The organism is Roseateles chitinivorans (assembly GCF_050632145.1).
GTDB classification, from domain to species: domain Bacteria; phylum Pseudomonadota; class Gammaproteobacteria; order Burkholderiales; family Burkholderiaceae_C; genus Roseateles; species Roseateles chitinivorans_B.
The window spans coordinates 1745008-1801153 of the sequence record NZ_CP192577.1; the positions used below are offsets into that span (position 1 = coordinate 1745008).

At 69.2% G+C, this 56146-nt stretch carries 52 protein-coding genes and 1 pseudogene (2 of these 53 running past the window's edge); 30 read left to right on the forward strand and 23 right to left on the reverse strand.

The window, feature by feature from the left end; genetic code table 11:
* From ACQ86G_RS08060 to ACQ86G_RS08095, 8 genes are all read left to right on the forward strand, one after another.
* Positions 1 to 2023, forward strand: the 3' portion of a protein-coding gene (locus ACQ86G_RS08060; RefSeq protein ID WP_431260096.1) for a catecholate siderophore receptor Fiu. 359 nt of this gene lie to the left of the window's left edge; only the last 2023 of its 2382 coding nucleotides appear in the window; its start codon lies beyond the left edge, outside the window; it ends in the stop codon at positions 2021 to 2023.
* A 102-nt stretch (positions 2024 to 2125) separates the two neighbouring features.
* Entirely contained in the window at positions 2126 to 2806 is a 681-nt protein-coding gene (locus tag ACQ86G_RS08065; RefSeq protein WP_431260097.1) for a Fe2+-dependent dioxygenase, read from the forward strand.
* Positions 2803 to 3477: a PepSY-associated TM helix domain-containing protein gene (locus tag ACQ86G_RS08070; protein WP_431260098.1), complete on the forward strand. Its 675-nt coding sequence runs from the start codon at positions 2803 to 2805 to the stop codon at positions 3475 to 3477. The genes ACQ86G_RS08065 and ACQ86G_RS08070 overlap by 4 nt, the downstream gene beginning before the upstream one ends.
* Before the next feature lie 101 nt (positions 3478 to 3578).
* Positions 3579 to 4124: a DUF2271 domain-containing protein gene (locus ACQ86G_RS08075; protein ID WP_431260099.1), complete on the forward strand. Its 546-nt coding sequence runs from the start codon at positions 3579 to 3581 to the stop codon at positions 4122 to 4124.
* A 44-nt stretch (positions 4125 to 4168) separates the two neighbouring features.
* Positions 4169 to 5017: a DUF4198 domain-containing protein gene (locus tag ACQ86G_RS08080; protein ID WP_431260100.1), complete on the forward strand. Its 849-nt coding sequence runs from the start codon at positions 4169 to 4171 to the stop codon at positions 5015 to 5017.
* Entirely contained in the window at positions 5014 to 6099 is a 1086-nt protein-coding gene (locus tag ACQ86G_RS08085; RefSeq protein ID WP_431260101.1) for an FAD:protein FMN transferase, read from the forward strand. Before ACQ86G_RS08080 ends, ACQ86G_RS08085 begins: the two co-directional genes overlap by 4 nt.
* A 7-nt stretch (positions 6100 to 6106) precedes the next feature.
* Positions 6107 to 7534, forward strand: coding sequence for a sulfite reductase subunit alpha (locus ACQ86G_RS08090; RefSeq protein ID WP_431260102.1), 1428 nt, complete (start codon positions 6107 to 6109; stop codon positions 7532 to 7534).
* Between the two features lie 256 nt (positions 7535 to 7790).
* Positions 7791 to 8213, forward strand: coding sequence for an SWIB/MDM2 domain-containing protein (locus ACQ86G_RS08095; RefSeq protein ID WP_431261360.1), 423 nt, complete (start codon positions 7791 to 7793; stop codon positions 8211 to 8213).
* A gap of 116 nt (positions 8214 to 8329) precedes the next feature.
* Here the strand turns inward: ACQ86G_RS08095 and ACQ86G_RS08100 are convergent, their stop codons facing one another.
* Complete coding sequence (locus ACQ86G_RS08100; protein WP_431260103.1) at positions 8330 to 8707, reverse strand: response regulator; 378 nt, start codon at positions 8705 to 8707, stop codon at positions 8330 to 8332.
* A 309-nt stretch (positions 8708 to 9016) separates the two neighbouring features.
* On the opposite strand from ACQ86G_RS08100, the gene ACQ86G_RS08105 reads away from it, so the two are divergent.
* Positions 9017 to 9811, forward strand: coding sequence for an MHFG family PEP-CTERM protein (locus tag ACQ86G_RS08105; RefSeq protein WP_431260104.1), 795 nt, complete (start codon positions 9017 to 9019; stop codon positions 9809 to 9811).
* Positions 9812 to 9982: 171 nt separating this feature from the next.
* Here ACQ86G_RS08105 and uvrA read toward each other — a convergent pair whose 3' ends face one another.
* On the reverse strand, positions 9983 to 12991 hold the full coding sequence (uvrA, locus tag ACQ86G_RS08110) for an excinuclease ABC subunit UvrA (RefSeq protein ID WP_431260105.1): 3009 nt from the start codon (positions 12989 to 12991) through the stop codon (positions 9983 to 9985).
* Positions 12992 to 13182: 191 nt separating this feature from the next.
* On the opposite strand from uvrA, the gene ACQ86G_RS08115 reads away from it, so the two are divergent.
* The 3 genes from ACQ86G_RS08115 to ACQ86G_RS08125 all read left to right on the forward strand — a co-directional run bounded on the left by ACQ86G_RS08115 (position 13183) and on the right by ACQ86G_RS08125 (position 16176).
* On the forward strand, positions 13183 to 15192 hold the full coding sequence (locus ACQ86G_RS08115) for a putative bifunctional diguanylate cyclase/phosphodiesterase (protein ID WP_431260106.1): 2010 nt from the start codon (positions 13183 to 13185) through the stop codon (positions 15190 to 15192).
* A gap of 153 nt (positions 15193 to 15345) precedes the next feature.
* Entirely contained in the window at positions 15346 to 15537 is a 192-nt protein-coding gene (locus ACQ86G_RS08120) for a hypothetical protein (RefSeq protein WP_431260107.1), read from the forward strand.
* A gap of 336 nt (positions 15538 to 15873) precedes the next feature.
* The gene (locus ACQ86G_RS08125; RefSeq protein ID WP_431260108.1) at positions 15874 to 16176 is read left to right on the forward strand and encodes a hypothetical protein; all 303 of its coding nucleotides are present in this window, start codon (positions 15874 to 15876) and stop codon (positions 16174 to 16176) included.
* Positions 16177 to 16342: 166 nt separating this feature from the next.
* Here the strand turns inward: ACQ86G_RS08125 and recQ are convergent, their stop codons facing one another.
* Positions 16343 to 18211, reverse strand: a complete 1869-nt coding sequence (gene recQ, locus ACQ86G_RS08130; RefSeq protein ID WP_431260109.1) for a DNA helicase RecQ — start codon at positions 18209 to 18211, stop codon at positions 16343 to 16345.
* A gap of 114 nt (positions 18212 to 18325) precedes the next feature.
* Here recQ and ACQ86G_RS08135 point away from each other — a divergent pair, with 114 nt between their 5' ends.
* Both ACQ86G_RS08135 and ACQ86G_RS08140 read left to right on the forward strand, forming a co-directional pair.
* A complete protein-coding gene (locus ACQ86G_RS08135; protein ID WP_431260110.1) occupies positions 18326 to 19294 on the forward strand; it encodes a diguanylate cyclase in 969 nt (322 codons plus the stop codon).
* 237 nt (positions 19295 to 19531) lie between these two features.
* Positions 19532 to 20085 (forward strand): annotated as a pseudogene (locus ACQ86G_RS08140) (single-stranded DNA-binding protein).
* A 106-nt stretch (positions 20086 to 20191) separates the two neighbouring features.
* Here the strand turns inward: ACQ86G_RS08140 and ACQ86G_RS08145 are convergent.
* The 8 genes from ACQ86G_RS08145 to ACQ86G_RS08180 form a co-directional block, all read right to left on the reverse strand.
* Positions 20192 to 20665: a RidA family protein gene (locus ACQ86G_RS08145; protein WP_431260111.1), complete on the reverse strand. Its 474-nt coding sequence runs from the start codon at positions 20663 to 20665 to the stop codon at positions 20192 to 20194.
* Between the two features lie 40 nt (positions 20666 to 20705).
* Positions 20706 to 21392 (reverse strand): YoaK family protein, encoded by a 687-nt coding sequence (locus ACQ86G_RS08150; RefSeq protein ID WP_431260112.1) that lies wholly within the window; start codon positions 21390 to 21392, stop codon positions 20706 to 20708.
* Positions 21389 to 21823 carry a DoxX family protein gene (locus ACQ86G_RS08155; RefSeq protein ID WP_431260113.1) on the reverse strand — a complete coding sequence of 145 codons (435 nt, stop codon included), beginning with the start codon at positions 21821 to 21823 and terminating at the stop codon, positions 21389 to 21391. Before ACQ86G_RS08155 ends, ACQ86G_RS08150 begins: the two co-directional genes overlap by 4 nt.
* 31 nt (positions 21824 to 21854) lie before the next feature.
* Entirely contained in the window at positions 21855 to 23714 is a 1860-nt protein-coding gene (locus tag ACQ86G_RS08160) for an amidohydrolase (protein WP_431260114.1), read from the reverse strand.
* 69 nt (positions 23715 to 23783) lie between these two features.
* Positions 23784 to 24077, reverse strand: a complete 294-nt coding sequence (locus ACQ86G_RS08165) for a XapX domain-containing protein (RefSeq protein ID WP_431260115.1) — start codon at positions 24075 to 24077, stop codon at positions 23784 to 23786.
* 64 nt (positions 24078 to 24141) lie between these two features.
* Positions 24142 to 24795, reverse strand: coding sequence for a hydrolase (locus ACQ86G_RS08170; protein ID WP_431260116.1), 654 nt, complete (start codon positions 24793 to 24795; stop codon positions 24142 to 24144).
* Positions 24796 to 24880: 85 nt separating this feature from the next.
* Complete coding sequence (locus ACQ86G_RS08175) at positions 24881 to 25702, reverse strand: alpha/beta fold hydrolase (RefSeq protein WP_431261361.1); 822 nt, start codon at positions 25700 to 25702, stop codon at positions 24881 to 24883.
* 356 nt (positions 25703 to 26058) lie between these two features.
* Positions 26059 to 26703 (reverse strand): response regulator, encoded by a 645-nt coding sequence (locus ACQ86G_RS08180; RefSeq protein ID WP_431260117.1) that lies wholly within the window; start codon positions 26701 to 26703, stop codon positions 26059 to 26061.
* A gap of 204 nt (positions 26704 to 26907) precedes the next feature.
* On the opposite strand from ACQ86G_RS08180, the gene ACQ86G_RS08185 reads away from it, so the two are divergent.
* From ACQ86G_RS08185 to ACQ86G_RS08200, 4 genes are all read left to right on the forward strand, one after another.
* A complete protein-coding gene (locus ACQ86G_RS08185; protein WP_431260118.1) occupies positions 26908 to 27720 on the forward strand; it encodes a LuxR C-terminal-related transcriptional regulator in 813 nt (270 codons plus the stop codon).
* Positions 27721 to 27790: 70 nt separating this feature from the next.
* The gene (locus ACQ86G_RS08190; RefSeq protein ID WP_431260119.1) at positions 27791 to 30667 is read left to right on the forward strand and encodes a ligand-binding sensor domain-containing protein; all 2877 of its coding nucleotides are present in this window, start codon (positions 27791 to 27793) and stop codon (positions 30665 to 30667) included.
* A 23-nt stretch (positions 30668 to 30690) separates the two neighbouring features.
* Positions 30691 to 31074 carry a sensor histidine kinase gene (locus tag ACQ86G_RS08195; RefSeq protein ID WP_431260120.1) on the forward strand — a complete coding sequence of 128 codons (384 nt, stop codon included), beginning with the start codon at positions 30691 to 30693 and terminating at the stop codon, positions 31072 to 31074.
* A gap of 80 nt (positions 31075 to 31154) precedes the next feature.
* On the forward strand, positions 31155 to 31616 hold the full coding sequence (locus ACQ86G_RS08200; RefSeq protein ID WP_431260121.1) for a hypothetical protein: 462 nt from the start codon (positions 31155 to 31157) through the stop codon (positions 31614 to 31616).
* Positions 31617 to 31762: 146 nt separating this feature from the next.
* Here ACQ86G_RS08200 and ACQ86G_RS08205 read toward each other — a convergent pair whose 3' ends face one another.
* From ACQ86G_RS08205 to mnmA, 3 genes are all read right to left on the reverse strand, one after another.
* A complete protein-coding gene (locus ACQ86G_RS08205; protein ID WP_431261362.1) occupies positions 31763 to 32341 on the reverse strand; it encodes a response regulator in 579 nt (192 codons plus the stop codon).
* 103 nt (positions 32342 to 32444) lie between these two features.
* Positions 32445 to 33773, reverse strand: a complete 1329-nt coding sequence (locus ACQ86G_RS08210) for a sensor histidine kinase (protein WP_431260122.1) — start codon at positions 33771 to 33773, stop codon at positions 32445 to 32447.
* Between the two features lie 171 nt (positions 33774 to 33944).
* On the reverse strand, positions 33945 to 35069 hold the full coding sequence (mnmA, locus tag ACQ86G_RS08215; RefSeq protein ID WP_431260123.1) for a tRNA 2-thiouridine(34) synthase MnmA: 1125 nt from the start codon (positions 35067 to 35069) through the stop codon (positions 33945 to 33947).
* A 227-nt stretch (positions 35070 to 35296) separates the two neighbouring features.
* Here mnmA and ACQ86G_RS08220 point away from each other — a divergent pair, with 227 nt between their 5' ends.
* Positions 35297 to 36175, forward strand: a complete 879-nt coding sequence (locus ACQ86G_RS08220; RefSeq protein WP_431260124.1) for a response regulator — start codon at positions 35297 to 35299, stop codon at positions 36173 to 36175.
* A 59-nt stretch (positions 36176 to 36234) separates the two neighbouring features.
* On the opposite strand, the gene ACQ86G_RS08225 is transcribed toward ACQ86G_RS08220, so the two are convergent.
* On the reverse strand, positions 36235 to 36729 hold the full coding sequence (locus tag ACQ86G_RS08225) for an NUDIX hydrolase (protein WP_431260125.1): 495 nt from the start codon (positions 36727 to 36729) through the stop codon (positions 36235 to 36237).
* Positions 36730 to 36864: 135 nt separating this feature from the next.
* Positions 36865 to 37386 (reverse strand): hypothetical protein, encoded by a 522-nt coding sequence (locus ACQ86G_RS08230; RefSeq protein WP_431260126.1) that lies wholly within the window; start codon positions 37384 to 37386, stop codon positions 36865 to 36867.
* A gap of 232 nt (positions 37387 to 37618) precedes the next feature.
* Here ACQ86G_RS08230 and ACQ86G_RS08235 point away from each other — a divergent pair, with 232 nt between their 5' ends.
* From ACQ86G_RS08235 to ACQ86G_RS08285, 11 genes are all read left to right on the forward strand, one after another.
* The gene (locus ACQ86G_RS08235; protein WP_431260127.1) at positions 37619 to 38737 is read left to right on the forward strand and encodes a Re/Si-specific NAD(P)(+) transhydrogenase subunit alpha; all 1119 of its coding nucleotides are present in this window, start codon (positions 37619 to 37621) and stop codon (positions 38735 to 38737) included.
* An 80-nt stretch (positions 38738 to 38817) separates the two neighbouring features.
* Positions 38818 to 39162 (forward strand): NAD(P) transhydrogenase subunit alpha, encoded by a 345-nt coding sequence (locus ACQ86G_RS08240; RefSeq protein ID WP_431260128.1) that lies wholly within the window; start codon positions 38818 to 38820, stop codon positions 39160 to 39162.
* A gap of 4 nt (positions 39163 to 39166) precedes the next feature.
* The gene (locus tag ACQ86G_RS08245) at positions 39167 to 40588 is read left to right on the forward strand and encodes an NAD(P)(+) transhydrogenase (Re/Si-specific) subunit beta (RefSeq protein WP_431260129.1); all 1422 of its coding nucleotides are present in this window, start codon (positions 39167 to 39169) and stop codon (positions 40586 to 40588) included.
* Between the two features lie 346 nt (positions 40589 to 40934).
* Positions 40935 to 42329, forward strand: a complete 1395-nt coding sequence (locus ACQ86G_RS08250; RefSeq protein ID WP_431260130.1) for a hypothetical protein — start codon at positions 40935 to 40937, stop codon at positions 42327 to 42329.
* Positions 42326 to 42760 (forward strand): hypothetical protein, encoded by a 435-nt coding sequence (locus tag ACQ86G_RS08255; protein ID WP_431260131.1) that lies wholly within the window; start codon positions 42326 to 42328, stop codon positions 42758 to 42760. The genes ACQ86G_RS08250 and ACQ86G_RS08255 overlap by 4 nt, the downstream gene beginning before the upstream one ends.
* Positions 42761 to 42873: 113 nt before the next feature.
* Positions 42874 to 43437 carry a hypothetical protein gene (locus ACQ86G_RS08260; RefSeq protein WP_431260132.1) on the forward strand — a complete coding sequence of 188 codons (564 nt, stop codon included), beginning with the start codon at positions 42874 to 42876 and terminating at the stop codon, positions 43435 to 43437.
* A gap of 140 nt (positions 43438 to 43577) precedes the next feature.
* Positions 43578 to 45656: a sensor histidine kinase gene (locus ACQ86G_RS08265; protein ID WP_431260133.1), complete on the forward strand. Its 2079-nt coding sequence runs from the start codon at positions 43578 to 43580 to the stop codon at positions 45654 to 45656.
* 215 nt (positions 45657 to 45871) lie between these two features.
* The gene (locus ACQ86G_RS08270) at positions 45872 to 47545 is read left to right on the forward strand and encodes a long-chain-fatty-acid--CoA ligase (protein ID WP_431260134.1); all 1674 of its coding nucleotides are present in this window, start codon (positions 45872 to 45874) and stop codon (positions 47543 to 47545) included.
* An 87-nt stretch (positions 47546 to 47632) separates the two neighbouring features.
* Complete coding sequence (locus ACQ86G_RS08275) at positions 47633 to 48181, forward strand: hypothetical protein (RefSeq protein ID WP_431260135.1); 549 nt, start codon at positions 47633 to 47635, stop codon at positions 48179 to 48181.
* 53 nt (positions 48182 to 48234) lie between these two features.
* Positions 48235 to 48792, forward strand: a complete 558-nt coding sequence (locus ACQ86G_RS08280; RefSeq protein ID WP_431260136.1) for an NADPH-dependent FMN reductase — start codon at positions 48235 to 48237, stop codon at positions 48790 to 48792.
* Between the two features lie 3 nt (positions 48793 to 48795).
* A complete protein-coding gene (locus ACQ86G_RS08285) occupies positions 48796 to 49539 on the forward strand; it encodes a 16S rRNA (uracil(1498)-N(3))-methyltransferase (protein WP_431260137.1) in 744 nt (247 codons plus the stop codon).
* A gap of 173 nt (positions 49540 to 49712) precedes the next feature.
* Here ACQ86G_RS08285 and ACQ86G_RS08290 read toward each other — a convergent pair whose 3' ends face one another.
* From ACQ86G_RS08290 to ACQ86G_RS08320, 7 genes are all read right to left on the reverse strand, one after another.
* A complete protein-coding gene (locus tag ACQ86G_RS08290) occupies positions 49713 to 50021 on the reverse strand; it encodes a type II toxin-antitoxin system RelE/ParE family toxin (protein WP_431260138.1) in 309 nt (102 codons plus the stop codon).
* Positions 50018 to 50281, reverse strand: a complete 264-nt coding sequence (locus tag ACQ86G_RS08295) for a ribbon-helix-helix domain-containing protein (protein WP_431260139.1) — start codon at positions 50279 to 50281, stop codon at positions 50018 to 50020. The genes ACQ86G_RS08290 and ACQ86G_RS08295 overlap by 4 nt, the downstream gene beginning before the upstream one ends.
* 68 nt (positions 50282 to 50349) lie before the next feature.
* Positions 50350 to 51636 carry a THUMP domain-containing class I SAM-dependent RNA methyltransferase gene (locus ACQ86G_RS08300; RefSeq protein ID WP_431260140.1) on the reverse strand — a complete coding sequence of 429 codons (1287 nt, stop codon included), beginning with the start codon at positions 51634 to 51636 and terminating at the stop codon, positions 50350 to 50352.
* Positions 51637 to 51716: 80 nt separating this feature from the next.
* Positions 51717 to 53240 (reverse strand): RNA polymerase factor sigma-54, encoded by a 1524-nt coding sequence (locus tag ACQ86G_RS08305; RefSeq protein ID WP_431260141.1) that lies wholly within the window; start codon positions 53238 to 53240, stop codon positions 51717 to 51719.
* Positions 53241 to 53255: 15 nt separating this feature from the next.
* Positions 53256 to 54023, reverse strand: coding sequence for an LPS export ABC transporter ATP-binding protein (gene lptB / locus ACQ86G_RS08310; RefSeq protein WP_431260142.1), 768 nt, complete (start codon positions 54021 to 54023; stop codon positions 53256 to 53258).
* Positions 54020 to 54643: a lipopolysaccharide transport periplasmic protein LptA gene (lptA, locus tag ACQ86G_RS08315; RefSeq protein WP_431260143.1), complete on the reverse strand. Its 624-nt coding sequence runs from the start codon at positions 54641 to 54643 to the stop codon at positions 54020 to 54022. Before lptA ends, lptB begins: the two co-directional genes overlap by 4 nt.
* Positions 54644 to 54901: 258 nt before the next feature.
* Positions 54902 to 56146, reverse strand: the 3' portion of a protein-coding gene (locus tag ACQ86G_RS08320) for an ABC transporter ATP-binding protein (RefSeq protein WP_431260144.1). Its footprint extends 450 nt past the window's final position; the window shows 1245 of its 1695 coding nt (coding positions 451–1695); the start codon falls outside the window, past its right edge; it ends in the stop codon at positions 54902 to 54904.

Here is a 56146-nt window from a genome sequence, read left to right on the forward strand (position 1 = left end):
CGCCGGCGACACCTTCCAGATGCGCGGCTTCTCGGCCAGCACCTCGACCTTCGTCGACGGCATCCGCGACCTGGGCGCGGTCACCCGCGACGTGTTCAACATCGAGCAGATCGAAGTCGTGAAAGGCCCGTCGGGCGCCGACACGGGCCGCGGCGCGTCCGCCGGCTACATCAACCTGATCAGCAAGCTGCCGCAGATCGAGAACTCGATCGACGGTGTGATCACGGTCGGCGACGCCAGCCGCAAGCGCGCGTCGATCGACGTCAACCAGAAGGTGATGGACAACACCGCCGTGCGCCTGAATGCCGTGTGGCAGGACAACGGCGTGCCGGGCCGCGACGTCGTGGAGCGCAAGACGCACGCGATCGCGCCGGGGATCGCCTTCGGCCTGAACACGCCGACGCGCTTCTTCCTGTACTCGCAGCACGTGCGCCAGAACAACGTGCCGGACGGCGGCATCCCGGCGGTCGGCTGGGCAGGCTTCACCGTCGCGAACCCGCCTGCCAACGCGACGCCGGAAGTCATCGCCGGCCTGAACGCGCTGAAGACGGCCGCCAAGGTGGACTCCGACAACTACTACGGCAGCCGCAACGACCGCGAGAAGGTCAAGGCCGACATGGTCACGGCCAAGCTGGAGATGGACATCGGCAACGGCCTCACCGTGCGCAACACCGCGCGCTACGGCCGGACCCACATGGACCGGATCATCACCGGCATCATCGGCATCACCAACGTACCGCCGAACGCGCAGTCCCCCATCGTGACGGCGGACCCCTCGACTTGGCAGATCGCCCGCTCGCGCCAGCGCGTGAACCAGACCAACGAGATTCTCGCCAACCAGACCAGCGTCAACGCCTCGTTCGCGACCGCCGGGATCAAGCATGACCTGTCCACCGGCGTCGAGCTGATGTACGAAAGCCAGGACAGCGTGGGCTACGGCACGACGAAACAGACGATCAACGGCGTGGGCTACGACGCGATCAACAACCCGGCCGCGAACCTCTACCGCCCCAACGCGAACGACGTGCTGGGCACGCCTTACGCCAACGGTGCGGACAGCGAAGGCAGCACCATCACGCAAGCGATCTACGCGCTGGACACGCTGACCGTGACCGACGCGCTCAAGCTCACGCTGGGCGTGCGTACCGAGCACTACAAGATCAAGACCACCACCGGCTCGGTGGTCCTGGCGCCCGGCGCCGCGACCGGCTCCAACATCAACACGATCAGCACCTCGCGCCTGAACGCCGGCAAGTGGATCACCAGCTGGAACCTGGGCGCCGTGTACAAGCTGGCCGACAACGGCACGGTCTACGCTGCCGTGGCCAACTCGCTGACGCCTCCCGGCAGCGCCAACTTCTCGCTCAGCACCTCGGGCCAGGCCAACACGGCTGCCGATGCGCAGGAGACGAAGAACGTCGAACTGGGCACCAAGTGGGATCTGCTGAGCAAGCGCCTGAGCCTGACGGCCGCGCTGTACCGCAGCGAGAACGACGGCCAGGTCAGCGTGGACGCGCTGACCAACGTCGCCACGCAAGGCGGCAAGACCCGCGTGCAGGGGATCGAGCTGGCCGCGGTCGGACAACTGACCAACTTCTGGCAGGTCACCGCCGGTGTCCAGACGATGGACACCAAGCAGATCAACCAGCGCGCTGCCTCCACCGCCACCAACCCCAACCAGACGGTGACGGACGGCGTGCGCTGGTCGCCGAAGTGGTCCGCCACGCTGTGGACGTCGTACCAGTGGAACGACTGGACCGGTGCCGTCGGTGCGCGTCACACGTCCGAGCAGAAGCGCGTGGTCACCGTCGCCGCGGCGCCGTCGACCGGCCTGCCGGAACTGCCGGCGTACACCGTGATGGACCTGATGGGCGCCTACCGCGTCAACAAGAACGTCTCGCTGCAGCTGAACGTGACCAACGTGTTCGACAAGAAGTACATGAGCTCGTTGAACAACGGCGGCGGTCGTCTGGTGCTGGGCGCTCCGCGCGCGGCGACGCTGTCGGCCAACATCGGCTTCTGATCGACGCCTGAGCGTTTGAGGTAGCGTACGGCCGGCCCGTCCCTGTCCTAGCAGGGGCGGGCCGTCGTCCGTCCTCACCTCCTGAATTGATTCGATCCGGACATGCTTCTTCACATCCCCGAAGTGCTCAGCAAGCAGGACGTGCGCGAGATGCGCAGGCTCCTGGACGCCGCCGACTGGACCGACGGCCGCGCGACCGTGGGCGAGCAGGGCGCGAAGGTCAAGCAGAACCGGCAACTGCCGGTCGAGCATCCGGCCGCGCGCGAGATCGGCGCGCACATCCGCGAGGTGCTGGCGCGGCATCCGCTGTTCATCTCGGCGGCGCTGCCGCTGCGCACGCTGGCCCCGCTGTTCAACCGCTACGAGGGCGGCGAGCACTACGGCTTCCACGTCGACGGCGCGATCATGCGCCAGCAGGACTCCGACCAGCCGCTGCGCAGCGACGTGTCCTCCACCCTCTTCCTGAGCGAGCCCGACGAGTACGACGGCGGCGAGCTCGAGGTCGTCGACACCTACGGCACGCACGAGGTGAAGCTGCCCGCGGGCGACCTCATCGTCTACGCGAGCACCAGCCTGCATCGCGTGACGCCGGTGACGCGCGGCGCGCGGATCTGCTCCTTCTTCTGGACGCAGAGCCTGATCCGCCAGGACTGGCAGCGCGCGATGCTGTTCGAGCTCGACCAGACCATCCAGAAGCTGCGCGGCCGCCTCGGCGACGACGCCGAGACGACGGCCCTCACCGGCCACTATCACAACCTGCTGCGGCTCTGGGCCGAGACATGAGCGGACCCAAGCGCACGAATCCAGGCGGCCATGCCGGCAGCCCTGCGGGCAGCGCCGCGAAGCGTTCCGGCTGGCTCAAGCAGCTGCACCAGTGGCACTGGATCAGCTCGGCGATCTGCCTGATCGGCATGATCCTGTTCGCCGTCACCGGCATCACGCTGAACCACGCCGCGGACATCGAGTCGAAACCGGCCATCGTCAGCAAGACCGCGCAACTGCCCGACGAGCTGGCGGCGCCGCTGAAGCCGAAGTCCGCCAACGAGCCCGACAGCAAGGCGCCGGTGCCCGCGTCGGTGCGCACCTGGCTCGCCAAGGAGTTGGGCCGCACGATCGACGGCCGCGAGGCCGAGTGGAACCGCGACGAGATCTACCTCGCGCTGCCGCGTCCCGGCGGCGACGCCTGGGTCCGCATCGCGCGCGACAGCGGCGAGGTCGAGTTCGAGGACACCGACCGCGGCTGGATCTCCTACCTCAACGACCTGCACAAGGGCCGCCATGCCGGCGTGGCCTGGAGCTGGTTCATCGACCTCTTCGCCGTCGCCTGCCTGCTGTTTTCGATCACGGGCCTGCTGATCCTCAAGTTCCATGCGGTCAGTCGACCCAGCACCTGGCCGCTCGTCGGCCTGGGCCTGGTGATTCCCGCGCTGCTGGCGCTGCTGCTGATCCATTGATGGCCCGCCCCGTCGCCGACGCTGCTTCCGCCTCTCCTTCGATTTCCTTTCCGCTCCGAGCCGCCGCCAGGATCCTCCCGACCTTCAACCGAGACTCGACCATGAACCGCTCCGCAAGTCGTACCCTCCTCCAGCTCGGTGCCCTCGGCACGCTGGGCACCCTGGCCGTCGGCTCGTCCGCCTGGGCCGCCACCGTCCAGCTCAAGCTGGAAGTGCCGCGCCTGAACGTCGCCGAGTACCACCGCCCCTACATCGCCGTGTGGGTCGAGAAGGCCGGCGAATCCGGTCCGGCGGTCGCGCAACTGGCCGTCTGGTACGACACCAAGAAGCAGAACAACGCCGGCACCAAGTGGCTCAAGGACATGCGCCAGTGGTGGCGCCAGGGCGGCCGCAACCTGTCCGTGCCCGCGGACGGCGTCACCGCCGCCACGCGTGCGCCGGGCGAGCACGCGATCTCGCTGGACACCAGTGCCGCGCTGGCCGCGCTGCCCCCGGGCAAGTACGAGGTGGTCGTCGAGTCCAGCCGGGAAGCCGGCGGCCGCGAAGTGCAGCGCCTGCCGCTGACCTGGCCGGTCAAGGCCGCCGCGACGGAGAAGGCGCAAGGCGAGCACGAGCTCGGCGCGCTGGAACTGACGGTCAAGCCCTGATCGCGTCGCGACAGGCTCCACGACAAGACACGGAGGACCCCACCATGAAGAAGACTTCGATCGCTTCCCTGATCGCCACGCGCATGGCGCCCGTCGCGCTGGCCGTCGCCGCGCTGCTCCCGCTGACCGCGCACGCGCACATGACCTGGCTGCTGCCCAACAAGGCGGCCTTCGACGGCAAGGAGCCGGTGGCGTCGTTCGACGCGGCCGTCTCGGAAGACCTCTTCAACTTCGAGCGCGCGCTGAAGCTGGAGACGGTGCGCATCACCGCGCCGGACGGCAAGACCGTCGAGGCCGAGAACCGCAGCGCCGCCCGCCACCGCGAGAGCTTCGACGTGAAGCTGACGCAGGACGGCACCTGGCGCGTCAGCAACGTCAGCCAGTCGCTGATGGGCGCGTACAAGCAGGGCGGCGAGACCAAGCGCTTCCGCGGCACCAGGGAGAGCTTCGCCAAGGACGTGCCGGCCGATGCCGAGGTCACCGCGCTGACGGTGATGAGCAATCGCCAGCAGACCTTCGTCAGCAAGGAAGAGGCCGGCAAGGTCGACTTCAAGCCCGAGGGCGATGGTCTGGAACTGCTGCCGCTGGGCCCGGTCACCGACCTGAGCCACGGCGACAAGACGAAGTTCCGCCTGGTGCTGGATGGCAAGCCGGCCGCCGACGTGCAGCTCAAGCTGATCCGCGAAGGCAACCGCTACCGCTACAAGTTCGGCGAGGTCGAGCTGAAGACCGATGCGAAGGGCGAGTTCACCGTCGAGTGGACCGAAGCCGGCCGCTACTTCATCGGCGCGAGCACCGGTCCGGCGCGCGGCCCGAACGCGCCGACCGGCACGCGCGAAGCGCCGGTGCAACGCGCCAGCGTGAGCGCCACCTTCGAGGTGCTGCCGAAGTGAGCGTGAGCTGCGGAACGATGGCGACGCGAGGCGCGGGCATCGCGCTCGAGCCGCGCGTCCTCGTTCCGCTGCGGATCGACGGCGAGCCGCCGGCGCTCGGCCAGGCGGTGCATGCGCTCGTGGGCGAGACCATGGGAACGACCTGGTCCGCGCGTTTCGTCGGTCCGGCGGGGCTTCGCCTCGCGGCGATCGAGGCGGCCGTCGTCCACGCCTGCGATGAGGTCATCGCGCAGATGAGCAGTTGGCATGCGGGCTCGGACCTCAGCCGCTTCAATCGCGCGGCGGCGGGCACCTCGTGTCCGTTGCCGGACGGCTTCGCCACCGTCGTCGATGCGGCGCTGCGGATCGCGGCCGGGAGCGACGGTGCCTACGACCCGACCGCCGGTGCGCTCGTCGCGCTCTGGGGCTTCGGGCCCTCGGGCGCGACCGCGCTCGCGCCACGCCACGACGCGCCCGACTTCCACGCACCGACCCCCGAGGACTGCGACCGCGTCCATTGCGGATGGGCGTCGCTGCGGTGGGAGCGCGACCGGCGAGTGCTCACGCAACCCGGCGAGGCGACGCTGGATCTCTCGGCGATCGCCAAGGGTTTCGCCGTCGATCGCGTGTCCGCCGTCCTGACGGCGCTCGGTCTGCCGGACCACCTCGTCGAGATCGGCGGGGAACTGCGCGGTGCCGGGCTCAAACCGGAAGGTCAACCGTGGTGGGTCGATCTGGAGCCGCCGTCCGCCGATTGCGGCCTTGCGCCGGTGCGCATCGCACTGCACGGCCTGTCGGTGGCGACCTCCGGCGACTACCGGAAATTCTTCGACGAGGTCGACGGACCTCGTCGCTCCCACACCATCGATCCGCGCACCCGGCAGCCGATCGAGCACGGCCTGGCCTCGGTCACCGTCGTGCACGACAGCGCGATGTGGGCCGACGGCTGGTCGACGGCGCTGATGGTGCTGGGGCCGGACGACGGCCTCGCCCTGGCGGAACGCCTCGGGCTTGCCGCGTTGTTGGTACGGCGTCGCACGCCCGCCGAAGGCGGCGGCTTCGAGGAGCGCTTCTCCACGGCGATGCGCGCGTTGATGCTGTGACGTCCTGATGGCTGCGACCCTGTCCCGACCCGCGACGGCCTTGCTGCTGGTCGCGCTCTACCTGCTGATGTGCGCGGCGGTCTGGTGGCGCCATCGCAGCCGGCAGCGCCAGGCCGCTGACGATGCCGCGGCGCTGCTGCCTGCCGCCGATGCGGGGCCGCCGGTGCTGGTGCTGCATGCAAGCCAGACCGGCCAGGCCGAGGAGATCGCCTGGCAGACCGCCAGGGCCCTGCACCTGGCCGGCATGCCGGTGCGCGTGGCCGCGCTCGGCGAGGTCGGTCGCGATGCCTTGCGCGATGCCAGGCATGCGCTGTTCATCGCCAGCACCTATGGCGAAGGCGATGCGCCGGACAGCGCCGCGCCGTTCGTGCGCGACCTGATGTCGGCGGAAGGATCCGCACCGGATCTGTCGTCGCTCGAAGTCGGCGTACTGGCGCTGGGCGACTCGACCTACACACATTACTGCGGCTTCGGGCGCGCGCTCGACGCCTGGTTGCACGAGCGCGGCGCGCGGCCGCTGTTCGACCGCATCGAAGCCGATCGTGCCGACGAGCACGCGCTGGCGCAATGGCGCCAACGGCTCAGTCACTTCGCGGGCACCGCTGATCTGGCGGAATGGGACACGCCGGTCTTCACGTCATGGCGCCTGAGCGCGCGACGCCATCTGAATCCGGGCAGCCAGGGCGGGCCGGTGTTCCATCTGGAACTGACGCCGGCGGATGGATCGCCGCTGCCGAACTGGGAAGCGGGCGATCTCGTGCAGGTGTGCGTCACGACCGATGGCGCCGACCATGCCCACGATGTCGACCACGATGCGCAGCGGCCACGCGAGTACACGATCGCCTCGCTGCCCGCCGACGGGCGCGTCGAACTGATGGTCCGCCGCACCACGCGGGAGGACGGCACGCCAGGACGCTCGTCGGGCTGGCTGACCGAAGGGCTGCCGCTCGACGGCACCGTCGCCATGCGCCTGCGCGCGCATGCGAGCTTCCGCATCGGCGCGAACGCCGGTCGCCCGTTGATCCTCGTCGGCAACGGCACCGGGCTGGCGGGACTGCGCGCGCACCTGAAGGCCCGAGCGGTCGCCAGGATGGACACGACGGTCGGGCCCGCCTGGCTCCTCTTCGGAGAACGCCAGTCGGCGCACGACGCGCACTACCGCGATGAGATCGAGGCCTGGCAGCGCGACGGCCTGATCGCCCAGGCGGACTGGGCCTTCTCGCGCGACCAGTCCGGGCGCGTGCACGTGCAGCATCTGCTCGCGCGACACGCGCAACGACTGCGCGAATGGGTCGCGGACGGCGCCGCGCTCTACGTCTGCGGCAGCCTGCAAGGCATGGCCGGCGCGGTCGACGCGGTGCTGCGCGAGACGCTCGGCGACGCCGGCGTCGACGCCCTCATCCGCGATGGCCGCTACCGCCGCGACGTCTACTGATCGCCTCGCTGCGGATCGGCGCGCGACGCGATGACCACGGGGAACCCCGTAGGTGAAGACGTGCGGCGCGCGTAGGACACGCGGAGATTGATGCGCGCCTGCGACAAACACGGGGCCGGACGTTGACTTCGGGGCAGTTTCCCCCGGTAAAGCCTTCTCAATGGCAGAGGTGCGCAGTACCATTGCCCGCGCAGGGTGCCATCGAGTACCGAAGGCGTCAGACCTTCACCAGGGCCCGGCACATCAACAACCCTTGATGGAGAGAATCGAAATGGCAACTGCGAAGAAGGCTGCGCCCGCCAAGAAGGCGGCACCGGCCAAGAAGGCGGCTCCGGCGGCGAAGAAGGCCGCCGCTCCCGCGAAGAAGGCGGCACCGGCGAAGAAGGCGGCAGCTCCTGCGAAGAAGGCTGCTGCGCCCGCGAAGAAGCGCACCCCCAACGCCGCCTTCATGAAGGCCCTGACCCCCAGCGCCGCGCTGGCCGCGATCGTCGGCGACAAGCCGCTGCCGCGGACCGACGTGGTGAAGAAGGTCTGGGAATACATCAAGAAGCACAATCTGCAGGACCCGGCTCAGAAGCGCGTCATCAACGCCGATGCCAAGCTGAAGGAAATCTTCGGCAAGGCCAAGGCCGACATGTTCGAGATGACCCGTCTGATCAACAGCCACCTGAAGGATTGAGCGGACGGGGCCGAGAGGCTCTTCCGCATTCCGGACAAGGCCCGCCTCGCGCGGGCTTTTTTGCGTCCGTGCTTGTGCCGGTCCGGTGGCCCGTCAGGGGCCACGCGCCATGTGGGTCAGAGCCGTTCAAGCGCCGCGCGCAACTGGCGCACGTCGATCGGCTTGAGCCAGTAATCCAGGAAGCCGGCCGCCCGTGCGCGCTGGCGCTGGTCGTCCATCACGTCGGCGGAAAGCGCGATGCAGCGCAACTGGGCCAATCGAGGGTGGGCACGCACCAGGGCCATCAACTGCAGACCGTTCATGTCGGGCAGGTTCATGTCCATCAGCACCAGCGACGGCGTGACGCGCGACAGGGCATCCATCGCCTGCGCGCCGGTCTCGGCGATGTCCAGCGTCCAACCGGGCATCAGACGGAACACCTCTTCCATCAGCACGATGTTGATGCGGTCGTCCTCGACGTAGAGGACGTGGCGGGCGGCGGTGGGGGACGACATGGCGATGACTGGCGGGGGACACGGAGACGATAACAGTGAATGCCGCCGACGGCAGCGTTGTCCATGCCGCCGGTGCTTTTACCCACGGGTGTGCGAACTGTGAGGGCGGTGTGACAAAAACCACGCGCGACCACACCCCCGGCTGAGGGGAAGGCCCGGAGCGACGGGGTTTCGCTCCCTACACTGCCGATCAGTTCCTGTCACATCTGGTGATTCAAGCCCACCGATGGATACAGGAAGGACTGCCGGCAAGGCCTGACCCCGACGAGGTGTTCTCACGGAGGCGGCCGCCGAATAAAGAGACTTGTCATGTCGTTGGTGGCCGCATTCGCGCTGGCCGCGTCCACGGTGACGCTGCCGAACTGCTCCTGGGATCGCCCCGGGGTCAACCCGTTCATGGGTGATCTGGTGGCGGCCGTGGACCGGTACAAGGACATCCCGCCGGCGACGCGCGCCAAGCTGAAAAGCCGGATGGCGGAGCGCCAGTACGATGAGATCGTCGACATCCATCGCGACAGCATCGTCGGCCGCTACGACTACGGCACCGAGATCCGCGACATGCACTTCGGCGCGGGATCGATCTGCAAGACCGTCACGCGCGGCAAGTGGACCGAACAGACGCTGGAACGCGGGCTCGTGTACTGCGAGGACGGCCAGTGCATCCTGGTGCCGACGGTCTGCCGCAATGTGAGCCGCATCTCGCGCGGCAAGCTGAAGCCCGCCGCAGGCGGCGCGCAGACGGCGAAGAACGAAGACGATCCGCTGATGTTCGAACCGCCGGCAGCCGGTGCCGCGGACGGCGGCAGCGGCGATCCGGGCAGCTTCGCGCGCACGGCAGGCCTGCCGCCGACGGCGACGTCCGATTCCAGCCTCCTCGCGCCCACGACGCCGGGCAGCAGCAGCGGCCTCCCTGGCGGCGGGGCTGCCCCTGCGCCCGCCGGCAACCCCGGCATCATCACCTTGCCTCAGATCCCGCAGAACAGCGGTGGCAACGGCGGCAGCCTGCCCATCGCGCCGGGTGTGCCGGAGCCGCAGACCTGGCTGCTGTTCGCGTTGGGGCTGGGGGCGTTGGCGTTGGCGGTGAAGCGCAAGACGGCCGCTTGACTGCACCGGTTGGCGCGCGATCGAGCCGACCTCAGCCCCTTTTCTCCATCTCCCTCCTTCACTTGCCTGGCGGCAAGTGAATTCCCTCCTTGAGTTCCGAAAAGGGGCTGAGGTCGTCTCGATCCGAACGACCGAGCCCGTCGTTCGATGGAGGTGGGGCGTTGGATCAGATCAGCCGCGCGCGAGCAGCGGCTTCAGATAACGGCCCGTGTGGCTCGCCTCGCAGGCGGCAACGTCCTCAGGCGTTCCCGCGACGAGCAGACGCCCACCGCCGGATCCGCCCTCCGGACCCATGTCGATCAGCCAGTCGGCCGTCTTGATGACGTCCAGGTTGTGCTCAATGATCACGATGGTGTTGCCCGCGTCGCGCAGTTGATGCACGACCTTCAGCAGCAGCGCGATGTCGGCGAAGTGCAGACCGGTCGTCGGTTCGTCCAGGATGTAGAGCGTGCGGCCGGTGTCGCGTTTGGACAGCTCCAGCGCCAGCTTGACCCGCTGCGCCTCCCCGCCTGAGAGCGTCGTCGCGCTCTGTCCCAGCTTCACGTAGCCCAGGCCGACGTCCATCAGCGTCTGCAGCTTGCGCGCCAGCGTCGGCACCGCGCTGAAGAAGCCCAGCGCATCCTCCACCGTCAGGCCCAGCACCTCCGAGATGTTCTTGCCCTTGTAGAGCACCTCCAGCGTCTCGCGGTTGTAGCGCTTGCCGAAGCAGGTGTCGCAGGGCACGTAGACGTCGGGCAGGAAGTGCATCTCCACCTTCAGCACGCCGTCGCCCTGGCAGGCCTCGCAGCGGCCGCCGGCGACGTTGAAGCTGAAGCGGCCCGCGCCGTAGCCGCGCTCGCGCGCGGTGGGCATCTCGGCGAACAGCTCGCGGATCGGCGTGAACAGGCCCGTGTAGGTCGCCGGGTTCGAGCGCGGCGTGCGGCCGATCGGCGACTGGTCGACGTTGATGACCTTGTCGAAGGCGTCCATCCCCTCGATCTCGTCGTACGCGGCCGGCTCGGCATGGCTCTGATAAAGCTTGCGCGAGACGGCTGCGTACAGCGTGTCGTTGACCAGCGTGCTCTTGCCCGAGCCGGAGACACCCGTCACGCAGGTCAGGAGGCCGACCGGGAACTCCGCGGTCACGCCCTTGAGGTTGTTGCCGCGCGCATTGATGATCTTCAGCGTGCGCGGATCGGGGCTGTCGGACAGCGCATGCCGCTTCTTCGGCACCTCGATGCGTTCGAGGCCGCTGAGATAGCGACCGGTCGACGACTCGTGGTTCGCCGCGACTTCCTCGGGCGTGCCCTGCGCCATGATCCGGCCGCCGTGGACGCCCGCGCCCGGACCGAGGTCCAGGACATGGTCCGCGGCACGGATCGCGTCTTCGTCATGTTCGACGACAAGGACGGAGTTGCCCAGGTCGCGCAGCCGCCGCAGCGTGGCGATCAGGCGGTCGTTGTCGCGCTGGTGCAGGCCGATGCTGGGCTCGTCCAGCACGTACATCACGCCGGTCAGGCCCGAACCGATCTGCGATGCCAGCCGGATCCGCTGTGCCTCGCCGCCGGACAGCGTGTCGGCGCTGCGGTCCAGGCTCAGGTAGTTGAGGCCGACATCGTTGAGGAAGTGCAGTCGTGACGCGATCTCGCGGATCACCTTGTCGGCGATCTCGGCCTTCGCCCCCTTGAGCCTCAAGCCTTCGAAGTAGTGCAGCGCCTCGCGCAGCGTCGCATGCTCGACCTCGTAGATCGGCTTGCCGCGCTCGCCCTCGGCGGCCTCGGCCGGTTGCAGCAGCACGTTGCGGGCCTCGCGACGCAGCCGCGAACCCTCGCACTGCGGGCAGGGCTTGGCGCTCTGGTAGCGCGCGAGCTCCTCGCGCACCGCCGCGGAGTCGGTCTCGCGATACCGCCGCGTGAGGTTGGGCAGGATGCCCTCGAACGGATGGGCGCGCTTGACGCTGCGCTTCTTCCCGTTCGCGCCCTCGGCTTCATAGGTGAAGCTGATCTCGTCCTCGCCGGAGCCCTGCAGCAACACCTGGCGCGCCTGCTCGGGCAGCTCCTCGAAGGGCAGCTCGATGTCGAAGCCGTAATGCTTGGCCACGGTCTCCAGCATCGAGAAGGTATAGGCGTTGCGCCGGTCCCAGCCCTTCACCGCGCCGCTGGCCAGGCTCAGGGTCGGGAACGCGACGACGCGCTCCGGATCGAAGACGGTGACCTGGCCGAGGCCTTCGCACGACGGGCAGGCGCCGACGGGTGAGTTGAAGGAGAACAGCCGCGGCTCGAGCTCGGGCAGCGAGTAGCTGCAGATCGGGCACGCGAACTTGCTGGAGTAGATCGCTTCGGTGCCGCTGTCCATGTTCAGCACCAGCGCGCGGCCGTCGGCCAGTCGCAGCGCGGCCTCGAAGCTCTCGGCCAGGCGCTGGCGCAGCGTGTCGGCGCTGTCGTGGCGCAGCTTGATGCGGTCGACGACGACGTCGATGTCGTGCTTCTCGGCCTTCTTCAGCGCCGGCAGTTCGGTGACCTCGACGGTCTGCCCGTCGACGCGGAAGCGCACGTAGCCCTGCGCCTGCAGGTCCTGGAACAGTTCGACGAACTCGCCCTTGCGATCGCGCACGACCGGGGCCAGCACCATCAGGCGCGACTCGTCCGGCATGGCCAGCACCGCGTCGACCATCTGGCCGACGCTCGACGCCTCCAGCGGCAGATGGTGGTCGGGGCAGAAGGGCGTACCGGCGCGCGCATACAGCAGGCGCAGGTAGTCGTGGATCTCGGTGACGGTGCCCACCGTCGAGCGCGGGTTGTGGCTGGTGGCTTTCTGCTCGATCGAGATCGCCGGCGACAGGCCTTCGATGACGTCGACATCGGGCTTGTCCATCAGCTGCAGGAACTGCCGCGCATAGGCCGAGAGACTCTCGACGTAGCGGCGCTGACCCTCGGCGTACAGCGTGTCGAAGGCCAGCGAGGACTTGCCCGAGCCCGACAACCCGGTGATGACGACCAGCTGGTTGCGCGGCAGGTCGACGTCGATGTTCTTGAGGTTGTGGGTGCGGGCACCCCGGACGCGGATCATCGGCGTCTCGCCGACGGGTCGCATCGCCTGGCCCAGGTAGCGGCCAGGATCCGCCTGCAGTGCTGCGCCCGCCTTCGGCTCTGCGCCGGGCTCGGACGGGGCGGGGGCGACGGGCGGGACTTTCGTGGACATGGGGGCCGGGACACAACTGGAGTCGAACTCGCCATGATAGGGCCAGGGCCGGTTCCGCGTCGGGCCCTGCTGACACCGCGTGGCAGCGGGAGGAATGCCTAAATCCTTCTCGGCGACCCCGTCTTTGCGGGGGGGCGTCCACTTTTCGGACGTGCAGAATCAGCCATCCCCCTCCTGCCTCACCCTGATTGATGAAGCTCAAAGCTCCGTCGCTGTCGCTGCGCAGTGTGATCCTGCTTGCGGTAGTGATCGGAATCGCCGTGCCGGCGCTGGCGCTGGTGGCGTTCAGCGACGCCTTCATCCGGCGCAGCCTGGAGCCGGTGCTGGAAGGCCAGCGCGCGGCCGTGCTGACGCTCGCCGCGAACGGTCTGGCCGAGCCGCTGTGGACGGTGGACAGCCCCGCGGTCCAGCGGGCGCTGGACCAGCTGCTGTCGGACGTGAACGTCTGCGCGGTGGAACTCAGCGAGGAGCGGGCCGATACCCGCGACATCGTCCGCGCCAAATGCAGCCCCGGCTGGCCGACGGTCACGCTGGCCGCGACCATCCAGCGTGACGGGCAGGTGCTGGGCAGCCTGCGGGTGCAGTTCGACGACGCGGCGCAGGAGCGCATGCTGGAGGAAGGCCGCCGGCAGACGGCGTTGATCGTCGCGTTCCAGGTCGCGGCGGGCGTCGTCATCGTGCTGCTGGTCTTCTATCTGCGCCTGGTGCGGCCGATCGACCGCCTCAAGCGCCTGGCCAGCGCGATTGCCGAGCGTCAGCCGGTCCCGCGCCTGCGCTGGAACCGCAAGGATGAGCTGGGCCAGCTGGGCGTCCATCTGGACCAGATGGGCCAGCAGATCTCCGGCCTGCTGGCCGACATGGAAAGCAAGAACGCGCAGCTGCATCAGCTGGCGATGTACGACCACCTCACCGGCCTGCCGAACCGGACACTGTTCCGCGAGGTGTTCCTGCACGAGGCCGCCGTGGCGCGCCGCGAGCAGACGCACCTGGCGCTGCTTTTCGTCGACCTGGACCGTTTCAAGGCGATCAACGATTCGCTCGGTCATGCGGCCGGCGACCGCATGCTGCTGCAGGCGAGCGAGCGCCTGCGCCAGGCCGTGCGGGAATCGGATCTGGCCTGCCGTGTCAGCGGCGACGAATTCCTGCTGCTGATGCGCGATTCCAGCGAGCACGTCGGTGTCGCCGCGCAGCGCCTGATCGAGGCGCTGAATGCGCCGCTGCAACTCGAGGGTGGCGTGGCGAGCGTGTCCGCGAGCGTCGGCATCGCGCTGTTCCCGCGCGACGGGGAAGACTTCGACACGCTGGTCCGGCACGCCGACCTGGCGATGTACCGCGCCAAGCAGATGGGCCGATCGCGCTACAGCTTCTTCCAGCAGGACATGGACGCGGCCGCGGTGGAGCGGATGGAGCTCGAGCGCGAATTGAAACTGGCCCTGGAGCGCGACGAGCTGCTGCTCCATTACCAGGCGGTCGTCGACGCGCGCACCGGCGAGTGGTCGGGGCTGGAGGCGCTGATGCGCTGGCAGCATCCGCAACGCGGCCTGGTGATGCCCGGCCAGTTCATCGAGCTGGCGGAGGAGACGGGACAGATCCTGGCGCTCGGCTGGAGCACCATCGAACAGGCCTGCGCGCAGCTCGCGCGCTGGAAGGCGGCGGGGCGGCATCCCGGACCGATCTCGATCAACCTGTCGGCCCTGCAGTTCCGCGAGCCCCGGCTGGCCGAACGCATCGCCGAGGCGATGCGCCGGCACGCGGTGGCTCCCGGCGAACTCGCCATCGAGCTGACCGAGAGCTCGCTGCTCACCGACACGGACACCGTCCTGCAGACCTTGTCGCGCCTGACGGACCTCGGGCTCAGCCTGTCGGTGGACGATTTCGGGACGGGGTATTCCTCGCTCGCCTATCTGAAGCTGTTGCGTCCGGCGCGCCTGAAGATCGACCGGGCCTTCGTCCGCGACCTGCCCAACAGTGCGGACGACCGCGCGCTGGTCCGGGCCATGATGGGCATGGCGGAGGCGCTCGGCATCGACGTCGTTGCCGAGGGCGTCGAGAGCGAGGCGCAGCGCGATGCGCTGCTCGCGCTCGGCTGCTGGCAGCAGCAGGGCTATTTCTATTGCCGACCGCAGCCCGCCGTGGCCCTCGCGGAACGGCTGGCCGCCTGGCCGCCCCAGACTGGGGCGCCGCTCGCGGCGCGGGGCTGAGACCACCCCCTCGCTTCCGTTCAGCCGGCTGACCGGCATTTCGGCGCGCGATTGCGGCAATTCGTCGCGTCCGGATGGCCTTGTCATCTCCGGCGGCGCACAGTCCACCCTCGTTGACCTTCCAGGACAGGAAAGACACCGCAGGGGACCGCCATGAACGACGCAGCAAAGACCTTCCTCACCGCCCTGGCCGCCGTGGCCAGCGCCGCCGTCATCGCCTTGTGGCTGGCGGATGCGAACGAGGCCGCGCGTCCGTCCAACACCCTGCCCCCGCACTGGGCCGAGCAGACCGTGCCGGGACCTCAGGCTGATCGGGCCGACCAGGCCAGCAAGCCGCACGGATGACCATGCGACTTGCGTTCCGATAGACGCCACGCTTCCCCCGGCATTTCGAAGCCCGCCTGACCAGCGGGCTTCTTTTTCCGCTTCGTGCATCCGCGTTGCTCGACGTTCCGAGTGTCCGCAGTGTCCGCCGTGTCCGCGGACACCGTGGACACGATCGACCAGAACGCCGATGGAATGGGGCATCCGGGCGATCGACGATGCCCGCGTCTCCATTCGTCGCGATTCTGCGCAGTTCACTCCGCCGCCGCGCGCATTCGTCGCTTGTGGCTCGCGAAGCGGGGTCGCCAAGACGACACTGACTTCACTGACACACGCAACCCCTTCCAGGAGATCGACATGAGCACCACCACTTTCAAGACCCGTTCCACCCGCAGCCCGCGCATCGGCATGACCGGCGCGGCGAGCTTCAAGGCGTTCGCCTTCGGCATCGGCGCCACGCTGGCGATCGCGTTCAGCCTGCTGCACGTGCAGGAACAGCGCGAGCAACGCGCCGCCGTCATCACGCTGGATCCTGTGGTCATCACCGCCAAGCGCACCCAACTGCCGACCGTCTACATCACCGGCCGCCGCGACATCTCGGCCAACGGCCAGCGACTGGCTTCGGCCGCGCAGGTCGCCTGCACGACGCAGCTCTGCTGAATCCCTGCGGTTGCGCTGTCAAGGCGGCGACCGCGGCAGATCCGCGGTAGCGCTCGCCAACGGAAACGCCCGGCATCGCCGGGCGTTTTCCTTTTCATCATGGCAATCGCGTGACGGGCGTGTGACGGTCGCACGAGGCGATGAGGGCCTCCCGGCGCTGGCGGGGTCAGTCCTCGCCCAGCACGCGCAACAGGTCTTCGCCGTAGGCCTCGAGCTTCTTCGCGCCGATGCCGCTGATGCCGGACATCTCCTCCAGTGACTGCGGCTGCACCCGTGCCAGTTCCGCCAGCGTGACGTTCTGGAAGATCACATAGGCCGGCAGCCCGTGCTCGCGCGCCACGTCGGCGCGCCAGGCCTTGAGCGCGTCGAAGCGCACCTGCGCCGCCGCGTCCAGATCGGTTTCCGCCTCCGAGCGTCGGGACGACGAGCTCCCCGTGCGGCTGGACTTGCTCCGCTTGGTCGGCGTGGCCGGCTGGCGCAGCAGCATCCGCACTTCGCCGCGCAGCACGGCCTTGGCATTGCCGCCGAGGGACAGCGTGTTGTACTCCCCTTCGGTCACCGCATAGCCCAGCGCGATCAGCTGGCGGATCACCGCCCGCCACTGCTGCTCGCTGAGCGAGGCGCCGACGGCCCAGGTGCTCAGCTCCTGATGCCGGTATTGCTTGACCTTGTCGGTCTCCTTGCCGCGCAGCACATCGATCAGGTGGCCGGAGCCGAAGCTGAAGCCCGTCACCTGATGGAAGCGGTAGATGCACGACAGGGCCATCCGCGCCGCTTCGGTCGCGTCCCAGGTCGCGGGCGGGTTCACGCAGTTGTCGCAGTTGCCGCAGGGCTGGCTGTCCTCGCCGAAATAGGCCAGGAGGCGCACGCGCCGGCAGTCGATGGCTTCCGCCAGCGCGAGCAGCGCGTCCAGCTTGCCGCGCTGCACCTGCTTGAACTCGTCGGTGGACGGGCTCTCGTCGATCATGCGCCGCTGCTGGACGACGTCGGCCAGGCCGTAGGCCATCCACGCCTCGGCCGGCTCGCCGTCGCGACCGGCACGGCCGGTCTCCTGGTAATAGCCTTCGATGTTCTTGGGCAGGTCCAGGTGGGCGACGAAGCGCACGTCGGGCTTGTCGATGCCCATGCCGAAGGCGATGGTCGCGACCATCACGATGCCGTCCTCGCGCAGGAAGCGGTCCTGGTGGCGGCGGCGCTGGTCCTGCTCCATGCCGGCGTGGTACGGCAGCGCGTTGATGCCCTTGGACTTCAGCCAGTCGGCGGTCTCGTCGACCTTCTTGCGGCTCTGGCAGTAGACGACGCCGGCGGCGTCCTCATGCTCGTCCTGGATGAAGCGCAGCAGCTGCTCGCGCGGGCTGTCCTTCTCGACGATCAGGTAGCGGATGTTGGGCCGGTCGAACGACGCGACGAAGATCTGCGCCTGCTCGAGCTGCAGCCGCTCGATGATGTCCGCGCGGGTGATGTCGTCGGCGGTGGCCGTCAGCGCGATGCGCGGGATGTCGGGGAAGCGCTCGTGGAGCAGGCTCAGCGACAGGTATTCGCTGCGGAAGTCGTGACCCCACTGGCTGACGCAATGCGCCTCGTCGATCGCGAACAGCGCGAGCAGGCCGCGCTCGTACAGCGACTGCATCTGCGCGATGAAGCGCGGCGTGTTGACGCGTTCCGGCGCCGCGTAGAGCAGGGTCAGGCGGCCGGCGAGCATCTCGCGCTCGATGCGCTGGGTCTCTTCCGAGGTCTGCGTGGAGTTGAGGAAGGAGGCGTCGACGCCGGCCTCCTCCAGGGCGCCGACCTGGTCGTGCATCAGGGCGATCAGCGGACTGACGACCACGGTGACGCCGTGGCCGGCGCGCTGGCGCGCGATCGCGGGGATCTGGTAGCAGAGCGACTTGCCGCCGCCGGTGGGCATGAGGACCAGCGCGTCGCCGCCGGCGGTCACGTGGTCGACGATCGAGGCCTGCTGGCCGCGAAAGGCGCTGTAACCGAACACCTCTTGCAGGATGTCGAGCGGGACGGGATGATGGTTGGACGAACTCATGGAGCGCTCGATTGTCCCGTACATCGGCGGGTCCGTCGTTCAGCCGGGCTTGACCCGGCGGGAACGCGGCGCAGAGCGGCATCGAACCTCCACAGCACAGGCAGACACGTCGACATGATTGCTGCGCCGTTGCCCGATGACGAGAACGCCCGCCTGTCCACGCTGCGCGTGCTGCAGGTGCTGGACACGGATCCCGAGGAACGCTTCGACCGCCTGACGCGGATGGCCAGACGGCTGTTCCAGGTGCCGATCGCGCTGGTGAGCCTGGTGGACGCGGACCGGCAGTGGTTCAAGTCGGCGCAGGGCCTGGACGTGTCGGAGACGCCGCGGGACATCAGCTTCTGCGGTCACGCGATCATGTCGGACGACATCCTGCTGATCCCCGACACGCACGCGGACCCGCGTTTCGCGGACAACCCGCTGGTGACCGGCGGGCCGAGGATCCGCTTCTACGCGGGCTGTCCGGTGCGTGCGCCGAGCGGACACCGCCTCGGCACCTTGTGCCTGATCGACCGCGCGCCACGTGGTTTCGACATCGACGACCAGGCGACGCTGCGCGACATGGCCTTCATGGTCGAACAGCAGTTCGCGGCGATGTACATGGCGATGGTCGACGAACTGACGGGACTGGCGAACCGGCGTGGCTTCGAATCGCAGGCGGGGCATGTCCTGGCGCTGTGCCGACGCAAGCAGTGGCCGGCGACGATGCTGTATTTCGACCTGGACCACTTCAAACACGTGAACGACCGCTACGGTCACGCGGAGGGCGACTGGGCGCTGAAGTCCTTCGCGGACATCCTGCGCTTCTGCCTGCGGTCGTCGGACGTGGTGGCCCGCACCGGCGGGGACGAGTTCGTCGCGCTGCTCAGCGGAACGGCGACCGAGCAGATGGCGCCGGCGCTGGAACGGGTACGCACGCAGGTCGGCGCACTGAATCTGCGGGCGCAGAGAGGCTACGAGCTGGCCTTCAGCGTGGGTGATGCGGCCATGTCGGGCGAGGAGCCGCTGGCGCTCGAGGAGTTGATGCAACAAGCGGACGCGGCGATGTATGCCCACAAGCAGTCTCGACGGCGGATGAACTGAACTTGGGGCCCTGATCCTGGTCGTTCAACGACTGGGACATGCAAGCGGATTGGTGTTTGCTTGGAAGTGCCCTGGGAAAGGGCTGGCGGCATAATCCGACCCCTGCGCCGCGTTTCGGCAAGCCGGACCGGCCCGGAACAGCCAGTTGAAGGCCCGAAGCGCCCGTTCCGGGCGATTGGCGGCACAAAAGTTTCCCTTTCCGAACACCCCAACCATACGCAAGCGAAGGCAACCACCATGGCCTCGGTCAATAAAGTCATCATCCTCGGCAACCTGGGCCGTGATCCCGAACTGCGCTACACGCCGAGCGGCAGCGCGGTGTGCAACGTGAGCATCGCCACGACCCGCAACTGGAAGAGCCGTGAAGGCGGCGAGCGCCAGGAAGAGACCGAATGGCACCGTGTGGTGTTCTACGACCGTCTGGCCGAGATCGCCGGCGAGTACCTGAAGAAGGGCCGCCCGGTCTACGTCGAAGGCCGCCTGAAGACCCGCAAGTGGCAGGACAAGGAAGGCAAGGACAACTACACCACCGAGATCATTGCCGAGCAGATGCAGCTGCTGGGCGGCCGCGACGGCGGCGATGAGATGGGTGGTGGCGGTGGTGGTGGCTACAGCCGCGAGCAGCGCGGCGGCGGTCAAGGCGGTGGCCAGGGTGGCGGCAGCGGTCGCGACAGCGGCGACTTCGACGCCCCGCGCGCACCGGCGCCTCGCGCCGCAGCCCCCGCGCTCCGGCCCCCGCGCCGAAGGCCGCGACCGGCTTCGACGACATGGATGACGATATTCCGTTCTGACAGCTCCGGCTCCGGCCGGCGCGGTGTCTGAACCAAGAAAAGGCCCGCTGGCATTCCCGCCGCGGGCCTTTTTCATTGCGGCTTCATTGCAGTTGAGCCGACCCTGTCAGGGCTGAACGGCGACCGTCAAGTCCAACTCCACGCTCGCGCCCTTGGGCAGCGCATAGACCCCGACCGAGGTCCGCGCATGCGTGCCCGCCGGGCCGAGGATCTGCACCAGCAATTCCGACGCGCCGTCGGCCACTTCGCTGAGCTGGGTGAAGTTCTGCGCGCACTGCGTGAACACGTTGAGACGCAGGATCTGCTGCACCGCGTCGAGCGAGCCGAGCGAGCGCTGCAGCAGCACCAGCGCGCGCATCACGCAGATCTTCGCGGCGAGTTGCGCGCGCTCGAGATCCACATCGGCGCCGACGCGTCCCGTCACCACGACGGTGGTCCCGACACGCGGCACCTGGCCGCTCAGGTAGATCGTGTTGCCGTCGCGGGTCAGCGGCTGGTAGTTGCCGCCGGCCTTGATCTCGCCGTCGAAGTCGTAGCCCAGCTGCTGGGCGGCCTGGGTGAGGGCCTGGTCTCTGCTCATGGTGTGCTCGTCGAAAGGGAGTGATCCCATTCTGACGCGATCACCCCTTGTGATCCGACCTCACATCCATCACGACCAAGCCGACAAGCATCACCAGCGGTAATAGCAGCGACCAGAACTTCCACCCCACATACGCGAACGCGCCCGACAACGCGCCGACCGCGAACGCCACCACGGGCCAGATGAACCGCTTCAACCGGTCCCGTACCTCCGGGCCGGCCGCGCCGCGCAGCAGGTCGACGCTGTCGATCACCACCTGCGTGACGTTCCCGGTCATCACCGTGGTCGGCGTCAGCGCCGGCCACGCCAGCCGTCCCGCCGCGTTCTGCACGCCCATCGCAGCCGTCATGAACAGTCCCGTCGCCATCGCCCATGGCGCATCCGGCGCGAGCGCCGCGCCCGCCGGCACGCTGCAGACCAACGCCACCAGCAAGAGCATCGTCTGCATCACCAGCAAGGGCCGGCTCGCGACCGTCTTCGTCCGCTCGCAGCGCAACGCCACCAGCCGCGCGAGCGCCACCGCCGCGATGAAGGTCGGGAACACCAGCAGCTTCAGCAGCACGCTGTTGGCGCTCGCGCGGCTGAGTTCCGCGCCGATCAGCACGAAGTTCCCCGTCACGTGCGCCGTGAACAGGCCGAACAGGGCGACGAAGCCCACCGTGTCCACATAGCCGCCGATGAAGCCCAGCGCCAGGCTTGCCAGCAGCAGTTTCTTCGCGCCGGTCATGCCGTCCCCTTGCGTTCGAGCACCGCGATCCGCGCCGCCATCGCCAGCGCGCAGATCAATCCGAGGTGCTCGAAGAACGCGTTCTTCGCCATGAAGCGCGCCTGGCCGCTCAGGTCCCAGAAGTTGTTGGCGACCAGCATCGCCACCAGCGTCAGCACGCCCAGCGCGCCCGCCGCCAGCCACACCTGGCGGTTGACGATCAGCAGCACCGAGCCGATCAGCTCGACCGCGATCGCCAGCACCGCCCACAGCACCGCGGGCTGCAGGCCGAAGTGCGCCTGCTCCGCGACCGCGCCGGAGAAGTTCATCGCCTTGTCGATCCCGCCGATGAGATAGGCCGAGGCCAGTCCCACCCGAAGCAGGCATCCGAAGGTGGGCCATTGCAGGACCCCCTCCACCCATCGCGGGGCGGCGGGGGAGGACGTTTTCATCGCTCGGAATTCGCTCATCGCCTGTCTCTCATCACACCGCCCAGCACGCACAGCCCAGCGCGCCCCAGAAGCCGCGCAGGTCGGACGCCGGAATCTCCGATGCCCACGCGTTCGCATGCGCATGCCCGTGGACGCCGCAGGCCGTGTCGCAGCATGCGACGCGCTGCATCGCCGCCTGCAGCGGCTTGCCTTCGGCGCCGTGGGCGCCCCACGCGCCGTAACCGCCGAAGCGCCGCACCGGCGACCAGTCCGGCATCGCCGGCGGCGGCGCCGAGTCGTCGAGTTCGGCGAACTCCCCCGCGCCCCACACGACCTTGCCGCCGACCATCGTCAGCAGCGCGCTCGTGTCGGCGATGTCCGATTCCGGGCAGCCGAAGAAGTCACGGTCCGGCACGACCAGGTCAGCCAGCTGACCCGCCGCGATCTGGCCCTTGTTGCCCTGCTCGTTGGAGAACCACGTGACGTTCTCCGTCCACATGCGCAGCGCCGCCTCGCGGTCCAGGCAGTTGCGCTGCGGCGTGATCTGCAGTCCGCCGACGGTGCGCCCGGTCACCAGCCACGACAGCGACACCCACGGGTTGTACGACGCCACCCGCGTCGCGTCCGTTCCTGCCGAGACCTTCATGCCGCGACGCAGCATCTCCGCCACCGGTGGTGTCGCCTCCGCGGCCCGGGCGCCGTAGCGCTCGACGAAGTACTCGCCCTGGTAGGCCATGCGGTGCTGCACCGCCACGCCGCCGCCCAGCGCGGCGATCCGGTCCATCGAGCGCGTCGAGATCGTCTCCGCATGGTCGAAGAACCAGTTCAGCCCATCGATCGGCGTGTCGCGATGGACCTTCTCGAAGACGTCGAGCGAGCGCGAGATCGTCTCGTCGTAGGTCGCATGCATGCGCCACGGCCAGCGGTTCTGGACCAGGATGCGCACCACCTCCTCGAGCTCGCCTTCCATCTGCTCCGGCATGTCCGGCCGCGGCTGGCGGAAGTCCTCGAAGTCGGCGGCGGAGAACACCAGCATCTCGCCCGCGCCGTTGTGGCGGAAGTAGTCGTCGCCCTGCTTGTAGGTGACCGACTGCGCCCAATGGAGGAAGTCCTCCTTCTCCTGCCCCGCCTTCTGGGTGAACAGGTTGTAGGCGAGACGGATCGTCAGCTGTCCGGCGTCGGACAGCTTCTGGATGATCTGGTAGTCCTCGGGGTAGTTCTGGAAGCCGCCACCGGCGTCGATCGCCCCGGTGACGCCGAGCCGGTTGAGCTCGCGCATGAAATGGCGCGTGCTGTTGAGCTGGTACTCGGGCGGGAGCTTGGGGCCCTTGGCCAGCGTCGCGTAGAGGATGGACGCATTGGGCTTGGCCAGCAGCAGGCCCGTGGGATTGCCCGCGGCATCGCGCAGGATCTGGCCGCCTGGAGGTTCGGGCGTCTCGCGCGTGTAGCCGACGGCCCGCAGCGCGGCGCCGTTCAGCAGCGCGCGGTCGTAGAGGTGCAGCAGGAAGACCGGCGTGTCCGGCGCCAGGGCGTTGAGCTCGTCGATGGTCGGGAGGCGCTTCTCGGCGAACTGGTGCTCGGTGAAGCCGCCCACCACGCGGACCCACTGCGGCGCGGGCGTGATGTCGACCTGCGCCTTCAGCATCGCCATCGCATCGGCCAGGCTGCGCACGCCGTCCCAGCGCAGCTCCATGTTGAAGTTGAGTCCGCCGCGGATGATGTGCAGGTGGTTGTCGATCAGGCCCGGCAGCACGCCGCGGCCCTTCAGGTCGATGCGGCGCGTCGAGGGGCCGGCCAGTGCCAGGATCTCCTGGTTCGCACCGACGCCCAGGAATCGGCCGTCCTTGATCGCGACCGCCTCTGCGCGCGGCCGTGCGCGGTCCAGCGTCGTGAAGCGGCCGTTGAACAGCACCAGGTCGGGCCAGGCCGCGGAAGCGGAAAAGCCGCCGGGGCGGCCGTCGAAGAGGATGGGGGGCTCGTCTCAGACATCGTGGGTCTCCGTGGCCTGCGTTCCGGCCTTCATCTGCGCCGGGGCCTGCTCGCATCCGGGCATCTGCCCGAACATGTGCGGGCGAACCTTCTGTTCGATCCAGCTGGCCTGGTGCGTGTCGCGCTGCAGCCATTGCCGCACCAGCGGCGGGATCTGCTCGCCGGCGAGGATGCCCAGCAGTCCCACCAGCGCGATCACCGGCGGCGCCGGCGATCGCACGTTGAGCACGCCGTAGATCACCCCGACCAGCAACCCGACGGCGGCCGACAAGACATAGGTATTCATGAGAGCCGCCTTCCTGCGGAGGTGCCGATCGGGAGAAACGCGCGAGGACGCGCAAGGAGGGCGATCAGCCCTCGTGGGCGTTGAACATCGACTTGGCGTAATTGATGCCGATGCCGTACGAGCCGCCGACCTTCTTCGCGATGCCGGTGGTCAGGTCGTAGGTCTCGCCGCGCGCCCAGTCGCGCTGCAGTTCCAGCAGGTATTGCAGCGAGGTCATCGGCTGCGCGCCGGCCTGCACCATGCGCTCGACCGCGCGCTGATGCGCCTCGGCCGAGACGTCGCCGCAGGCGTCGGTGATCACGTAGACCTCGAAACCCTGGTCGATCGCCGACAGCGCCGGACCGACGATGCACACGCTGGTCCACAGGCCGGCCAGCACGATGCGCGGCTTGCCGATGCGATTGATCTCCTCGATCACCGCGGCGTCTTCCCAGGTGTTCATCGAGGTGCGGTCCAGCAGCTTCTGGCCGGGGAAGGGCGCGGTGATCTCCTCGAACATCGGGCCGGAGAAGCTCTTCTCGGCGACCGTGGTCAGGACGGTCGACACGCCGAAGCCGGCAGCGGCCTGTGCCACCAGCGAGGCGTTGGTGCGCAGCTCGTTGGCGGAGATCGAATGCGTGGCGAAAGCCATCTGCGACTGGAAGTCGATCAGGACCAGCGTGTGGTCCTTCGGGTTCAGCAACTTGGCGCCGGGGGCGGCCTTGGCGATCGGGGTCATGGACATCTCCTTCAAGGGGGTGAAAGGCCGATCCGCACTCGACGGCGTCGGCGCCATCGAGCGTGCGGTGACCGGCCCGGAACGATCAGGACTTGGCGAAAGCCAGCAGGTCGGCGTTGAGCTGGTCCTTGGCGGTGACCGCCAGGCCGTGCGCGCCGCCCTTGTAGACCTTCAGGGTGGCCTTGGGGGCCAGCTTCACCGACAGCTCGCCGGAATGGGCGATCGGCACGATCTGGTCGTCGTCGCCGTGGATGATCAGCGTGGGCACGGTGATCTTCTTGAGGTCCTCGGTGAAGTCGGTTTCCGAGAACTGCTTGATGCAGTCGAACTGCGACTTCAGCGAGCCCTGCATGCCCTGCAGCCAGAAGCTGTCGCGCGCGCCCTGCGACACGGCCGCGCCCGGACGGTTGGCGCCGAAGAACGGCGTGGTCAGGTCCTTGTAGAACTGCGAGCGGTCCTTCTGCACGCCGGCACGGATGCCGTCGAAGACGTCCTTGGGCAGGCCGTTCGGATACGCGGCGGACTTCATCATCGTCGGCGGCACCGCGCCGACCAGGACGACCTTGGCCACGCGCTTCGTGCCGTGACGGCCGACGTAGCGGGTGACCTCGCCGCCGCCGGTCGAGTGGCCGACCAGCACGGCGTTCTTGACGTCCAGCTTGTCGAGCACCGCGGCCAGGTCGTCGGCGTAGGTGTCCATGTCGTTGCCGTTCCAGCTCTGGCTGGAGCGGCCGTGGCCGCGGCGGTCATGCGCGATCACGCGGAAGCCGTTCTGGCCGAGGAAGAGCATCTGGTCTTCCCACGCATCGCTGCTCAGCGGCCAGCCATGCGAGAAGACGACCGGCTGGCCGCTGCCCCAGTCCTTGTAGAAGATCTCGGTACCGTCCTTGGTGGTGACGTAGCTCATGGGGGCTCCTGGCAGGGGGTGTGTGGAAGAAGGGGTGGAAGGGGTCGCGGCCCCGGCGCCGTCGGCCAGCGCGAGCGGCAGCGCCGCGGCGAGCGCGAGCTGGCCGCCCAGCGCGAGCACGTCGCGGCGGGTGGGGTCCGTGGGGAGAAATGCGGTGGTCATGGCGGGGCTCCGGGGATCCCTTCATCGTAGGAACCGATGCCCCGGCAAACCAGCCGCCGATGGCGCACCCGCTGCTCTCCCGTCGGAGGCAGACGTGCGTGACGCCGCGTTGCAGACGGGGCCCGGAAGGACTGCGGGCGATGACACGCGCCGGCAGCCGACGACCGCGGCCGACGACGGGCTATCGGCGATGGCTACAGGCGGAGGAGGCCGCGCTTGAGCGCGAGCACGACGGCATGGGTGCGGTCGCGCGCGTCGAGCTTGGACAGGATGGTCTTGACCCGCGCCTTGATGGTGTCCTCGGACAGCGACAGCTTGCCGCCGATCTCGCGGTTGCTCATGCCCTGGGCGATGTGTTCGAGCACGTCGATCTCGCGGCCGGAGAGCTGCTCCTGGCCGGCGTGGGCGGCGATCTCCTGCGCGACCTCGTTGGGGATCCAGCGGTTGCCGCGGTGCACGGCGCGGACCGCGTCCAGCAGCTCGGTGCGCAGCTGCGTCTTCAGCAGGTAGCCGCTGGCGCCCAGCTTCAGCGCCTGCCACGCCTGGCCGTCGGACTTGAAGGTCGTCAGCACGATGACCCGCGCGGCCGGACTCAGCGCGCGCAGCCGCGCCAGCGCCTCCAGCCCGTCCATGCCGGGCATCTGGATGTCCATCAACGTGACGTCGGGGCGCAGGCGCTCGAAGGCCTGCAGCCCCTGCCAGCCGTTGTCGGCCTCGCCCACCGGCGTCATGTCCGGCTGCTCGCCCAGCACCGCGGCGATGCCCTCCCGCATCAGCGGGTGGTCGTCGACCGTCAGGACGCGGATGGGTTCGGACGCGGGCACCATGGCGGCGATCATAGGCGCGAGCTCCCCGGACGTCCCTGTTCCAGGGGGCCGATACCCTTTCGGGTAAACGTTGTCGACTCGACCGGGGCTATCGCGGTGCAGCATCGCTTCCGATGATCGGGCGTCTCTCAGGGGAGCGCTTTCAAGGCCTCCCCGGCGCCCGTCTTCACGGTCCGCCCCAGCCCTTCTTCCCCCTCACCGCCCCGGGAGCCGTCCATGTCCCTGATCGAGCGCCTCCATGCCGTCCCGGACGCCGTCCTCGACGCGATCGTCCTCCACCGCAATCCGCTGCTGCGCGCCGGCATCGCCGCCGCGCTGTCGCCGTTCTTCCGCGCCCATGACGCCGGGGATGACGCCGGCCTGATCGCCGAATCCGGTGTGCTGCCGACGCTCGCCGCCGGCCCGTCGGGTCGGGTCGAGCCGATCCGGCTGGTCGTCGCCGATCACGACGGCGCGCTGCAGGCGCTGTCGGGCGTGCCGCGCCGCGGCCCACCCGCCGGGCACGGCGGGCACGGCGCGCCGTCCGTCACCGGCCTGCCCGGACCGCACTGGCTGGTCGTCAGTCCCGTGGTGCATGGCGGCCGCGTCCGCCAGGCGATGGCATCGGGCGTGCTCGGTTACGTGCACGCCGCCTGCGCGCTGGAGGAACTGCGCGATGCCGCGCGCGCCGTCGCGGCCGGTCGACGTTACCTCTGCCGCACGGCGGCCGGCGCCGTGGCCGAGGGCTGGCTCGGCGACGACCTGACGCCGCGCGAGCGCGACGTGCTGCGCATGCTGTGCCTCGGACTGGACAACAAGTCGATCGGCCTGCGGCTGGGGGTCGCGGCCGGCACGGTCAAGACGCATGTGAAGACGCTGCTGCAGAAGCTCGGCGCGCGCAGCCGCACCCAGGCCGCCACCGAGGCGCTGCGGCGCGGACTGCTCGACGACGAACCGCTGCTCGACGACCCCGTCCCGCATCCGGTGCGTGTCGCCGCGCGCGGGCCCGCGCAGGGGCTCTACGGGCTGCGTCCGCTGCCTGCCGCGTGAGCGGGAGGGTGGCGCGGCGTGGCCTGGCGTGCGCGGTGTGAAGAGGCGTGATGAAGAGGCGTGAAGCGGCATGACGCGGCACCACCGGAACGTGACCAGGCCGTGGACCGCCTGGCTCCTCGCGGCGGCGTGCCTGCTCGGCGCCGACCGTGCGCCGGCCCAGGCCGCCTCGGCCGCCTCGACCGCCGAGGATGGCCTGCCGGACTTCTCCCACCGGTCGTGGACCGTCCGCGACGGGGCGCCGCCGGACGTCTGGACGCTGGGCGGCGGGCGCGAGGGCGTGCTCTGGCTCGGCACCGGCATGGGCCTGTACCGCTTCGACGGCCTGCGCTTCGAGCGCTACCGGCCCGGCGATTCGTCGCTGCCGGCGCTCAACATCAACGCGCTGCTGGTCGACGAGGACCGCACGCTGTGGCTGGGCCTGTTCGACGGCGGCGTCGTGCAGTTGCGCGAGGGGCAGGTCGTGCGCCACGGTGCGGCCCAGGGGCTGCCGGGCGGTCGCGTGCTGCGGCTGGTGCGGGCGTCCGGCGCGCTGTGGGCGGCGGCGGGCAAGGGCCTCGCGCGCTTCGACGGCCAGCGCTGGCATCGTGTCGGCGAGGAACAAGGCTACCCGGAGCCCGGCGCCGAGTACCTGTTCCGCGACCGGCAAGGCACCCTGTGGGTCAACTCCGGCGAGCGGCTCTATCGCCTCGCCGCGGGTGCCGATCGTTTCGACGACACCGGCGTGGCCACCGGCCGCTCCGCGGTGATGACACAGGACGGGCAGGACCGGCTCTGGCTGGCGGATGGGCGCGGCGGCGTGCGTCCGCTGGGGTTGCCGGGCTCATGGCGCGCCTGGGCCGCGTTGCCGGAGACCGCCCCGGCGCCCGGACCGGTGCGGGCCGACGACCTCGCCGCGGCGCCGTTCTCGCCCAGCGTGGTGTCCTCGCGCGACGGCCAGCCGGTCACGCTGGTCAAGCAGATGCTGTTCGACAGCGACGGCGGGTTGTGGGTGACGGTCAACGGACGCGGCGTGTTCCGCACCGACGCCGCGGACACGGCGCGGCTGCCGGCGGGTGAGCAACTGGACTGGGCGCGCGGGCGGTGGTTCACCGTCGCGGACGGCCTCGGTTCGTCGATCACCGTGCCGCTGCTGGAGAGCGACGACGGCGAGATCTGGGTCGGCACCAACGTCGGCGTGAGCAGCCTGCGCGCGCAGCGCATCCAGCGGGTCACGCGGCTCGAGGACGCAGCCGCCACCGGCTTCAGCGTGCAGCCGGACGGCACCGGCGTGCTGCTGTCGAGCTCCTCCGCGAGCTGGCGTGTCGATCCGCCGGGCGGCGCGGTGCGCGAGCACGGCGTCGATCCCCGCCCCCTGTCGCGGCGGCCGGCCACGCAGGCGGTGCGGGCGACCGACGGCTCGCTCTGGCTCTGGGACGACGAGACGCTGTGGCGCTCCCCGCCGGGGGGGCGATGGGAACGCTGGAACCTGCCGCTGCCCGCCGGCACGCGGGCCGCCGCGGACGGCATGGCGGCCGATCCCGCCGGCGGCCTGTGGCTGTCGCTGCATGAGGCGGGGGTGTTCCATGCGACACGCGCCGGCCTCGAACGGATCGAGGAGGCGGAGCTGGACGGCGTGCCGCCGGGGGCGATCGCGGTCGATGCGGACGGCGCGGTCTGGTTCGGGCACGACGGCGTGCTCACCGGCATCGACGACCGCGGCCGGCACCAGCGCTTCGGGTCCGGACAGGGCCTGCGCACGGGCCGCATCCTCACGGTGACCAACACCCGCCACGGGCTGGTCGTCGCCGGCGAGAACGGCGTCGCCCTGGGCCGCGACGGGCGATTCGCCACGATCACGCTGGACCGGGACCCTGCCTTCGGACGGGTCTCGGGCGTCGTCGAGTCCTTCGACGGCGACCTCTGGCTGAACGGCGCGCGCGGCCTCGTGCGGCTGGCCGCGGCGGAGGTGCCCTCGCTGTTCGTCGAGTCGGCACACCCGCTGAGCTACCAGCTGCTCGATGCCGCCGACGGCCTGCCGGGCATCGCGCGACAGGCGTCGGCGACACCCACCGCGGTGCGCGATGCCCGCGGCCGGCTGTGGTTCGTGACCAACCTCGGCGTGGTCTGGCTGGACCCCGCGCGGACGAAGCGCAACGCGCGCGAGGTCGGGGTGGACGTGCAGGCGCTGGCGGCCGGCGGCCAGGACTATCCGGCGGCGCAAGGGCAGCAGTTGCCCGAGGGCACGAGCGCGCTGACGCTGCGCTACACCGCCCGCGTGCTCAGCAAGGCCGAACAGGTCCGCTACCGCTTCCGGCTGGTCGGCGTCGACGCCGACTGGCGCGACGCCGGCACGCAGCGCGAGGCGACCTACGCCAACCTCGGTCCCGGCGACTACCGCTTCGAGGTGCTCGCCTCGAATCCGGACGGCCTGTGGAGCCGCCAGCCGACGGTGCTCGCCTTCCGCATCGCACCGATGCTCCACCAGCATCCGGCGTTCCGCTGGGCCGTGGCGCTGGTCCTGGTCGTGGCCGTCTGGGCGGGATACCGGTTGCGGGTGCGGTCGCTGCAGGCCCGGTGGCGACTGCGGCAGGCCGACCGCCACCGCGAGCGCGAACGCATCGCCCGCGATCTGCACGACACGCTGCTGCAGGGATTCCAGGGCCTGCTGCTGGGCCTGGACGCGAGCGTGCGGCGCGTCGCCGACGCGGCCCTGCGCCACAAGATGGAGCGCGACCTGACGCGCGCGGAGGCGCTGCTCGCGGAAGGACGCGATCGTGTCGGGCAGCTGCGGCAGCGCATCGACGACGAGGACGCCGCCGATCGCGAGGGCCACGGGGAGGGGATGACGACGGCCGCGGCGGCGGTGGAGGAAGCGGCGGAGGACGTGGCGACGGACAGCGTGGCGACGATGGCCGGCGCGGCCATGACTGGACCGACCGTCTGGCGCGTGCCGGTCAGGACCTGATCCGTCCGCCGGGGCAGTTCCGGATGAGGATGCTCGGGACGCCGCGCGCGCTGCCGGCGCTGGTGGAGGACGAGCTGCTGCTGATCGCGCGCGAAGGTCTGACCAACGCCGACCGCCATGCGCGGGCGACCGAGGTGATGCTCGAGCTCGATTACCGGATCGATGCGGTGGTGCTGACCGTGCGCGACAACGGCATCGGGCTGGCACCGGACTGGGAGTCGCGCCCATCGCGGGGCCTGCGCTACGGCATGTGCGGGATGCGTGAGCGGGCGCGACTGATGGCGGCGGGCTTCGCGGTGCGCAGCGTGCCCGGTGGCGGCACCGAGCTGGTGCTGTGCGTGGCCGATGCGCGACACGCGGGATGGCGGGAGCGCTGGCGGCAGACCCGCGCGCCCGTCTCCCCGTGAAGTCCCGGAGGGTCAGGTCTGACCCCGCTTCCTAGAATCCGCGCGCAGTCGAGCCCCGACTGCTTGAGGAGGGAAAAGAGATGAAGAAATTTGCCGCGCTGTCCGCGCTTTGCCTGTCCCTGACCGCCGCGCTGCCGGCCTTCGCCGATCCGACGCCGGTGCCCGACATCGCGCAGGCGCAATCGCTGCGCGACGCCGTCCGCGCCGACCGCAAGGGCGTCGTGCTGAAGGCGTTGACCCTGGACGAGGCGCAGACCCGGAAGTTCGTCCCGGTCTATGAGGCCTACGAGCGCGAGCTCGCCACGCTGAACCGCCAGTTCACCCGCATGTCGGTGGAGTACGTGCAGATCGGCGAGAAGCCGACCAATGCGCAGTCGAAGTACTTCTCGCGCGGCTACCTCGGGTATGTCGACGCGGAGCAGAAGCTCTACAAGAAGTACCACCCGCGCGTGGTCAAGGCGATCGGCGAAGTGGGCGCCGCCCGATTCCTGTCGGTGGAACGCCGCATCCGCGCCCTGCAGGACTACGACCTCTGGATCTGAGAGCAGGGGCTACTGCGCGAACGTCATGCGTCGTTGGTCGGATGCTCGGAATCCTCACGTACAGGAAGTACGTTCCGGTTCCTCCGCTCCGCTCCGCCCGCCTAGCCTGACGTCCGCTCGCTACGCCCCGGGAGACCGAGCCGGAGTCAGATCCAGCCGAGGTCGATGGCTCTGAGGACCGCCTGCGTGCGGTCCCGGACGCCCATCTTCGCGAACACCGCGGAGCAGTGGTTCTTGATGACGCCCTCGCTGTTGCCCAGCAGCGCGGCGATCTCGGTGTTGCTGCGGCCGCTGGCGACCAGCCTCAGCACCTGGAGTTCCTTCGGGCTGAGCGTCTCGGGCTCCGGCGTCGCCGCGAAGGCGCGCTCCACCGGTGCGCGTTCCATGCGCTCGGTCAGCAGCGGCCGCAGCGCCGTCGATCCGCCGACCACGTCGCGCAGCGCCTGCACCAGCGTGTCCGGGCTGATCGCCTTCAGCAGGAAGCCCCGCGCCCCGGCCCGCACCGCCTCGTCGAAGGCGGACGTGTCGTCGAAGGTCGTCAGCAGCACCACCGGGATCTTCAGCGCCCGGGCCGCCAGGGCGCGGATCAGACCGATCCCGTCCAGGCGCGGCATGCGCATGTCCGACAGGATCACGTCCGGCTGCTCGCGCGCCAGCAGCTCCAGCGCCTCCGCGCCGTCGGAGGCTTCGCCGATCAGACGGATGTCGTCGTGCAGCGCCAGCAGGCCTTTCCAGACCCTCCCGCACCAGCTGCTGGTCTTCCACCAGCAGCAGCTTGATGGTGTTCTCGCTCATGTCGTCTCCTTCCCTGGATGGCGCCGGCCCGCTTCAGGCGCGCCGCGGGCAATTCAGTTCGATCAGGAATCCGGGGTGATGCCGCAGCACCTGCATCGTCCCGCCCAGTTCGGCCATGCGTTCCTGCATGCCCTTGAGTCCGTTGCCCTCGCGCAGCTTGCGCGTGCCCCGGCCATTGTCGTCAACCCGCACGCGCACCTGTGACCCCGCGGACGGCGAGGCCGCCCGGACAGGCTCACCGGCGGCGAAAGCCGCCTCGCCCCGCTCCTCCGCCTTGACCGCCGACGTCGCGTCGACCGCCTCCAGCGTCACCCGCACGTGCGTCGCGCCGGCATGGCGCACCGCGTTGGTCACCGCCTCCTGCACGCAGCGCAGCAGCGCGTGCGCGCAGCGCGGGGTCAGGTCCTGCGCGACCGGGTCCAGCGCCAGCTCGATCTGCGTGCTGGCGATGCCGTCCGCCAGCGTGCGCAGCGCCGCCTCGAGGTTGATGCGCTGGCTTTCGCGCTCGCGCGAGACGGCGGCGCGGACCTCCGCCAGCAGCCCCGCCGCGCCCAGCCTGGCCTTCTCGACCGCCTGGGCCGCGCCCGGCTCGTCGTGGCGCTTGAGCAGCGCCTCGCTGAGCTGCAGGTGCAGGTTGAGCGCGGTCAGGTGGTGGCCCATCACGTCATGCAGTTCGCGCGCCATGTGCAACCGTTCGGCGTAGCGCAGCTGCTCGATCTGCAGGCGCTCGCCGGACTCCTTCTCGGCCAGCATCGCCTGGAACCAGCGCCGGCGCTCGCCCTCGGCCGCGGCCAGCCGGCCCAGCCCGAAGGCCATCCCGTGCAGCGCCACCATGGACATCGACAGCCCCACGCTGTTCAGCCACCAGGGCATGTCGGGCTGGATCTGCTCCAGCCGCTGGGCCTCGCTGGGCAGCAGCCAGTACAGCGCGACGTTGATGACGACCTGTGCCAGCGCGAAGTTGAAGGCCCGTCGCACGTTGAGCAGCAGCGCCGCCAGCACGGTGACCAGGAAGGGCAGCCCCGGCGTCACCAGCAGCGCCAGGACGTCGAGCAGCACCACCCGGGACAGGGCGTTGCGGGGCGGCAGGTCCAGGTGCTGCTGGCGCGCCAGGCGCCAGAAGTGCCAGGCGAACACCATCACCAGCGCCAGGCAGGTGAGGACGAAGGGCGCGTCGTGCGTGGTGCCGCCGGTGCGGCGGTAGAGGCTGGCCAGGACGCCGTCGTACGGCTCCGTCTGGTTGCCCATCAGGCCCCAGATGGCCGAGCCCAGCTCCAGCAGGCAGATCGCCAGGGCGGCGATGCGCAGCACGAAGGCGGGCTGGGCGATGCGGGCAAGCAGACGATCGAGGGGGCGATCCAAGGCGCGATCCGGACGAGACGACGGGATGCCAGCGTGCCACAGGCGACGTCCGGCAGGGAAGGTGCGCATTGTCAGGGGACACCCGCGGGGCGGTTCCGCCCATGCGACGAGTGCCCCGAATCGCCGGATGAGTTGCGGGCAGCGCCGCCCGGGGCGGCGCCTCCGTGCGGCCTAGGCGATCGCCTCGGCGATCACGCCGCCGCCCAGGCAGACGTCCCCGTCGTAGAGCACCGCGCTCTGGCCCGGCGTCACCGCCCATTGCGCCTGCGGGAAGTCCAGGCGGATGCTGCCTTCAGTCAGTCCATCCGTTCCACCCGGTGTCAACGCGCAGGCGGCGTCGGCCTGCCGGTAGCGGGTCTTGGCGCCGAAGCCGCCGAAGGCCGGCGGCCGGTCCGTCCAGCTCAGGTCCTGCGCGACCAGGCCGCGGCTCTGCAGCAGCGGGTGGTCGTGACCCTGGACGACGACCAGCGTGTTGCTGTCCAGGTCCTTGCGGGCGACGAACCACGGCGCGTGCTCGCCGCCGCCGCGCGGCGCGCCCTTCTCCTTGATGCCGCCGATGCCCAGGCCCTGGCGCTGGCCCAGCGTATAGAACGACAGGCCGACGTGCTCGCCCACCTTGCGGCCGCGGTCGTCCTTGATCGGACCCGGCTTCTGGGAGAGGTAGCGGTTGAGGAACTCGCGGAACGGGCGCTCGCCGATGAAGCAGATGCCGGTCGAGTCCTTCTTCTTCGCGTTGGGCAGGCCGATCTCCTCGGCGATGCGGCGGACCTCGGTCTTGGGCAGGTCGCCGACCGGGAACATCGTCTTCTGCAGCTGCGCCTGGTTGAGCCGGTGCAGGAAGTAGCTCTGGTCCTTGAGCGGATCCAGCCCCTTGAGCAGCTGCACGCGGCCGTCGACCTCGCGCACCCGGGCGTAGTGCCCGGTGGCGATCTTCTCCGCGCCCAGGCGCATCGCGTGGTCGAGGAAGGCCTTGAACTTGATCTCGGCGTTGCACAGCACGTCCGGATTGGGCGTGCGGCCGGCCTGGTACTCGCGCAGGAACTCGGCGAAGACGCGGTCCTTGTACTCGGCGGCGAAGTTCACGTGCTCGATCTCGATGCCGATGACGTCCGCCACGGCCGCCGCGTCGACGAAGTCGATGTTGGAGGAGCAGTACTCGCTGTCGTCGTCGTCTTCCCAGTTCTTCATGAAGATGCCGACGACCTCGTGCCCGGCCTGCTTCAGCAGCCAGGCCGTCACGGCGGAATCAACGCCGCCGGACAGGCCGACGACGACGCGTTGCTTCTTGGGATTCATGGGGCCGCATTGTCCCAAAGGTCGGCATCACCCCGTCCGGGCGGGGTCGGGGCGTCGGCGCCGCGCCCGTCCGTGACGCAGTACACGTCCGAGGGGCGATCCCCCCATCCGGGTGTCAGGGATGGCTGACAAGGGTTTGCGCCGATCCCGACAGGCGCTCGCGGCAACGCCGACTCCACCGCCTCCCGAGGCGGGAAGAAACTGAATGCAACAGGGAGCACCAGATCATGAACATCGTCATCGTCGACGGATCCATCACGGCACGGGCGCAATGGCAGGCGCTGCTGGCCCGGGAGCGCCAGATCCACGTCGTGGGAGAAGCCGGGGACGAACCGTCCGCCATCGAGACGATCATCCAGGCGCAGCCGGACGTGGTCCTGATGGACCTGGCGCTGCAGCCGGGCAGCGGCCTGCGGGTGCTGCGGGCGATCCGGCAACTGGGCGTGGGTGCCCGGGTGATCGTGCTGACGCACAGCTATTACGAGGACATGCGGCGCGCCTGCGCGGAGCACGGCATCTCGGGGTTCTTCGAGAAGGGCAGCCAGACCGACGAGGTGCTGGCGACCCTGCGCGGCTGGCTCGCGCCGCTGCAGGCCGACGAGCACGAGCGCCAGGCCGCCGTGGACGGACTGGACGTGGCGTCGCGCGCGCACGTCGCCTTCGACGAACTGGCCGACCTGGCCTGCGACATCAGCGGCGGCGCGATGGCGGCCGTGGGGCTGGTCGACGGTGACCAGTTGCGCCTGATCGGCACCTCGGGCCTGCACCTGCGGCTGATGCCGCGCGCCCGCGGCCTGTGCTCGCACGTGATGCACCACGGCAGCCTGCAGGAGGTGCCCGATACCTGGCACGACCAGCGCTTCGTCGACCATCCGCTGGTCCAGGGCGCGCCCTACGTGCGCTTCTATGCGTCGGTGCCGTTGTCGCTGTCGACCGGCGAGGTCGTCGGCAGCCTGTGCGTGATGGACCGGCTGCCGCGCCGCCTGCGCGAGCGGCAGCGCGAATCGCTGACGACCTTGGCGCGCTGCGCCGTCAACGAGCTGGAAGCCTGCCGGCGCGCGCCGCGCCACAGCGAGCAGGCGATCAGCGCCGCCATGACCCTCTGAAATGACCCTCCTCACCCGCGGAGGGCCGGCGCCGTTGCGGGCGGCCCGCCGCGTGAGGCTCAGTGCGGCCAGGCCCGCGGCGCGTAGAGCGACGGGTGGCCGCTCACCGCCTCGATCGGCAGGCGGCGCCCCGCCGCGTGATCCTCGATGCACTGCAGGATCAGCGGGCTGCGATGGCGGTCCTGGCTGGCGCGGATCTCGTCCAGCGTCAGCCACAGCGTGCGCTGGATGGGCTCGTCGAACGGACGACCCGGGATCTGGTCGCCGACGCGGCCGGTGAAGGCCAGGCGGACGTAGGTGACGTCGTCGTTGCGGTCGGGACGCAGGAAGCGCGACATGTAGACGCCGAGGAAGGCGTCCGGCGTGAACGGCCGGGCGGTTTCCTCGAGGACTTCGCGGACGACGGCGTCGATCGCGGACTCCGCCTGCTCCAGGTGGCCGGCGGGGTTGTTCAGCAGCAGTCCGTCGCGGGTGAGCTCTTCGACCAGCAGGTAGCGGCCCTCCTGTTCGATCACGGCGGCGACGGTGACGCTGGGCTTGAATCGTTCGGTCATTGGTCCTTCCTGAAAGGGCGGCGCGAGCCGCGGCGCCAATGCCGGGAGCGGCCACCGCAGTGGGTGCGGGCCGCATTGTGAACGCCGAAAATGAAAAACCCCGGCATGCCGGGGTCTTGTCATTCGGACAGGGGATCAGCGACGGCCGCGATCGTGGTCGTCCCGGTCGCGATCCGGGCCTCGACCGTGGTCCCGGTCATGGTCGGGACCACGGCCATGATCCCGGTCCGGGCCGCGATCGGGCCCCCGGCCGTGACCGTGGTCATGGTCGTCGCGCCAGTCGCGGCGGCCGTCCGGACGCCAGCGGTACTCGGTGTGCTCGCGGCGGTACTGCGGTGCGTACACGTCGCGGTACCAGGTCTCGCGGACGAAGTACACGGGGCGGCCGCAGGCGTTGTAGCGCCCGCAATAGCGCGCCCAGTTCTTCTGGTGGCCCGGGGGCACCATCAGGTAGACCGCCGGTTCAGGTGCGGGGACGCGCTGGACCAGCACCGGCCGTTCGTACACGACCTGCGGCCGGACGTTGCCGATGTCGATCTGCCCGTAGAAGCCCGGCTCGCCGATGCTCACCGACACGCCGACGTCGGCCGCCCGGGAAGCCATCGGCACCAGGGCCGCCATCGCCAACGCACTGCTGAAAACCATCTTCTTGATCATGGGGTGACTCCTTTCGGGGGTCATTGGACGCCTCCATTTAACGCCGCTTTCACCCCGGCGGACGACCGCTGTTCACCACTCGAAACAGCATTGCCGGCAGGTTGCCCACCCGTTGCCTTCGGGTTGCGGACGGGCGTCTCCCTGGTGAAAACCCCTGTCGCGGGCGAGCCTCGCCCAAGGCGGTGACCCGGTTAAGCTCCCCTCGACCCTGAATCGGACGGAGGACCTCCAGATGCTGATCGGTGTGCCGCAGGAAAGCGCGGCGGGAGAGACGCGCGTCGCCGCGACGCCGGAAACCGTCAAGAAGCTCGTCGCGCAGGGCCATGCGCTGCGCGTGGAGCAAGGGGCGGGCCTGAACGCCAGCGCGACCGACGAGGCGTTTGCCGCTGCCGGCGCGGAGATCGTCGGCCGCGAGGCCGCCTTCGGTGCCGACCTGGTGCTCAAGGTGCGGTCCCCGGACCCGGGCGAGCTGCCGCTGTTCAAGCCCGGCGCCGTGCTCGTGGGGATGCTGAACCCGTTCGACCGCGACGGCCTGCAGCGTCTGGCTGAGGCCCGCCTCACCGCCTTCGCGCTGGAGGCCGCGCCGCGGACCTCGCGCGCGCAGAGCATGGACGTGCTGTCCAGCCAGGCCAACATCGCCGGTTACAAGGCGGTGATGCTGGGCGCGTTCCACTACCAGCGCCTGTTCCCGATGCTGATGACCGCGGCCGGCACGATCAAGGCCGCGCGAGTGGTCGTGCTTGGCGTCGGCGTCGCGGGCCTGCAGGCGATCGCGACGGCCAAGCGGCTGGGCGCGGTGATCGAGGCCTCGGACGTGCGGCCCGCCGTCAAGGAGCAGGTCGAGTCGCTCGGCGCCAAGTTCATCGACGTGCCCTACGAGACCGACGAGGAACGCGAAGCCGCGGTCGGCGTCGGCGGGTATGCCCGCCCGATGCCGCCCAGCTGGCTGCAGCGCCAGCAGGTGGAGGTCGCCAAGCGCGTGGCGCAGGCCGACGTCGTCATCACCACCGCCCTGATCCCTGGCCGACCGGCGCCGGTGCTGGTCACCGAGGAGATGGTCCGCGCGATGAAGCCCGGCTCCGTGATCGTCGACATCGCCGCGCCGGCCGGCGGCAACTGCCCGCTGACCGAGCCCGGCCAGACCGTCCGCAAGCACGGGGTCACGCTGGTCGGCGAGACCAACCTGCCCGCGCTGGTCGCGGCGGACTCGTCCTCGCTGTATGCGCGCAACCTGCTGGATTTCCTGAAGCTGGTGCTGACGAAGGAGGGCGGCTTCGCGCTGCCCGCCGACGACGACATCGTGACCGCCTGCCTCGTCGCACACGAGGGCCAGGTGTTGCGCAAACCCTGAGCGCAACCCCCGACCCCGTTTCCTCGATCGCCCGATTCCCCGATCGCCCGATTCCCCGATTCCCGGAAGGAGCTCTCCGCATGGACGCCGTCTCCCCGACCCTGATCAACCTGACGATCTTCGTGCTGGCCATCTACGTCGGCTACCACGTCGTCTGGACCGTCACGCCCGCGCTGCACACGCCGCTGATGGCCGTCACCAACGCGATCTCCGCCATCGTCATCGTCGGCGCGATGCTCGCCGCCGCGCTCACCGAGACCACCCTCGGCAAGGGCCTGGGCACCTTCGCCGTCGCGCTCGCGGCGGTCAATGTCTTCGGCGGCTTCCTCGTCACGCGGCGGATGCTGGAGATGTTCAGGAAGAAGGAGCGCAAGGCGCCTGCCGAGGGCAAGGGCAGCGAGACCAACCACGCGGCGAAGGGCTGATCCCATGTCGATGAACCTCGTCACGCTGCTGTATCTCATCGCGAGCGTCTGCTTCATCCAGGCGCTGAAAGGCCTGTCGCATCCGACGACCTCCATCCGCGGCAACGTCTTCGGCATGGTCGGCATGACCATCGCCGTGCTCACGACCGGCGCGCTGATCCTCAAGCTCGCCGGCGGACAGACGCTCGGCCTGGGCTACGTGCTCGGCGGCCTGGTGATCGGCGGCGGCATCGGCGCGGTCATGGCGCAGCGCGTCGAGATGACCAAGATGCCGGAGCTGGTCGCCTTCATGCACAGCATGATCGGCCTGGCGGCGGTGTGCATCGCCGGCGCGGCGGTCGTGGAGCCGCACGCCTTCGCGATCGCGCCGCGCGGCGAACCCATCCCCGGCGGCAACCGCATCGAGCTCGCGCTCGGCTGCTTCATCGGCGCGGTGACCTTCTCCGGTTCGGTGATCGCGTTCGGCAAGCTCAGCGGCAAGTACAAGTTCCGGCTGTTCCAGGGCGCGCCCGTCACCTTCCCCGGCCAGCACTGGCTGAACGCGATCCTCGGACTGGCCGCCGCGTTCTTCATCTTCGGCTTCTGGCATTCGCAGAGTTCGATGGACTTCATCCTCGTCGCGCTGCTGGGCTTCGCGCTCGGCGTGCTGCTGATCATCCCGATCGGCGGCGCGGACATGCCGGTGGTCGTGTCGATGCTGAACAGCTACTCCGGCTGGGCGGCGGCGGGCATCGGCTTCTCGCTCAACAACAGCATGCTGATCATCGCGGGATCGCTGGTGGGCAGCTCGGGCGCGATCCTGAGCTACATCATGTGCAAGGCGATGAACCGTTCGTTCTTCAACGTGATCCTGGGCGGGTTCGGCGCGGAGGCCGGCGCCGCGGCCACGACCACGCAGCAGCGCAACGTGAAGAGCGGCAGCGCCGACGACGCCGCCTTCATCCTGGGCAACGCCGAGAGCGTCATCATCGTCCCCGGCTACGGCCTGGCGGTGGCGCGCGCGCAGCACGCGGTGAAGGAGCTCGCGCAGAAGCTGATCGACAAGGGCGTGACGGTCCGCTACGCGATCCATCCGGTCGCCGGCCGCATGCCCGGCCACATGAACGTGCTGCTCGCCGAGGCCGAGGTGCCCTACGACCAGGTGCACGAGATGGAGGACATCAACGCCGAGTTCGGCCAGACCGATGTCGCGATCATCCTCGGCGCCAACGACGTGGTGAACCCGGCCGCGCTGCAGAAGGGCAGTCCGATCTTCGGCATGCCCATCCTCGAGGCGTACAAGGCGCGAACCATCATCGTCAACAAGCGCTCGATGGCCGCCGGCTACGCGGGCCTGGACAACGAGCTCTTCTACATGGACAAGACCATGATGGTCTTCGGCGATGCGAAGAAGGTGGTCGAGGACATGCTCAAGGCGGTCGAGTAGTCCGCTGTGGGAACGCGCTCGGGCTTTGGTGGCCGTCTTCCACCAGTTCTGGTGGATGGCCTACCGACATCGGTCGGAGATGTCGACGTCGACGGCAAGTGGAGGTCAATGCGGCCGTCGACCAACATGAACAGACTCCGGGGTCATCCCCTTTTCCCTGTTCATCATGCCCGACACCTCAGCTCTGTTGACCGGCGTACGTGCGCCGCAAACCTCGAACAGTCCACCGGCGCCCAGGGCGCGTGATCGCCGTCTCCGCCCCGACGAGGAGGGGCAGGAGGCCGAGACTGATGTCCCCTCCAGCGCCGCCTCGGCGGACACGTCCGCCGCCGGCACCACCGAAGCCGTGACCGCCCCGGGTGCTGCGATCGCATCCGATGCGGCCCCGGACGTCGACACGGGCGCGTCCGAGGCGCTGTCTGCCGCCGCTCCGCCTGAGGGCGAGCAGCACGACGACCGCTATGCCGCGCTGATGGCGGCGGGCATCGGTCTGCTGGGCATCGGTGGCGCGGCCAGCCTCTCAGGATCTTCGTCGGGCAGCGCGCCACCGATCGCGGCCATCGATCCGCCGAAGCCCGACCAGCCCCGGCAGGATCCCCCTGTTTCAGGGCAGAAGCCGGATGCCGGTTCCGGTCCCGATCATCCGGGGGCGGACCTGCCACCGCCTGATCAGTCCAAGCCTGACCCATCCAAGCCCGACCAGCCCAAGCCGGATCAACCCAAGCCGGATCAACCCAAGCCGGATCAACCCAAGCCCGACCAGCCGCAGCAGCCCGACCCGGGCAAGTCGGACCCCGACCCGACGACGCCGACGGACCCGGATCCGAAACCCCCTGCGCATGTGCCGGCCGCGCCCCTGCTGTCGTTGGCGGTGGATACCGGCAGCAGTGATCATGACCGGATCACGTCGTCGGGTTCGGTGAACGTCTCGGGTCTGGAGGCGGGCGCCACGCTCGCCTTCAGCCTCGACGGAGGCAAGACCTGGACATCGCACGGCGGCGACGCGCCGCTGTCGGACTCGCTGTTCGGCACCGACGGCGAGAAGCATCTGGCGGTCAGGCAGATCGATGCGAGCGGCAACGAAGGTGTCGCCGCGGAACTGTCCTTCGTGCTGGACAGGACGGCGCCCGACGCGTTGCATTGGACGATGCCGGCCGACAAGCCGGCGCTCGGCCCGGCCGACCGGATCGTCCCGCTGGGCGTCGAGGCCGGGGCTCGCGTCGAGTACCGCCTCGACGCGACGGCCGCGTGGCAGGCCGCCGTGGACGGGCAGATCCCGGTGTCGACGTTCCACCAGGAGGGCGCCGTTCACCTCGAGGTGCGTCAGATCGACCTGGCCGGCAACGTGGGTCCGGTGACGACGCTGACCGCCACCCTCGATGCCACCGCGCCGCACGCGCCCACGCTGGCCCTGCTGAACGACACCGGCGTCAGCGACACCGACGGCATCACCTTGTCGGGCAATATCGGCGTGGGCGGGCTTGAACCCGGCGCCAGGCTGCTGGTGAGCACGAATGGCGGCGACTGGGAGGAGTTTGCGGCCGGCACGACCGTGGTGAACGTGGATGCACAGTTCCCGTATGGCGGCCAGCCGACCGTGCAAGTCAAGCAGGTCGATGCCGCCGGCAACGCCAGCGAGGCGGCGACGCTGACGTTCACGCTGGACCAGGAAGGGCTGGTCCCCAACTGGACCTCCTCCAGCAGGCAGCGGCAGCCAGGGGGGCCGGACCGGACCAGGTGAGCCTCAATGCGTTGGATGACTTCACGATCAGCCTCCACAGTCTCGGCGCCCGTCATCAGGACAGCCTGTCCTACCGCATCGATGGCGGGGCATGGCGGGAGGCGCCCGTCGACGGCCATCTCCCCTTGAGCACGTTCGGGGCCGACGGCAAGCATCTGCTGGAATTGCGCGAGACCGATCTGGCCGGCAACGAGGGCCTGAGGAAGGTCGAGGTGACCCTCGACGCGACACCGCCGGTGGCGCCGACGCTCGCGCTTTTCCACGATGACGGCCCGAGCGCGACGGACCATGTGACCACCGACGGCCGGGTGGTCATTTCCGGTCCGGATCTGCTGGGCCTGGACTTCCAGTCCCGCGTCAACGGAGGGAACTGGGTGGACGAGCGGCTCGGGGACAACTCCCCCGCATCTACAGCAACGGCCCCGGCGTGATCGACCTGGAAGTGCGATTCATCGACGCCGCGGGCAATGTCGGTCCGTCGAGTCATCTCCATTACACGGTGGGCGATCCGGATCCGACACCGTCGCTGCCTGCTGGCACGGCGATGATCCAGATCCCGAGCGATCCGGCGATCTCGTCGCTCTGGAACACGGCCTATACGCAGTCCGGAACGATCCTGGTGTTCAACGCCTCGAATGGGGAGTACCGATGGGACGGTGGCGCCTGGAACGCGCTGGGTGACGGCACGATCCGCAAGGAGCAACTGCCCGGTGAGGGCCTGCATACGCTGTCCATCCGGACACAGGACGCGGCCGGTCACCAGACCCTCACGCAGCGTCAGTTCACGATCGACGACACCAAGCCTGAGGCGCCGCATCTGGCGCTGATCCACGACACCGGCGCCAGCAACACCGATCTCCTGACGTCCGATCCCTCGCTGCGGGTCACCGGGCTGGAGCCGGGCGCGACCTGGGTGTTCTCGGCCGGCTTCGATCACATGTTCCACTATGGATCCGGCGACACGATCTCGAAGGCGGATCTCCATCTGCCGAGCGAAGACTATGCAGGATTGGTTCGTGTCACCGTCCAACAGATCGATCAGGCAGGCAACCTCAGCGACTATGGCCGGATCGACCTTCAGCTGCGCCCCGATGGCGCCGTGATCTGAGCGTCGCCGACCCGCCCCTAGGTCCGAGGTGTCGCCGACACCCACGATGACCTAGCATCTGCCGCGGCCGGCCTCTTGCGGGGCCGGCCGTTCCCTTTCATGTGCCGCGTGGGGGCGATTTGGCGGTATTCACCCGATCGATGGCGGGCCGTCCGGCAGCAGCGACGGTGTCGATCCGGCGGCTCGCGCTGCTGGTGGCGCTGCCGTTGCTGGCGCTCTGGGTCGTCCATCTGTTCTCCCAGCAGTACGGCACGGCGATGCCGGACCAGGTGCTGCGATTGACCGAGGCCCGCGTGCTCCGGGGCGATGCGCGTGATCCGGCGCAGGTGCCCGGTGTGCTCCCTGGCATACGCGTGCCGGCCGGTCCGCCGTCGACGGAGCCCGCCGCATCGGCCGTCGTGTCCCGGCCCTTGAATCCGACGGCCACGCCGACGCCGATGCCGTCGACGATCCCGAGCACGCCGGCCGTGCCCCTCGCGCCGGGGCATGTGGTCGCGTTGCCGGTCCAGGTCCACGACACGGACGCCCCAGGCCCGCTCTGGTTCGCCATCGACTTCCGGCTGGACCGGGCCGCCGAGGCGCCGTACTGGCTGGTGATCCAGCATCGTCCCGCGGCGACGGTGTATCTGGACGGGCAGTTGATCGCGACGTCCAGCCCCGGCAGTGGCTACGCGGCCGAGGATGAGGACGATCTCGCGCAGCGCGGCCTGCTGCTCGCGGGACGACGCCTGCAGGTGAGCATCCCGCCCGCGATGCTGCCCGCCGGCGAACACCGGCTCAGCCTGCGCCTGGCGCGTCCAGGCTTCGAGGGCGCCGGACTGTCCGCGCCGCTGCTGGGCCCGTCCGGGCAGATCCGCGCATTGCAGGAAGGTCGCCGTTTCTGGCAGGTGATCCGCGTGACGACGGCGCTGGCCGGCCTGGTGATCGGCGCGTTCATGCTGATGGTCTCGCTCGCCCTGCGCCAGGAATGGCTGTATGGCGTGACCGGTCTGTTCTGCCTGTGCACCGCGCTGCTGCTGTCGCCCTACCTGCTCAACGGCGCGCTCTTCCCCGCGCCCTGGTGGCGCGTGGTGCTGGATCTGGCCGACGTGATCTCGAAGGCGGGCCTGCTGTTCCTGGTGGCGCGGCTGTCGGGCGTCGGCGCGCGATGGCCGGAGAAGATGGCCGTCGCCTATCTGGTGCTCGGCATCGTGATCGACGGCGCCGCCGCCTTCCTCGGCTGGAGCTGGACCGACTTCCACCATCCCTGGCCCTGGTGGGCCCTCGGCAGTCGCGCCATGGTGCTGGGCGCCGCCACGGTGCTGGCGGCCCGCGCCGCGCTCGCGACACCCCGCCGCGCCCCGCTGGTCGGCGCCTGTGCGGTGGCGCTGTCGGCCTGGGTCTGGCTCTATGTGAGCTGGTTCGCGCTCGTGCTGTCCAGGCAGATGAGCGTGGTCGACCTCAACGTCGTCGGACACGCGGTGCTGATCGCGATCGCCGGCGTGGCGCTGCAGCGGCGCTTCGTCGGCTCGCTGCGCGACGAGGCGATGGCGCGCATCCGGCTCGAACAGGCGCTCGACGCGCGCACCCGCGAGCTGCAGGATCGATGGGAGGACCTGCAGGACAGCGAGCGCAAACGCAGCGCCGCGCAGGAACGCGAGCGGCTGCTGCAGGAGATGCACGACGGCCTCGGTTCGCAGCTCGTGACCGCGCGGCTGTGTGCGGAGCGCGGCGTGCCGTCGCAATCGCTGGTCGAACAGCTCGACGAGTGCATCCGCGAGATGCGCCTGACCGTCGATGCGCTCGCCGTCACGGACGGCGACCTCACGCTGCTGCTGGCCAACCTGCGGCACCGGATGGCGCCGCGCCTGCAGGACGCCGGACTCGAGCTCGACTGGCAACTGACGGACGTGCCCTTGCTGCCGACACTGCGCGGCACCGGCGGGCGAGAGCTGATCCGCATCGTGCAGGAGGCGCTCAGCAACGTCATCCATCACGCCGACGCGACGCGGGTCCGCTTCTCCACGCGCGTCGACGAGGCGCGGGGGCAGGTCTTGCTGTCGATCGTCGACAACGGCCGCGGGATGGCCGCGGACCTGCGTCAGGGCAACGGGCTGCGCGGCATGCGTCGCCGCGCGGAACGGATCTCGGCCGAGATCGACTGGCGATCGCCGGAAGAGGCGCCCGTCGAGGGCGGCACCGAACTGCTGCTGCGACTGCCGCTGCGCGTCGGCCCGTGAGACCTGTCCCGCCGAGGCGGGAACGAGACATGGGAACGGTCGCGGGAAGCGGCTTCGCGCGCGCAGGCACGGGGCAGGCCCGCCATCGCGTCGCATCGACGCTGTTTCCTGCGTGTTCTGGAGTCATCTCTCCACTTTGTGCGGTCTATCGAATCCCCTGATGGGGCGCCGATGGCGATCGGCGAGAATCCGCGCCGTACCTTGGAGACAGAACAATGGAGAAGAACTGGCTGAAGCACTATCCGGCGGGAGTGCCTGCCGAGATCGATGCGGACGTCTATCCCTCGCTCGTCGAGCTGATGGAAGCGGCGTTCAAGCAGTTCCCGGAGCGCCCCGCGTACAAGATGCTGGGCAAGTCGGTCAGCTTCGCGCAGATCGACGAGGCCTCGCGCGCGCTGGCCGCGTACCTGCAGGGCCTGGGCCTGGAGAAGGGCGATCGCGTCGCCATCATGATGCCCAACATGCCGCAGTACCCGGTCGCCGTCGCGGCCGTGCTGCGCGCCGGCTACGTCGTGGTGAATGTCAACCCGCTGTACACGCCGCGCGAGCTGGAGCACCAGCTCAAGGACGCCGGCGCGAAGGCGATCGTCATCGTCGAGAACTTCGCCGCCACGCTGCAGCAGGTGCTCGCGAACGTGCCGACGAAACACATCGTGCTCGCGGCGATGGGCGACATGCTGGGCTTCGCCAAGGGCATGGTCGTCAACTACGTCGTGCGCAAGGTCAAGAAGCTGGTGCCGGCCTTCGAGCTGCCCTCGGCCGTGCGCTTCAACGACGCGGTCTCGAAGGGACGCGGTCAGAGCTACAAGCGTCCGGCGGTCGGCCCCAACGACATCGCGGTGCTGCAGTACACCGGCGGCACGACCGGGGTGTCCAAGGGCGCGGTGCTGCTGCATCGCAACCTGGTGGCCAACACGCTGCAGTGCGAAGCCTGGTATCAGCCCGCACTGAAGAAGAAGCCGGCCGATGAACAGCTGATGAGCGTCTGCGCGCTGCCGCTGTATCACATCTTCGGTTTCACCACGAATCTGATGCTGTCGATGCGCGTCGGCGGCTGCAACGTGCTGATCCCCAACCCGCGCGACCTGCCGGCGGTGTTCAAGGAACTCAGCCGCCACAAGATCCACAGCCTGCCGGCGGTCAACACGCTCTTCATGGCGATGGCCAACCATGCGCAGTTCAACACGGTGGACTGGAGCGGGCTGGTGATCTCGGTCGGCGGCGGCATGGCCGTGCAGCAGGCCACGGCGCGGTTGTGGCTGGAGAAGACCGGCTGCCCGATCGTCGAAGGCTACGGCCTGTCGGAGACGTCGCCGGTCGCGTGCTGCAACCCGACGGACAGCACGGCCTACACGGGCTCGATCGGCCTGCCGCTGTCCGGCACCGAGGTCACGCTGCTCGACGACGACGGCAACGAGGTCCCGTCCGGCAGCGCCGGCGAGATCGCGATCCGCGGTCCGCAGGTGATGGCCGGGTACTGGCAGCGGCCGGACGAGACCGCCAAGGTCATGACGTCCGACGGTTACTTCCGCACCGGCGACATCGGCACGGTGGACGAGCGCGGCTTCTTCCGCATCGTCGACCGCAAGAAGGACATGATCCTGGTCAGCGGGTTCAACGTCTATCCGAACGAGATCGAGGACGTGCTGACGCAGATGCCGGGCGTGGCCGAGTGCGCCGCGGTCGGGGTGCCCGACGAGAAGGCCGGCGAGGCGGTGAAGGTCGTGATCGTGCGCCGCAACCCGGCGCTGACCGAAGCCGATGTGAAGGCCTTCTGCGAGGCCAACCTGACCGGCTACAAGCGCCCGCGGATCATCGAATTCCGGACCGAACTGCCAAAAACGCCGGTTGGCAAGGTGCTGCGTCGTGAATTGCGCGACAAGAAGTAGCAGTCGGTAGCAGTTTTAGGGATTGCACTTGGGCGAAACCCGCCCTTGACGCCCTAAAGTTCGCCCTCCTGTGGAGGAGGCAAGGCCGTGCTCGAAGAACGCTACGAAAAGACAGAGGCCGGGAGGGCGGAGATCAAGTCGCGCGCGCTGGTGCAGGCGCGCGTGGCGCGCAACCTGTTGCTGGTGATCGACGCCAGCAAGTCCGGCGGTGACTGGGTGGGCGTGGTGCAAGGCGCCGCGCCGACGGATCTCGAACTGCTGGTGCAGCATCAACTGGTGAAGGTGACGGCCGGTGCGCCGTTGTCGCGGCCCATGGGCCCGGCATCGATCGCGACCCCGATGGGAACGGGCGGACCGTCGTCGCGGATGAGCGGCGCTTCGGCCTCGCGTTCCGCGGCGTCGCGGCTGGCGGGGGCACCGACGTCGTCGCTGCCCTTCCAGGAGCTGTACACCGCGCTGAGCACCTTCGCCAAGCAGCAGGGGCTGCTGAAGGGCTACAAGATCGCGCTGGAGGTCGAGCAATGCGCCGACATCAACCAGTTGCAGACCCTGGCGCTGGACATCATCGACCGTGTGCGCGCCGCCAAGGGCGACGCCGCAGCGCACGAGCTGCGTGCGACACTGGGGTTCAACTGAACCGGACCGCCTGACCTCGTGGAGGCGGTCCTTCCATTGTTGGGAGCCCCTCCATGTCCACGTCCTACCGCGTCGCGGTGCTGGTCGGCAGCCTGCGCAAGGCGTCGTTCAACCGCAAGCTGGCCCTCGCGCTGGCCCACATCGCCCCGGCTGAGCTGAAGCTCGAGATCGTCGAGATCGGCGCGCTGCCCTTCTACAACGAAGACGACGCGGCCGATCCGCCGGCGGCGTGGGTCGACTTCCGCAAGGCGGTGAAGTCCGCCGACGCGGTGCTGTTCGTGAGTCCCGAATACAACCGCTCGATCCCCGGCGCGCTGAAGAACGCGCTGGACGTGGGATCGCGGCCGTACGGTCAGAGCGCCTTCGACGGCAAGCCGGCGGCGGTGTTCACGCTGTCTCCGGGTGCGCTGGGCGGCTTCGGCGCGAACCACCATCTGCGCCAGGTGCTGGCCTGCCTGAACACGCCGCTGCTGCCGTCGCCGGAGGTCTACCTCGGCGGCGCGGCCGAGATGTTCAAGGACGACGGCAGCTTCGCGAAGCCGGAGACGGAAGCCTTCCTGCGCAAGGTCCTGACGACCTTCGCGGCCTGGGTGGGCAAGCACAAGGGGTGAACGTTGGCGGCGAGGTTGTTTGTCGAGCAGCCGCTGGGTGCGGTCGGGCTCGACGTTGAATTGGCGCTGCCCTCCGGGGCGGCGCGTCATGTGCAGGTGCTGCGGCTGCAGCCGGGGGACGAGGTCACCTTGTTCGACGGCAGCGGGGACGAGTGGACCGCGGCGGTCACGGCGATGGGGCGCAGCGAAGTCCGCGTCGCGCTGAAGTCGCGTCAGGCGGTGGATCGCGAGCTCAAGCGCGCGGTGACGCTGGCCGTGGTGATGCCGGCCAACGACCGGATGGACGGCATCGTCGAGAAAGCCTGCGAGCTCGGCGCGGTGGCGATCCAGCCGCTGATGAGCGAGCGCTCCGTGCTGCGCCTCAACGGTGAACGCGCGGACAAGAAGCGCGCGCACTGGCAAGGCGTCGCGATTGCGGCGGCCGAGCAGTGTGGTCGTTCGAAGCCCTTGCAGGTCGCGCCGGTGAAGACGTTGGCGGCCTGGCTCGCCGAGCTACCCGCCGAAGCCGACGAGCAGCGATGGCTGCTGAGCCCTGTGGCTGCGCAGCCGCTGTCGGCGCTGACGTCGTCATCGAGCGATACGCAACGCATCACCGTCCTCAGCGGCCCCGAGGGCGGACTCAGCGAGGCCGAAGAGCAGTCCGCCCGCTCACGCGGATTCAGCGCTGCGAAGCTCGGTCCCAGGATCCTGCGGGCCGACACTGCGCCGCTCGCTGTGCTCGGCTGGCTGGCGCTCAGCGAAGCCTGAGGCGAGGCTGGCCAGCAGTTCGTCGACGACATCCTTCATCGGGCGCCCGCGATTGTTGTCGGAGTCGTCGATGCCGCGATCGAGTGAGGCTTTGAACTCGCGAAGCCGCTCTTCCCGCTGCAAGCGCATTGCTTCCGTTTGCTGTGCATCCATTTGTCGATCCATTTCCAATCTCACGACCGCTCCCACGAGGCCAGCAGTGATTGGTGGTCTCGCGACATCTGCATGACGTGTGTGACCTCGACGTTGTCGTCGTCGAGGATGCGATAGAAGATTCGATAGTTGCCGTGCGTGCGGCGGCGAAAGCCGGCTGTCTCGAAGCCTGAGATCACGGGATATGACTCGGCCATGTGGCCGAGGCCCGCGATCTTTTCGTGCAGTTCCCCGATGAAAGAATCTGCACGCCGCTTGTTCTTGCGCGCGATGTACTGGTGTATTGACCGCAAGTCCGCCCACGCCTCCGGGTGGAGGCTGACCTTCATGCGCTGCGGTCGCCCTTGATTCCCAATTCCCGGTAAAGGCGGTCAAAAGCCTCTTCTACGGGGATGTACTCTGAAGACGGCGTCGACAGCCTGCTCTCAAGCAGCTCCTTGAACGCTTGTGCTTGAGCATCCCGCCAGCCCTTCAGCTCCTCACTCTCGCGCAGCACCTGCGTGCGCGACGAATACTTTCCGTTCTCGATCAGACTCAGCACGATGGCCTCCAGTTCGGGTCCCAGATCTGTGTGAATCATCTCGATCATTCCCTCGAAAAGAAATCGCATCGTCGGGTGAGACTCATCCCCAGCAAGGGGGCCCACCTTCGGCGGAGTTACTCGTCGGAGTCAGTGTTCCCTGCGTTCTGCTTGCGAGCCGAGCCGGCGACGAGGTCGAACTTGAAGAGCCGGCATTCGATGGGTCCGTTCCACATCGGGATGCGGCGCGACTCCTTGAGTCGCATCTTGCTCGGCAACTTCATTTCCGGGCACAGCAGCCACGCGGTCCATCCGGCCGGATGCTGCGTGTACGCGCGCTTCCAATGCGCCGAGAGACGCGGGAAGAAGTCGTCGCCCGCGTCGCGCTCTTCGGACAGCGCGCCGCCGTCCAGGCGCTGCGTGCCGGCCTTGCCGCGGACCTCGATCCGCTCGCCGTAAGGCGGGTTCAGCATCAGCGTGCCAGCCATGTCGTCCGGCAAAGCCGGCGCGGGACGCTCGAGCGCGTCACCGCCGTTGAACTGGATGTACTGCGCCACGCCGGCACGCTCCGCGTTGCGTCGCGCGAAGTCGACCATCCGGAACGACACATCGCTCGCGAAGATCGGCACTGCGGAGGGGCGCTCGGCCGCGCGGGCCTCTTCCTTGATCGCGCGCCAGGCCGGCAGCAGCGACTGGAACGGCTTCAGCTTCTCGAACGCGAAACGGCGCTGGATGCCCGGCGCGATGTTGCAGGCGATGGTCGCCGCTTCCACCGGGATCGTGCCCGAGCCGCAGCACGGATCGTGCAGCGCGCCGCCCGCCTCGCGCGTGCCCTTCCAGCCCGCCGCGGCCAGCATCGCCGCCGCCAGCGTCTCCTTCAGCGGCGCATCGCCCTTGTCCTCGCGCCAGCCGCGCTTGAACAGCGATTCACCCGAGCTGTCGACGTAGACCGTCGCCAGGTCCTCGGTCAGATGCAGCTGCAGCGGCAGGTCGGGCCAGCGCGTGTCGACGCTCGGCCGCTCGCCGGTGGCGTCGCGCAGGATGTCGCAGACGGCGTCCTTCACCCGCAGCGTCGCGAAGTTCAGGCTGTGCAGCGGCGAGCGCTGCGCGGTCGTGTCGACGCGCAGCGTCTGCTGTGGCGTGATCCAGCGCGTCCAGTCGACGGTGCGCGCGATCGCGTAGATGTCGTCCTCGTGGCGGTACTCCTCGCGCGCGACCTCGATCAGCACGCGCTGCGTGAGCCGGCTGTGCAGGTTGAGCCGCATCACTGCCGCGAGCGTGCCGTACAGGCCGACGCCGCCGCGGAAGGCCTTCGGGCCCTGCAGGCAATCGTCCGGGCCGAGGATGTCGCGCACCTCCGCCTCCAGCCAGTCTTCGACGCCGGCAGCGCAGGGCAGGAACAGGTGATAGGCGGATTCGGACATCGTGCGTGCAGCGTGAAGCGGGCGCCGCGGCGCCCGGAGGGATCAAGCCGTCGATTGTCCCACCGACGATCGTCGGGGCGTCAGCGCGACTTGCGCAGATTGGCCGGTGCGAGCTTGAGCGCCTCGCGGTACTTCGCGACGGTGCGTCGCGCCACGGTGATGCCCTGCTCGCCGAGCATGGTCGAGAGCTGGCTGTCCGACAGCGGGCTCGCCGTGTTCTCCGCCGCGATGAACTGCTTGATCAGCGCGCGCACCGCCGTGCTGGACGCATTCCCGCCGGCCTCGGTCGACAGGCTGGAACCGAAGAAATACTTCAGCTCGAACGTGCCCCACGGTGTCGCCATGTACTTCGAGGTCGTCACCCGCGAGATCGTCGACTCATGCAACCCCAGTTCGTCGGCGATCTCGCGCAGCACCAGCGGCTTCATCGCCAGCTCGCCGTGCGTGAAGAACCCGCGCTGCCGCTCGACGATCGCCTCGCTGACGCGCTGGATCGTGTCGAAGCGCTGCTGGATGTTCTTGATGAACCAGCGCGCCTCCTGCAGCTGCCCGCCCAGCGGCGAGTTGCTGACGCCGCCGCGCGTGGCGCGCAGCGCCTGCGCGTAGAGATCGTTGATGCGCAGCTTGGGCAGGACGTCCGGATTGATGGACACGCGGAAGTTGCGTCCGGACTTCTGCACGATCACGTCAGGAATGACCGGCCGGTTCTCGCTGCGCGCATAGCGGCGGCCGGGCTTGGGCTCGAGGCCGGCGATCAGCGATTGCGCATCGCGCAGCAGCTCCTCGTCGGCCCCGGTCAAGGACATCAGCCGGCGCCAGTCGCGTTTGGCGAGCAGGTCCAGGTGCCGGCGGCAGATCACGATCGCCAGCGCCTGCTCGGGCGAGCGCGGCAGCGTGCGCAGCTGCAGCTCCAGGCATTCGCCGAGGTCGCGCGCGCCGACGCCGGCCGGCTCCATCGACTGCAGCCACTTGAGCGCGACCTTGAAACGGTCGAGCAGCTCGTCGCGCTGTTCCAGATCCGCGTCCTCGCCGAGGATCGCGACGACGATCTCCTCGAGCGGATCCTCGAGGTAGCCGTCCTCGTTGAGCGATTCGATCAACGCCAGCAGCGCCGCGCGGTCGACCGCGCTGAGGTTCATGCCGGGGATCTGGCCGCGCAGCACGTCCTGCAGCGATTCGTCGGGCGCTTCCGTCTCGGGCCGCTCGTCGTCGTCACCGGAGGACGACGACGCGCTGCCGGGCGTCTCGCGGATGCCGTCGAAGTCGTCGCGCTCGGTGCCGTTCTCCCAGTCGTCGCGCTCGGTGGTGCCGAATTCCTCGGCCCGCATCTCTTCACCGGCCGGCGTGTCCCCGGCGGGCGCGTCCGACTCGATCTGCGCGACGCGCTCCTCGCGTTCCTCGCGCTCGGTCAGGCGCTCCTGCGTCGCGGTCGGCAGCGGGGCGTCGAACTCCTCGTCCGTCTCCAGCAATGGATTGCTCGCGAGCATCTGCTCCACCTCCTGGTGGAGCTCCAGCGTCGACAGCTGCAACAGACGGATGGACTGCTGCAGCTGAGGCGTCAGCGCAAGATGCTGGGACAGGCGTACCTGTAGCGTCGGCCTCATGTCGACTCCCGGCCCTTACATCTTGAAGTGTTCGCCGAGGTAGACCCTGCGCACGTCCTGATGCTCGACGATGTGCTGGGGCGTGCCTTCGGCGAGCACCGCCCCTTCGCTGATGATGTAGGCGCGGTCGCAGATGCCCAGCGTCTCGCGCACGTTGTGGTCGGTGATCAGCACGCCGATGCCGCGCTGCTTCAGGAAACGGATGATCCGCTGGATCTCCAGCACCGCGATCGGGTCGACGCCGGCGAAGGGCTCGTCCAGCAGGATGAAGCGCGGCTGCGTGGCCAGCGCGCGGGCGATCTCGACGCGGCGGCGCTCGCCGCCGGACAGCGCCGGCGCGGGCGTGTCGCGCAGCTTCTCGATCGACAACTCGTTGAGCAGCTTGTCCAGTTCCGCGTCGATGCGCGACGAGGGCCAGGCCTTGCCCTTGTCGTCGAGCTGCAGCTCGAGCACGGCGCGGATGTTCTCCTCGACGTTGAGCTTGCGGAAGATCGACGCTTCCTGCGGCAGGTAGCTCAGCCCCATGCGCGCGCGCTGGTGGATGGGCAGGGTCTGCACCGGCTGGCCGTCGATCTGGATCTCGCCGGCATCGGCACGGACCAGGCCCACGATCATGTAGAAACTGGTCGTCTTGCCGGCGCCGTTCGGACCGAGCAGACCGATCACCTCGCCGCTGTGCAGGTCGAGGTGGACGTCCTTGACCACCTTCCTGACGCCGTAGGACTTCTGCAGGCCCCAGGCCTGCAGGCGGCTCCGGGAGGGATTCGTGCTGGCTTCCGTCATTGCTGGGGGGACTGGCGAGGCGTCAGGTTGATGCTGGGGCGCAACGGCAGCGGGGCGCTGCTGGCGGGCGGCGGCTCACTGGGGGCGTTGCGCGGCATCAGCACGACGCGGCCGCGGCCGCTCGGATGCGGCGAACCGGCGCCGGTCTCGACGACCAGGCGCTCGGTGCGGTTGTCGTAGTTCAGCGTGGCGCCGGACAACGCCTGCTTCAGCTGGTCGCCCTGCATCACCCGCGCCTCGGCGTTGCCGACCAGGCGGATGGTCTCGGTGCGGGTGTCGTATTCGATCTGGTCGGCCCGGCCCTCGATGCGCTCGCCCGGGGTGTCACGGTCCTGGCGGAAATGGACCTGCTTGGCGGAGGTGCCGTTGGCGTAGGCCTGGTAGTAGCCGTCGCTGGTCTCCTGCACGTCCATCCGGTCGGCGCGCAGCTCCATCGAGCCCTTGGTCATGATCACGTTGCCGTTGAACTCGGACCGCTGCTTGACCTTGTCGATCGCGCCTTCACGGTCGAAGACCAGGTTCAATGGCTTGGCGCGGTCCTCCTTGGCGGCCTGCGACAAAGGCGCGGCCAGGGCCAGCGCGAGCGCGGTCGACAACAGCAGGGGGCGGCGAAGCGACATGGGGGATCCTGACGGCACAAAACTTGCTGGCCATTCTAGCCATCGCTGCGAGGAGGAGCAGGCGCCCGGCCCGCGTGAGCGAGGGGCCTAGTCTTCGCGCTTGTGGAAAGTTCGGTTTTGGTGCATCGGGCAGGCGGGCGGGAGACCGAGCGGGAGCCGGACGAACAGGGGCCCCTTTTCTCCATCTCCTCCTTCGCTTGCCTCCCGGCAAGCGAATTCCCTCCTTGAGTTCCGAAAAGGGGCCCCTGTCCGTCCGGCTCAGGCGACGCTCGCCGTCGGCTCCGTGCCCTGGTATCCGCGGGGAACGGCGCCCAGCAGACGCTTCGTGTACTCCTGCTTCGGAGCGGCCAGCAGCGCGCGGGCATCGGCCTGTTCGACGACGTCGCCGTGCTGCATCACCAGCACCTCGTCGGAGATGAACTTCACCACCGCCAGGTCATGGCTGATGAAGATGTAGCTCAGGCCGAATTCGTCCTGCAGGTCCTTCAGCAGGTTCAGCACCTGGGCCTGGACCGAGACGTCCAGCGCCGAGACGGCCTCGTCCAGCACCAGCACCTCCGGCTGCAGCGTCAGGCAGCGCGCGATCGCGATGCGCTGGCGCTGGCCGCCGGAGAACTCGTGCGGGTACTTGTGCAGCGCCGACTCGTCCAGGCCGACCTTCTTCAGCAGCGCGCTGGCCGTGGCGATGCGCTCGTCATGGCTCTTGCCGATGCCGTGGATCTCCATCGGCTCCAGCAGCGTCTGCGAGATCGTGAAGCGCGGGTTCAGCGAGGCATACGGGTTCTGGAACACGACCTGGATCCGGCGGCGCATCTTCTGCCAGTCCGGCCCGTTCATCTTCAGCAGGTCCTGGCCCTCGAAGAGCACCTGTCCGCCGGTGGGCTCGTGCAGTCGCAGCAGCGTCAGGCCCATCGTCGTCTTGCCGGAGCCGGACTCGCCGACCACGCCCAGGGTGTGACCCTTGCGCAGCTGGAAGTCGACGCCCTTGACCGCCTTGAACTCGGTCTTGCTGAACAGCCCGGACTTGAAGAAGAAGCTCTTCTTCAGGCCCTTGACCTCGAGGATCACCGGCGCGGCCGGATCCTTGGCCTTGCCCGTGCGGTCGGAGACCGAGCGGCCCGCGATGTGGTCGTCGATGACCATCAGGCGCGCCGGGTTCTCGGTGAGCGACGGCCGGCAGGCCAGCAGCGCCTTCGTGTAGGCGTCCTGCGGCCGGTGGAAGATGTCGGCCACCGGCGCCTTCTCGCGGATCTCGCCGTGGCGCATGACGACGACCTGGTCGGCGATCTCGCCCACCACGCCGAGGTCGTGCGAGATGAACAGCATGCTCATCTTGTGCGATTCCTTCAGGCGCGCGAGCAGCTCCATCACCTGGCGCTGGATGGTGACGTCCAGCGCCGTGGTCGGCTCGTCGGCGATCAACAGCTTGGGGCTGCAGGCCAGCGCGACCGCGATCATCACGCGCTGCTGCTGGCCGCCGGACATCTCGTGCGGATAGCTCTT

What these genes read in the sequence shown, in the direction of transcription:
- ACQ86G_RS08065 (WP_431260097.1), top strand. Translation starts at nt 2,126, where the DNA reads ATGCTTCTTCACATCCCCGAAGTGCTCAGCAAGCAGGACGTGCGCGAG.
- ACQ86G_RS08070 (WP_431260098.1), top strand. Translation starts at nt 2,803, where the DNA reads ATGAGCGGACCCAAGCGCACGAATCCAGGCGGCCATGCCGGCAGCCCT.
- ACQ86G_RS08075 (WP_431260099.1), top strand. Translation starts at nt 3,579, where the DNA reads ATGAACCGCTCCGCAAGTCGTACCCTCCTCCAGCTCGGTGCCCTCGGC.
- ACQ86G_RS08080 (WP_431260100.1), top strand. Translation starts at nt 4,169, where the DNA reads ATGAAGAAGACTTCGATCGCTTCCCTGATCGCCACGCGCATGGCGCCC.
- ACQ86G_RS08090 (WP_431260102.1), top strand. Translation starts at nt 6,107, where the DNA reads ATGGCTGCGACCCTGTCCCGACCCGCGACGGCCTTGCTGCTGGTCGCG.
- ACQ86G_RS08095 (WP_431261360.1), top strand. Translation starts at nt 7,791, where the DNA reads ATGGAGAGAATCGAAATGGCAACTGCGAAGAAGGCTGCGCCCGCCAAG.
- ACQ86G_RS08100 (WP_431260103.1), bottom strand. Translation starts at nt 8,707, where the DNA reads ATGTCGTCCCCCACCGCCGCCCGCCACGTCCTCTACGTCGAGGACGAC.
- ACQ86G_RS08105 (WP_431260104.1), top strand. Translation starts at nt 9,017, where the DNA reads ATGTCGTTGGTGGCCGCATTCGCGCTGGCCGCGTCCACGGTGACGCTG.
- uvrA (WP_431260105.1), bottom strand. Translation starts at nt 12,991, where the DNA reads ATGTCCACGAAAGTCCCGCCCGTCGCCCCCGCCCCGTCCGAGCCCGGC.
- ACQ86G_RS08115 (WP_431260106.1), top strand. Translation starts at nt 13,183, where the DNA reads ATGAAGCTCAAAGCTCCGTCGCTGTCGCTGCGCAGTGTGATCCTGCTT.
- ACQ86G_RS08120 (WP_431260107.1), top strand. Translation starts at nt 15,346, where the DNA reads ATGAACGACGCAGCAAAGACCTTCCTCACCGCCCTGGCCGCCGTGGCC.
- ACQ86G_RS08125 (WP_431260108.1), top strand. Translation starts at nt 15,874, where the DNA reads ATGAGCACCACCACTTTCAAGACCCGTTCCACCCGCAGCCCGCGCATC.
- recQ (WP_431260109.1), bottom strand. Translation starts at nt 18,211, where the DNA reads ATGAGTTCGTCCAACCATCATCCCGTCCCGCTCGACATCCTGCAAGAG.
- ACQ86G_RS08135 (WP_431260110.1), top strand. Translation starts at nt 18,326, where the DNA reads ATGATTGCTGCGCCGTTGCCCGATGACGAGAACGCCCGCCTGTCCACG.
- ACQ86G_RS08145 (WP_431260111.1), bottom strand. Translation starts at nt 20,665, where the DNA reads ATGAGCAGAGACCAGGCCCTCACCCAGGCCGCCCAGCAGCTGGGCTAC.
- ACQ86G_RS08150 (WP_431260112.1), bottom strand. Translation starts at nt 21,392, where the DNA reads ATGACCGGCGCGAAGAAACTGCTGCTGGCAAGCCTGGCGCTGGGCTTC.
- ACQ86G_RS08155 (WP_431260113.1), bottom strand. Translation starts at nt 21,823, where the DNA reads ATGAAAACGTCCTCCCCCGCCGCCCCGCGATGGGTGGAGGGGGTCCTG.
- ACQ86G_RS08165 (WP_431260115.1), bottom strand. Translation starts at nt 24,077, where the DNA reads ATGAATACCTATGTCTTGTCGGCCGCCGTCGGGTTGCTGGTCGGGGTG.
- ACQ86G_RS08170 (WP_431260116.1), bottom strand. Translation starts at nt 24,795, where the DNA reads ATGACCCCGATCGCCAAGGCCGCCCCCGGCGCCAAGTTGCTGAACCCG.
- ACQ86G_RS08175 (WP_431261361.1), bottom strand. Translation starts at nt 25,702, where the DNA reads ATGAGCTACGTCACCACCAAGGACGGTACCGAGATCTTCTACAAGGAC.
- ACQ86G_RS08180 (WP_431260117.1), bottom strand. Translation starts at nt 26,703, where the DNA reads ATGATCGCCGCCATGGTGCCCGCGTCCGAACCCATCCGCGTCCTGACG.
- ACQ86G_RS08185 (WP_431260118.1), top strand. Translation starts at nt 26,908, where the DNA reads ATGTCCCTGATCGAGCGCCTCCATGCCGTCCCGGACGCCGTCCTCGAC.
- ACQ86G_RS08190 (WP_431260119.1), top strand. Translation starts at nt 27,791, where the DNA reads ATGACGCGGCACCACCGGAACGTGACCAGGCCGTGGACCGCCTGGCTC.
- ACQ86G_RS08195 (WP_431260120.1), top strand. Translation starts at nt 30,691, where the DNA reads ATGAGGATGCTCGGGACGCCGCGCGCGCTGCCGGCGCTGGTGGAGGAC.
- ACQ86G_RS08200 (WP_431260121.1), top strand. Translation starts at nt 31,155, where the DNA reads ATGAAGAAATTTGCCGCGCTGTCCGCGCTTTGCCTGTCCCTGACCGCC.
- mnmA (WP_431260123.1), bottom strand. Translation starts at nt 35,069, where the DNA reads ATGAATCCCAAGAAGCAACGCGTCGTCGTCGGCCTGTCCGGCGGCGTT.
- ACQ86G_RS08220 (WP_431260124.1), top strand. Translation starts at nt 35,297, where the DNA reads ATGAACATCGTCATCGTCGACGGATCCATCACGGCACGGGCGCAATGG.
- ACQ86G_RS08225 (WP_431260125.1), bottom strand. Translation starts at nt 36,729, where the DNA reads ATGACCGAACGATTCAAGCCCAGCGTCACCGTCGCCGCCGTGATCGAA.
- ACQ86G_RS08230 (WP_431260126.1), bottom strand. Translation starts at nt 37,386, where the DNA reads ATGATCAAGAAGATGGTTTTCAGCAGTGCGTTGGCGATGGCGGCCCTG.
- ACQ86G_RS08235 (WP_431260127.1), top strand. Translation starts at nt 37,619, where the DNA reads ATGCTGATCGGTGTGCCGCAGGAAAGCGCGGCGGGAGAGACGCGCGTC.
- ACQ86G_RS08240 (WP_431260128.1), top strand. Translation starts at nt 38,818, where the DNA reads ATGGACGCCGTCTCCCCGACCCTGATCAACCTGACGATCTTCGTGCTG.
- ACQ86G_RS08245 (WP_431260129.1), top strand. Translation starts at nt 39,167, where the DNA reads ATGTCGATGAACCTCGTCACGCTGCTGTATCTCATCGCGAGCGTCTGC.
- ACQ86G_RS08260 (WP_431260132.1), top strand. Translation starts at nt 42,874, where the DNA reads ATGATCCAGATCCCGAGCGATCCGGCGATCTCGTCGCTCTGGAACACG.
- ACQ86G_RS08265 (WP_431260133.1), top strand. Translation starts at nt 43,578, where the DNA reads ATGGCGGGCCGTCCGGCAGCAGCGACGGTGTCGATCCGGCGGCTCGCG.
- ACQ86G_RS08270 (WP_431260134.1), top strand. Translation starts at nt 45,872, where the DNA reads ATGGAGAAGAACTGGCTGAAGCACTATCCGGCGGGAGTGCCTGCCGAG.
- ACQ86G_RS08280 (WP_431260136.1), top strand. Translation starts at nt 48,235, where the DNA reads ATGTCCACGTCCTACCGCGTCGCGGTGCTGGTCGGCAGCCTGCGCAAG.
- ACQ86G_RS08290 (WP_431260138.1), bottom strand. Translation starts at nt 50,021, where the DNA reads ATGAAGGTCAGCCTCCACCCGGAGGCGTGGGCGGACTTGCGGTCAATA.
- ACQ86G_RS08295 (WP_431260139.1), bottom strand. Translation starts at nt 50,281, where the DNA reads ATGATCGAGATGATTCACACAGATCTGGGACCCGAACTGGAGGCCATC.
- ACQ86G_RS08300 (WP_431260140.1), bottom strand. Translation starts at nt 51,636, where the DNA reads ATGTCCGAATCCGCCTATCACCTGTTCCTGCCCTGCGCTGCCGGCGTC.
- ACQ86G_RS08305 (WP_431260141.1), bottom strand. Translation starts at nt 53,240, where the DNA reads ATGAGGCCGACGCTACAGGTACGCCTGTCCCAGCATCTTGCGCTGACG.
- lptB (WP_431260142.1), bottom strand. Translation starts at nt 54,023, where the DNA reads ATGACGGAAGCCAGCACGAATCCCTCCCGGAGCCGCCTGCAGGCCTGG.
- lptA (WP_431260143.1), bottom strand. Translation starts at nt 54,643, where the DNA reads ATGTCGCTTCGCCGCCCCCTGCTGTTGTCGACCGCGCTCGCGCTGGCC.